Below are 57,671 nucleotides of genomic sequence, written 5' to 3'. Positions count from 1 at the left end.
GATTGTATTCTGGGGTGATAAAAATATAGCCGTCTAAGCTGTTCATCTTCTCTGACCAGGGACGCTGCTTTTCTTTTTCAACAAGATCATCTGTATAGGCTGGAGAGGCTGGTTCAGCAAAAACAGGCAGGTCAAAGGTTTTCAGGTCCACTAGCTCGAATTCAAGTTCCTGCGAATAATTTTCTGCTACGTTTTTGACCCATTTTGCCACATCTTCATTTACACGACCTTCACGAATGCTTCCTAAAATAATCCCGATTTTCATTTAATCATTCCTCCTTGGAATAAATATGAAGTAAGATACTTCGTCCCTTTAAGCATATCACATTTTCAAAATAAGTCGAATTCGAAGCATTATCTCATCGTTATATGCTGCCGTTCAGGATCAGAGTGTATCTTTAATCGCAGAGAGATGAACGGAAAGAAATCGTTGCTGATCGCACTGTTTTGGCTCGCATTTTAAATATTTCAATAATAAATAGTAAATATTAGTGTATATTTCCAGTTCACATGGTAAACTTATATCAAATACATAAGGAGTGAATCCAATGGAATTTACAAAAGGGGACAATCGTTTCTACAAAAAAGATGAGGATAAACTGGTTGCGGAAATCACTTATGTTCCAAAAGGCGAAGATGTCGATGTCAATCATACATTCGTCGATCCGTCGCTCAGAGGTCATGGGATAGCGGAAAAACTTGTTGATCGTGTCGTCGAAGAAATGGAAAAGGAAGGAAAGAAAATCATACCGTCGTGTCCCTATGTTGGCAAGCTTTTCGAACGAAAGCCTGAAAAGTATGGTCACATCCATTCAAAATGAGTTTTTTTAAAATTAATTGTTTTTTTTCCTAAATAATATTGACAATTCATTCTTTTCGTTATAGAATATATCTTGTGCTTAAAAAGTACAAGATATTCCGGCCCCTTGGTCAAGCGGTTAAGACACCGCCCTTTCACGGCGGTAACACGGGTTCGAATCCCGTAGGGGTCATAGCACTTTATTTGAAGAGTGTAATAATGCCGGCTTAGCTCAGTAGGTAGAGCAACTGAATCGTAATCAGTGGGTCGAGGGTTCAATTCCTTTAGCCGGCATTGTTTGTTTAATTGCGGAGGGATAGCGAAGTGGCCAAACGCAGCGGACTGTAAATCCGTTCCTTCGGGTTCGTAGGTTCAAATCCTACTCCCTCCATTTAATGGGCTATAGCCAAGCGGTAAGGCAGCGGGTTTTGATCCCGTCATTCCTAGGTTCGAATCCTAGTAGCCCAGTATAATAGAAACTGTGCGGCGATCTGCTGCACAGTTTTTTTGTGTATGTGTATAGCTGAAAAGTGAAAAAACGAGAATGAAATTGTCGGAAATCAATCGTTAATGCCGGCTGATTGTGTGGTATACTTACACCGTATATGTTTAGATTTTGGAGGTGGCATAATGCCCATAGAATTTCTGAGAACTTTCGACTGGTCACGGTTGTGGGCCTGGCGAACAGGAATTAACATTATAGATATTTTGATCGTTGCTTTCTTTATGTATCAGCTTATGCGGATAGTAAAAGGGACACGTGCTGTAGAACTTTTAAAAGGCATCGGAGTCATCTTACTGCTGAAACTTGTAAGTGTTCTGTTCCAGCTGAATACGACGGAATTCGTCGTCGATTTTGTGATTCAGTGGTCTGCTCTTGCCCTTATTATCATTTTCCAGCCGGAACTGCGACGTGGACTGGAGCATCTCGGCAGGGGATCGGTTTTTGGCAGAAAAAGAAAATCAAATCCCAGCGAACAGGTCGTGGATCATTTATCCCATGCCCTTCAATATATGGGGAAACGACGTATTGGTGCCTTGATTTCAATTGAAATGGAAACGGGTCTAGATGAATACATCGAAACCGGTATCCCGATCAATGCAGATTTGTCGTCTGAACTGCTGATCAACATTTTCATACCGAATACCCCTTTGCATGACGGAGCTGTTATCATCAAAGACTTTAAAGTAGCAACAGCGGCAAGTTATCTCCCACTGTCAGAAAGTCCAGCCATACCCAAGAAGCTGGGGACACGCCATCGGGCTGCGATCGGCCTGTCCGAAGTTTCCGATGCTATAACACTGATCGTGTCTGAAGAAACAGGTGATATAAGTATTTCCAGAAGAGGGAATTTGATCAATGACATGACTCAGGAAGAAGTCGTTGATTACTTGAACAAAGAAATCGTTGAAACGGAGAAAGAAAAAGAAACACAGGGGCCTTTGCAGCAGTTTATTGAAGCTGTGAGAAAAGGAGTGTGGGGGAAATGAAAATGAATGTTGAAAATCCTTGGATTTCAAAACTCATTGCTCTGTTCTTCGCCATCGTTCTGTTTACATTTGTCACATATGAACAAGAATCGCGGAATCTGTCAACGAACCCGACAGATGGAGCAAGTATCACAAGTTCTGAAGTCATCACCAATCTGCCGATCGATATCAATGTCGACCGCGATACGTACTTTGTTTCCGGCATTCCAGAAACAGCAACCATACGTCTGGAAGGGCCACAGGCTATTTTAACGCAGACACTGGCAACCCAGAACTTTACCATAGAAACCCCTGATCTGGATGAATTAGGTCCGGGCACTCATACCATCGAGCTGGATGTCAATGGTCTCAGCAATCAGCTGGAATATAGCGTGATGCCGGCAGAAATCATGCTGGAGATCGAGGAAAAACGAGTAGAAGATTATGAAGTGAGTGTCGAGTTCAATGAGTCTGCACATCTTGCAGACGGCTATCGAGCAGAAGACCCTGTATTATCAACTGAAACAGTCACTGTCTCAGGAGCCTTGTCCACCATGGGAGAAATCAGCGATGTCATGGTGGTCGTCATGCCAGAAGGAGGCAGCATCACTGAGGACATCGAAACGACGCTGAATGTCTTGGTGCTCGATGAAACAGGAGATCCTTTGAACGTTAATATTTCACCTCAGCAGATCGACGTCACGATACCTGTCCGAGGCACACAGAGGACGTTACCGATCGTGCTTGAAGAGACCGGTATACCTAATGAAGATTATGAATATGCATTAGAAATCGCTCAGGGAGAACCAGAGAACGTGACGATTACTGGAGAATCTGATACTATAGAAGAGTTGAATAACTTTGTGATAGAAGTGGATGTCTCTGGTGTAACTGAATCAACGATACGGACGATACCACTCAATTTACCTGAGGGGATCACGGAAATAGAACCTGAAGAACTAGATGTCTTGATTCGTGTGAACAGAGTGATGACTGATGAAACAGATAGTGAAACTGAATCAAATCAAACAGATGAATAACTATAATGTGAGGAGTTTATTTTACAATGGGAAAATATTTTGGAACCGATGGTGTAAGAGGCGTAGCCAATAAAGAACTGACACCGGAATTAGCATTTAAATTAGGGCGTTTTGGCGGGTATGTCCTGTCACAGCATTCTGATTCTGACAGACCCCGAGTTCTGGTAGGCAAAGACACACGTATTTCCGGCAGAATGCTGGAGTATGCTTTGATATCCGGTCTTTTATCAGTAGGTGTCGAAGTGCTGCGCCTAGGAGTCATTACGACGCCAGGTGTTTCTTTTCTGACGCGTCAGCAGGATGCTACAGCAGGAATCATGATTTCTGCCTCACATAACCCTGTACAGGATAATGGCATCAAATTCTTTGGTTCAGACGGCTTTAAGCTTTCTGATGAACAGGAAGCTGAAATCGAAGCTTATATCGACGGTGACACCGATGAACTGCCTCGTCCGAGTGCGGATGACTTAGGCACCTCCGAAGAGTATAAAGAAGGTCTTCAAAAATACATTCAGTTCCTGACACAGACGATATCCGGAGACTTATCTGGAATCCATGTGGCTCTTGACGGCGCAAACGGTGCAGCCAGCCCGCTGTTGAACCGATTATTCGCCGATCTGGATACTGAGTTTGACGTGACGGGAAATACGCCTAACGGACTGAATATCAATAAAGGAGTCGGCAGCACCCATCCTGAATATCTATCTCAATTTGTTAAAGAAAAAGGCGCAGACGTAGGTCTTGCTTTCGATGGCGATGGCGACCGTCTGATTGCTGTAGATGAATTAGGTAACATCGTCGATGGCGATAAGATCATGTATATCTGTGGTAAATTCATGCATGAAGAAGGACGTTTGAAAAAGAATACCATTGTTTCGACCGTCATGAGTAATATTGGCTTCTATAAAGCACTGGAGACGCATGATCTGCAGTCTGTGAAAACTAAAGTAGGTGACCGCTTTGTTATGGAAGAAATGGTTAAAAACGGCTATAACCTGGGTGGCGAGCAGTCCGGACATGTTATCTTCCTGGACTATCATACAACCGGGGACGGCCTGCTGACTGGTGTACAGCTATTGCATGTGATGAAAGAGACCGGGAAGAAATTATCAGAACTGGCTGAGGAAGTCACCTCTTATCCTCAGAAGCTGGTCAACATCCCTGTTACGGATAAACACAACGTCATGTCAAATCCGGCGATCAGTAACGTGATCGAAGAAGTGGAAGCGGAAATGGCTGGAAATGGCCGCGTTCTTGTGCGTCCGAGTGGAACAGAATCTCTGCTGCGCGTCATGGCAGAAGCACCTACACAAGAATCCGTTTCTGAATACGTTGAACGCATCGCAAAAGTAGTGAGAGAAGAGCTGGGAACCGGCAAAGTGTAATCAAAAAACTACAAACCCCATTAAAAGGTGGTTTGTAGTTTTTTCGCTGATATGTGTATGCTTGGGTCAGAACCAGACAAGTAAAAAGAACCAGCTGATCATAATGACTTGAATAAGGCCTTCTGCCACTTTACCGCTCAGGAAACCGATCAGTGTGCCGACAGCGGCGCGAAAAGCAGCGGATAAATCTTTATGCTGCCAGTACTCTATGATAATGACCGCAAGGAATGGGAGCGCCAGGATACCGAATGGCGGATAAACAAAAGCACCGACGATGACAGAAGCAGCGGCTACCCTTTCACCCAGTCTGCTGCCGCCGAATCGCTTCACTGCCGCCGAATTGGTAAAGACATCGGCCAGTACGAGGATGGCAGTTAACACAACCATAGATATCCAGAAAAATGTCGTGAGTTCTGCTGAGTTTATGAAGAAGTGATAAATCAGAAAACCTCCCCATAAAGCAAAGACAGAGGGCAGGACCGGGAAAATCAGTCCTATAAAACTGGTTATGAATAACGTCAGGACTAATATCCATAAAAGTATATCCAAAATATAAGGCTCCTTTCTAATTGTATGAGATATATTAAGTATACTAGATAGATCACTATTTGAAAAAAGTTAGAGTCAGTTCATTCGGTCGAACTGTTCCAGGGATGTAGCAGATCAAAGAGACAAACCGCTTGATTGCAAAAAAAGAGTTGTTCTAGAGATAATAAAAAGGATGACACTTCTTTATTTGAATCGCTCAGATATTAAAGAGAGAAAAATTTCACGGCTTACGTGTTATGAAAAGCAAAGGAGTAAGTATGAAATTACTTAAAAAGTTTATTAAGACTTATAAAAGAAACGACCCCTCTGCCCGATCGACGCTTGAAATCATTTTGACCTATCCTGGATTTTGGGCAATTATTTATTACCGCATCGCTCATTTTCTGCATCAGAAGAATTTGAAGCTGATCGCCCGTATGGTGTCTTCTTTCAGTCGCTGGGTCACAGGAGTGGAAATTCATCCGGGCGCACAGATCGGCCGATGTTTCTTCATCGACCACGGCATGGGGATCGTGATCGGGGAAACAGCAATCATAGGAAATGATGTTAAGGTATTTCACGGTGTAACTTTAGGCGGACGCGGTGATGAAACCGGCAAACGTCATCCTACGATCGAAGACGGTGTGATGCTTTCAGCTCATGTCCAGGTCATCGGTAACGTAACGGTGGGGAAAAATGCAAAAATAGGTGCCGGAGCAGTGGTCCTTTCAGATATTCCTGAAGGTGTTACGGCGGTAGGTATACCTGCTAAAATAGTGAAATCGAAGACTCAGAATCTGGAAGAAAACCCGGAATGCAGACTCGATTAAAAGAAACACAAGGAGATAAGGACATGACTGATATTAAAATGAATGTTGAAAGTTTCAATCTTGATCATACAAAAGTAAAAGCACCTTACGTACGTGTGGCTGACAGAAAAACAGGCGCTGGCGGCGATCTGATCGTAAAGTACGATGTAAGGTTTTCACAGCCCAATAAAGAGCATATGGATATGATGGCTGTTCACTCACTTGAGCATCTGACTGCCGAACTTATCCGTGATCACGCGGATTATGTTGTTGACTTTGGACCGATGGGCTGTCAGACAGGTTTTTATCTAACTGTCCTGAACCATGATAATTATGATGAAGTACTGAATGTTTTGGAAAAGACAATGCTCGATGTACTGGAAGCTGAAGAGGTTCCTGCAAGCAATGAAAAGCAGTGTGGATGGGCAGCCAGCCACACACTGGAAGGCGCCAAAGAGGTCGCTGCAACATTCTTGTCTAAACGCCAAGAATGGTCCACTGTATTTGCTTCACATATTTAGATTTAGATCAACTACAAAAAGCTGATTTCCTGTATTGGGGAAATCAGCTTTTTTCGTCCCATGTATTGAGGAATTATATTGAAAAGATGCAGAACGAAACTTATATATTATTTTTTAGAAGAAAGAATTGGTTTTATGCGTGCCCTTCAGAGAGCAACAGGAGACGTGAAGGTCACGCAAAGAGAGCGGGCGTGCCCTTTAAAGAAGAACAGGAGGTGCGAAGGTCACGCGCTATTTTCAAGACGACCCTAATCAACTGGAGTAGTTACAAAAAAAGGATGACACGGGAGATATCGGTTCTCCCTCATCATCCTTTTTGTATTCACTATTTTTAATGACGGCGACGGCCTCCGAAAATCAGGAAGAGACGCATCACACTCAAGAATGAAGCAATGGCTGCGGCGATATAGGTCAGTGCAGCGGCATTCAAGACTTTCTTCGCCTGAGGAATCTCTTCTCTGGTCAATAAGCTCTGATCTTCCAGTATGCGGATGGCCCGTTTGGACGCATCGAATTCCACTGGCAGCGTAACGAGCTGAAAGAGCAAGGTCAGAGAAAAGAGCAGTATGCCGATATTGATCAGCATATCGCCGCCTTCACCTAAAAACATACCTAAAATAAGAATTGGAAAGGCAGCTGTCTGACCGAAGTTTGTTACAGGCACGAGTGCGGCACGCAGACGCAAGGGGCCGTAATTGTCGCGGTCCTGCAGAGCGTGTCCGGCTTCGTGGGCGGCAACACCTATGGCAGCGACAGATGTCGAGGTACGGGTCGAGTCAGATAATCGCAGGACATTTTCCTGTGCATTGTAATGATCCGTCAGATTGCCGCGTATGCCTTCCAGACGAACATTCTGCAGATGTGAAGCGTCTAAAATTTGACGACAGACGTCAGAGGCCGTATAGCCGCGCTTACTTTTGACTTCGCTGAATTTTGAATAAGTGGACTGCACATACATGCTGGCCGCACCCGAAATGATCAAACCGATAATGATCAGTATCATCGTTGGATCCCAGAATAGGGGCAAGTACATAATAAAAACCTCCATTGATTAGTTAAGGTAAGTTGGATTCAAGAGAATGGATCTCCTTTGATTATACCATATATGACGGGGAGTTATCGATCCATGATTCTGATTAATTCATGAAATTTATGTTTTGAATTAGTGAATTTAGTGAGTCTAACCAAGAATAAACGTGACTTCTTTTTCTACATCTGAAAGATGAGAATGCCCCCCCTTCCTGGACAACTCCAGTCAGAATGAAAAAATCTGAAACAGCAGGATATGCTTCCGCCTGAAACGTATCTATTGAGCAGGTATCCCTTCTACCTATAGTATCCAGAACATTCTGTTCGCTGACACTGTCATTGACCGGTAAGAAGGTAAAAGGAGCATCAATAATACCTGCAGAAGAAACACCCCTCAGTTTTTACACATGTTGAAGTCCAGTGAAACATGTACACCAGCTTGAAATGGTTTTGAGACTGAGTGATTCCTGACAATACATCCTGAATAAAATAATAATGGGGTATGATCAATGTTATTTTAGTAAATTTACTTGTTTACTTTTACTAAAGGAGTTACAATAATAGTGACTAACATTAAGGAGCGTGAACAGGATGGAACGCAAACAGATGATGGAGGGGTTTAAAGAACAGTTCGGTCATGAAGCCGATCATGTTTTCTTTTCGCCGGGCCGGATCAATTTAATAGGTGAACACACTGATTACAATGGCGGCAAGGTCTTTCCCTGTGCAATCACAATGGGAACATACGGCGTCGTAAAAATGCGTGAAGATAAAAGCGTCCATGCGTTTTCCGGTAATTTCCCGGAAGTGGGCGAAATAACATTCGATATACAGGACCTGTCTTTCAAAAAAGAAGACAACTGGACCAACTATGTTAAAGGTATGATAAAATATATTCAGGAAGAAACGGGAGAACTCCCGCATGGGTTCGATCTTTATATTTATGGAACGATCCCCAATGGTGCCTCTCTTTCATCATCCGCTTCACTGGAGCTATTAACGGGGGTTATTGTGCGTGACCTGTATCAGCTGGACCTCCCGCAGCTGGACTTGGTGAAGCTTGGCATGCGTACGGAAAATGAATTTCTGGGACTCAATTCAGGGATTTTGGATCAGTTTGCTGTCGGGATGGCTAAAAAAGGGTATGCGATGCTTTTAGACACGAATACGCTGGAATATCAACAGGTGCCGGTGGAATTGCCGGATCACAAAATCATCATTATGAACTCCATGACGCGTCGTGAACTGGTCGATTCGGAGTACAATACACGCCGGGCCCAGTGCGAAGCAGCTTTGGAGCAGCTTCAGGAAGTCGTCGATGTGAAGTCACTTGGGGACTTATCGATCGAGGCTTTCGAAACACATAAACATGTCATCACAGACGATGTCCTGAGGCGTCGGGCCCGCCATGCTGTCTATGAAAATGTCCGCACTGACCGAGCGGCTGAAGCGTTGAAAGCCGCTCATTTAGACCAGTTTGGAAAATATATGAACGAGTCACATAAATCTTTGGACGAAGATTATGAAGTGACGATAAGAGCGACAGACTATCTTGCCCGAACGGCATGGGAGCAAACAGGCGTAGTCGGAGCACGCATGACTGGAGGCGGTTTTGGCGGCTGCTGTATAGCCATCGTCGAGAACGGGGAAGTCGAGAGGTTCATCGAGAATGTCGGAGGCGGCTTTAAAGAAGAAATCGGGCATGAGGCTGAATTCTATATTGCAGAAACGGCAGACGGCACAAAGGAATGGGTAGACAATGAATAAAAATATATCAGAAGAGACCATCGATCAGATCATTACTGATTTTCTAACGTATTACATTCAAACGGGTCAGGTGGATGCCCTTGACCGCATCTATCTGACGAACCGGCTGCTCGATCTGCTTGATAAAAAAGAATATAGGCAGGTCAAACCTTCCGTAGAAATTAAAAAGCCACTTGAACTCCTCGATACTCTGATCACCTACGCTGTGGAAACGGAAGTCATCGAAGAGCTGTCTTCAAGCAAAGATGTCTTCGGAGCTAAAGTAATGGATCTAATCACCCCTCGCCCCTCAGAAGTGAATCATCTGTTCTGGCAGCATTATGATAAAGGACCGAAAGAAGCGACGGATGCTTTTTTTAACTTGAGCAGACAGAATAATTATATTAAAACAAGAGAAATAGCGAAAAATATTGAATATACCCATCCGACTGAATACGGAGACCTTGAGATCACGATCAACTTATCAAAACCTGAGAAAGATCCCAAGGAAATCGCTTTGGCCGGTCAGACACAGACAGACTACCCGGAGTGCAAACTGTGCATGGAAAATGAGGGGTATGAAGGTCATGTGACGCATCCCGGGAGAGCAAACCATCGTATCGTCAGAATGGATGTGAGCGGTGAAGAGTGGGGGTTCCAGTATTCACCATATGCCTATTACAATGAACATGCCATCTTTCTGTCGCGTGTGCACCGGAAGATGGATGTAGGGGGGCAGGCAATAAGGAATCTGCTGGATATCCTGACCACCCTCCCGCATTACTTTGTCGGATCGAATGCCGGTCTGCCTATCGTAGGCGGCTCGATTCTTTCTCATGACCACTATCAGGGAGGCCGACATACCTTTCCTTTAGAGCGGGCTAAAGCTGAGTATTCCTTTGAGCTGAGTGATGCACAGACGGTCGAGACCAGTGTGATCAAATGGCCGATGTCAGTGATCCGCTTATCTGGCACAGACAAAGAGGCGGTCGTTGAAACAGCAGACAGGATCATGAAGAGCTGGGAAAGTTATACGGATGAATCAGTCGGTATTTATGCTGAAACGGATGGAACACCCCATAATGCGGTCACACCGATCGCCCGTCGCGATGGAGAAAAATATGAGCTGGATCTGGTCCTGCGGAACAATCGGACGTCAGAAAACTATCCGGACGGGATCTTCCATCCCCATCCACCTGTCCAGCATATCAAGAAAGAAAACATCGGATTGATCGAAGTCATGGGACTGGCGATTCTGCCACCGCGTCTGAAAGAGGAGCTGCAGACTGTGAGAGAGTATCTCATCGGCAAGCAGACATCGGTCGATCCGATCCATCAGGAATGGGCAGATGGATTAAAAGAACGGGAAGAAATCACGGCAGAAAATGTTCAAGCGATCGTAAATGAAGCGGTCGGTGATGTCTTTTTACAGGTCCTGAAGGATGCAGGCGTCTTTAAACGCAACAAAGAAGGTAAAGAGGCATTCAAACGTTTTATCGACCATTTGACAGCGCCTTGAATCAAGAAGCGGAGGAATGACTATGGAACTGACGAAAAAAGTGTTTGGGCAATTTAAGAACAAGGACGTGTATGAATATACGCTGACAAACGAGGCTGGAATAGCGATCAGTGCGATTCCATTCGGTGCGACACTCACTAAGCTTGTAACGCCGGATAAAAAGGGGAAACGAGAGAATATCACGCTGAACGTGGAGAGTCTGGAAGATTTCGTCCGCCACCGTCCTTTTTACGGTGCGACTATCGGGAGGGTGGCCGGCCGCATCACCAAAGGTAAGTTTTCAATAGATGGAAAAGAGTATCAGGTAGATATCAATGAAGGGGACAACATGCTGCACGGCGGCCCTAAAGGCCTGGATACCAAGCTTTGGACTATCGAAGTGGATGAATCAGCAGGTCAGCTGGTCTTTACATATGAAAGCAAAGCTGGCGAAAATGGTTTCCCGGGCACGATGCAGATCAAAGTTACGTATACCTTGACTGAAGGGAACGACTGGGTCATCGATTATGAAGCAACCACTGATGAAGCGACCCTCTTCAATCCGACCAATCACGTGTACTTTAATCTGACCGGTGACATCAAACAGCCGATACTGGACCATCAGCTGGAGCTGGCCAGTTCACAGTACATCCCGCTGGCTGAAGAAAACCTGCCTAGCGAAGAAAAAGCAAGTGTGGAAGGGACTCCTTTCGACTTTCAGACAGCAAAACCACTTAAAGAAGCCGTCCTTTCAGATCATGAACAGATCAAGCAGCTGGCCGGTCTGGACCATCCCTTTGTGCTGGATAAGGCACAGGATCAAAAAGGTGTCCTGTATGAGCCGGAAAGCGGCCGAGAAGTGAGCGTCTATACCGATCGCAACAGTGCGGTCGTGTTCACCCATAATGGGGAAGTGGATGACTATTTGATCGAAGGCGAACCAGCAAAACAGTATGCAGGTATTACCCTGGAAACCCAGACATTGCCTGATGCGATAAATAAAGAAGGTTTCGGTGACATCATTTTAAGACCAGGAGAAACCTTCCGGTCACGCACGACCTACCACTTTGGCACAAGAGATTGACCGGGTGTGAGAGTAATGAACTGATGACTAAGGAGAGTAGTGATGGCAACTTTAAAAGATATTGCACAAAAAGCGGGGGTATCCACATCGACAGTTTCTCGGGTACTGAATTATGATGCGTCTCTCTCTGTTGGCGAAGAGACGAAGAAAAAAATATTCGAAGTGGCTGAAGAGTTGGAGTACAAATCAAAAAAACGCGTAACAAAAAAGATGAAAGGTAAACTGGCTATCGTCAACTGGTATTCTGAAGCCGAAGAACTTCAGGATGTCTATTATATGTCTATCCGGCTGGGTGCAGAAAAGCGCGCAAAAGCTTTAGGATATGACTATTACCGTGTCTATAAGCAGAACGACTTTATAGAAGAAACAGATCTGGGCGGCATTTTGGCTATAGGCAAGTTCAGCCAGAATCAGGTGAAACAGCTTCAGAGTCACAAAGTGCCGCTGTGTTTTGTAGATTATCTGCCTCAGGAAGAAGTCGACAGTGTGGTCGTGAATTTCAAAAAAGCCATGCGGAGAAATGTTGATTATCTTTTGGAAAAAGGACACACGAAAATAGGCTTTATTGGCGGCGAAGAATCTTTCAGTGACGGCACAGGCCAATGGGTGGATCCGCGGGAGAAGTTTGTGAGAGATTACTTGAAACGTAAAAAGCTGTATCATGAAACCTATTTTTTTAAGGGTGCCTTCCGGGTAGAAGATGGGAAGCGCAATATGCTCCGTGCTCTGGAGACGCTTGAAGAAGAAAATAGGCCCACTGCTTTTATTGCGGCCAACGATGCCATAGCTATCGGCTGTCTGAAAGCTCTGTATGAGAAAAATGTCAAGGTGCCTGAAGATATTAGCATCATTGGCTTCAACGATATATCCACAGCGAAATATATTACACCGGCACTGACGACGGAGAAAGTGTATACCGAAGAAATGGGGATGAGCGGGATCAATCTGCTTCAGGAACGGATCGAAGAGGGCCGTGATGTAAGCAAGACTGTCATTCTGTCGACAAAACGCATTGAACGGGAAAGCACATAGAAAAAACGTCGGCTCGAGCGAGCTGACGTTTTTTTATAGCGATTAGCGTTACAGTTTGTTCAGTATTGCAAAGGCGTTGTCCTGTGGTTTATAGCCCAGTTTGACTTTTGCAGAATGAATGTCCAGTCGGGGAAAAGTATTATTCGATAAGCCATTTACCAGCAGATAAGGTTCTTCCAGTGTTGCCTCTAAACAGCAGTCGATCAAATGATTCATATCTCTGGCTGAAAAAAACATCGCCATACCGTTAAAGTCACTATCAGGGTCCAGTTCTGAATCATCCGATTTGTAATCGCCGATACGGATACCGATGGATTCGATATTTTTATTGAAGGCATAATAGCTCGCCAGTGCTTCGATATAAACCTTGGAGACTCCGTAGAGGTCGTCCGGGCGGGGCTGGTCAGTAGTCTTGACCTGAACGTTATCCGGATAGGCATCGCTGGCATGAATGGAACTGGCAAAAATGACCCGTTTCAGCTTGGATGCTTTTAGTGCTTTTTTATATAAATTTTGTGGAAGCACATAGTTCAAGCCGACCAGCTCATCATAAAAATCAGCATCAGGATCTGGATTAGCCGCAAGCTGGATGACATACTCGACATCATCAAGCAGTCCCTCCCAGGCTGAAAGTTCTGTCAGATCATCCTGAATGAATTCAACGCCTTGTTTCAAATCTTCCGGAAAAGACGAGAAATCGATATCGACAAGGACCAGTTCATGCTTTTCTTTCAAGTGTCTGGTCAGATTAGTGCCGATCGTTCCCGTTGCTCCCGTAATTAAAATCCTGCTCATGTCGCTCCTCCTTGAGTAGTCATTGAAAATAAGGACTCCATCCTTAATCAGTTAAGGATGGAGAGTAATAAAACTTATTTACGGTTTTTGTCATCTTCTTTGGCTTCACCGACAGCCTCGTGTGCACGCCCTTCAGCTTTCTGGGCCTTACCTTCAACTTGTTTTCCTGGATCATTTTTGGCTTCTCCATAGGCATCTTTGGCTTCACCAACGGCTTTATCTTTAGCACCTTTTGCTTTGTGCTTCAAACTTTCTTTATTTTCATCCATGAAAAAACACTCCTTTTCAGTGATATTTAGTACATTTTTATTGTATGATGCGAATTGATTTAATGCAAAAGATAAGGCTGGATCCTGTCGGAATCGTTTCTCATGACGGTCAGATTATGCTAAACTTAAGCTAAATAGATTGATGACCAGAGGAGTCTGAGAATGAGAATATTGGCTATAGATACATCCAACCAGTTAATGTCTGTCGCGTTGATCGATGATGACCGTTTGATCATCGAACGCACAGTCAATGTCAAACGTAATCATAGTATTCAGCTAATGCCGGCCATAGAAGAAATGATGAAAGAAGCAGAGTGGAGACCGAAGGATCTGACCCGCATCGTGGTGGCTAAGGGACCGGGATCCTATACAGGGGTCCGTATCGGAGTCACCGTCGCCAAGACGCTGGCCTTCAGTCTGGGTATCGAACTTGTCGGTGTGTCCAGCCTGGAAGTCCTGGCTGCCAATGGTTCACAGATTGAAGGCTCCTATTGTGTTCCGGTATTCGATGCACGGCGGGGGAATATATACACAGGCCTGTATCAGTATCAGAACGGGAAACTCGTTCAAGTTGAAAAAGATACGCATATTTCTGCAGTACAATGGGCAGTGTACTTGAAACAACTGGAAGGTCCCGTGCAGCTGCTTGGCGAAGACCGTTTGAAGCATAGTGACTCATTCACGAAAGAATGCGGTGAACAACTGATCGATCTGCCAACCAGTCGGCATTACGCTCGAGCAAGTGTCCTGGCTGAACGCGGGAAAATTCGCAAACCTGAAAACAAGCATTTGTTTGAACCAGAATATCTGAAGTTAGCTGAAGCAGAACAGAATTGGATGGAGGCACATCCTGACTTTGAACAAGGGGGCGGGTGGATTGAAAAACTTTAAGGAATGGATCTCTGAAAGAGTCGCCAAGTCAATGACTAAATCATTTCTACCTATGTCAACCCGGGTAAAACTGCACCAGCCTTTTTATGGTCTCTCTGACGAGCAGTTTTTAAAAGCCAAGATCGCGGACGAGAGAGATGTCGACGGTATCCTTCAAATCGAACGACTGTGCTACAATGGTCAGACGCCCTGGAACCGGACAGCGATCCTGCATGAAATACGCTATAATAAAAATGCCTTTTATATCGTTATGTATGATGACGACGAGCCAGTGGCTTTTGTGGGAGCCTGGTTCGTGACCCATGAGGCACATATCACTAATATTGCGACGATTCCTGCCTATGAGAAAAAAGGTATAGCGACCTACTTACTGAAAGAAATCATCCGCATCGCCCAGGAAGAAGACATTGCAAAAGTGACTCTGGAAGTGAGGATGTCCAATCACACTGCCCAGAGTCTGTATCGGACGCTTGGGTTTGAAGACGTACGAGTGAAAAAAGGGTATTATGCAAGGGATCATGAAGATGCACTGGAAATGAGCCATCCGCTCGAAAAAGCTGCGGAAGAGACGATATATGAAGAATGAACAGGATACAAAGAGAAAAAAGCCAAGTGTGCGGCGATATCATTTCAAAGAAGAAAATTATGAGCCGTTTTACACTATTGCCGATCAGTCTTTCCGATACGGATCGCCATGGACATACGAGCAGTATAAAGATACCTTAGACAGAGATGATCTGGTTTTTTTTGTCGCAGAAGTTGAGGGGCAGCTTGTTGGCTATATCGGGGGCAAACTGCTGCTGGATGAAGCTGAAATCTATACGATCGTCGTGTCCAAAAGATTTCAGAAGAAAAAGATCGCCCGGGCTTTAGTTGAGCGGTTTAAAGAAGAATGCCTTGTGAAAGGAATCGAAGCGATCTTTCTGGAAGTCAGAAAATCCAATAAAAAGGCCCAGTCCTTTTACAGGAAGAATGCGTTCGTAGTTATTTCGTCTAGGACAAACTACTACACCGAACCAGCAGAAGACGCACTTATTATGAAATGCAGAATGAGAAAGAAGGAAGAGAATGGAAAAGAAGCTGATTTTAGCGATAGAGACAAGTTGCGATGAAACGAGCGCTGCAGTGATCGAAAACGGCCAGACGATCCTATCAAACATTGTCGCTTCGCAGATCAAAAGTCACCAGCGGTTTGGCGGGGTCGTCCCGGAAATTGCCAGCCGGCACCATGTCGAGCAGATCACGCTGATCATTGAAGAGGCCTTGGAAAAAGCAGAAGTATCCTATGAAGATCTTGATGCGGTAGCAGTCACTGAGGGCCCCGGCTTAGTCGGCGCTCTTTTGATCGGAGTAAATGCGGCCAAGGCGATTGCTTTTGCCCATGACTTGCCGCTGATAGCAGTGAATCATATCAAAGGTCATATTTTTGCAAACCAGCTGGTCACGCCCCTTGAATTCCCGCTGCTGTCTTTAGTGGTCAGTGGAGGACACACCGAACTTATATACATGCGCGCTGAAGATTCCTACGAGATCATTGGAGAGACCCGTGATGATGCTGCAGGAGAAGCTTACGATAAAATCGGACGCGTACTGGGTGTGCCGTATCCCGGTGGTAAGCATATCGATCGGATGGCTCATGAAGGGAAAGATACCTATGATTTTCCACGAGCCATGATACAGGACGATAATTTCGATTTCAGTTTCAGCGGGCTGAAAAGTTCATTTATCAATACAGTTCATAATGCCAAGCAGAAAAATGAAGAGATCAATGAGAATGACCTGGCTGCCAGTTTTCAGGCTGCTGTGATCGATGTGCTTGTCGACAAGACGATACGGGCAGCCAAAGAGAAAAATGTCAGACAGCTGATCCTGGCTGGAGGAGTGGCTGCCAATAAAGGTCTGCGTACAGCTCTGGAGAAAGCAGTGTCGGAAGAGCTGGCAGATGTCGAACTGCTGGTACCTCCGCTTGAACTTTGCGGAGATAATGCCGCCATGATCGGCGCCGCAGCATATGTCCAACTGAAAAGTAATAACTATGCTGATTTTTCATTAAATGGCCGACCTGGCTTGTCTGTATAAGCTAAATTATCTATATAAATCAATTTTCAGCAGCGATGTAGCAGGTGTTTTCTGATACATCGCTGTCTTTTATATTTATCGACAATCGCGTGCCCTTCGCGCAGAGTATAAACTGCAAAGGGTACGCTATGAACTTAAATCCTACAAATTAGCCTTTTAATAACGGAAGAAGCAGATCAGGACGTTCATATCCTGATCTGCTTCTTAATTTCATTGATTTAAATCGTCTAGAGCGATCTGTTTTTCTTCCCAGTCTTCCAGCAGATTTTCTTGTCTGGACTGCAGTTCTTCATTTTCCTTGGCGAGACGCTCCAGCTCTTCGAAATCATTCGAAATATTCGGATCACTCAACGATTCCTGGACAGAACGGATCTGTTCTTCCAATTCTTCGAGCTCATTCTCGATTGCTAGAATGGCACGTTCAAGCTTCCGCTGATGTTTCTGATTCTCTTTCTGCGCTTCAAACGACTGTTTCGTCGTGGAAGGAGAGGGTACATTCCGTTCAGCTTCATCTTCTTTATCAGAAGTGTTCAGCTGTTCCAGTGCTTCAAGTTCGGCTTTCTTCTGAAGATAATAATCGTAATCCCCAAGATAGACATCAGCGCCGGTCTCATTTAATTCAATGACTTTTGTGGCCAGACGGTTGATAAAGTACCGGTCATGGGATACGAACAGCAAGGTGCCTGGATAATCGATAAGTGCATTTTCCAGGACCTCTTTGGAGTCGATATCCAGATGGTTGGTCGGCTCATCTAAAAGCAGGAAGTTATTCTTTTCCAGCGACAGTTTGGCTAAAGCGACTCGCGCTTTTTCACCACCGCTTAAAGAAGCGATCGCTTTCTCCACATCCTCTCCGCTGAACAGAAAAGACCCTAACAGAGTACGGATCGTTTGTTCCGGAAGGCTTGGATGGTCGTCCCACACTTCATTCAGGACCGTTTTCTTGTTGTTCAAGAGCGTCTGTTCCTGATCATAATAACCCAGATCGACTTTTGCTCCGTATGAAATATTACCACTAAGAGAGGGAATCATCTGATTGATTGTTTTCAGCAGTGTTGTTTTTCCGATCCCGTTGGGTCCGACGACAGCGATCGACTCCTCTTTGCGGATGTCCAGATCGATATGACTCGAGAGAGGTATGGTCTCATAACCGATGGTCAGGTCTTCAGTCTGGAGAACGATCTGTCCCGATTCTCTGCCCGTCTGAAACTGGAAATGGGCACTTTTTTCATCATGTTGAGGCTTGGAAACAGGGTCCATCTTCTCCAGCTGTTTCCGGCGTGCCTGAGCACGTTTTGTTGTTGAGGCACGGACGATGTTTTTATCGACAAAGGCTTCCAGTTTGGCGATTTTTTTCTGCTGTTTCTCGAAAACCTTCCATTCACGCTTGATTTTATCGGCTTTCAATTTAAGATAATTTGAATAGTTGCCCGGGAAATGATCCACGGACCCTCTGCTGACTTCGTAGACTTCGTTGATCACTTTGTCTAAAAAATAGCGGTCATGAGAGACGATCAGAAGGGCTTTGGAATAGTTCTGCAGATACGTTTCCAGCCAGGATAATGTATCGATATCCAGATGGTTGGTGGGTTCATCCAGGATGAGAAGATCCTTTTTTTCCAGAAGCAGCTGGGCAAGAGCCAGGCGTGTTTTCTGTCCACCTGACAGATTCTGGATAGGGGTATCGTAGTCTTCTTCATAAAACCGGAAGCCGTGAAGCACGGAGCGGATCTCGCTTTCGATCCCATAGCCGTTTTGTTCGTGAAAAGTCAGTTGAAGCGTATCGTAGCGTTTAAGCAGCTCTTCATAGTCAGGTCCCGATTTTTTTAGCGCCGGGTCGCTCAGCTGTGCTTCGATGTCACGCATCTCTTTTTCCATATCAAGGAACGGGACAGCGATTTTCATCATTTCCTCCCAAATGGTCAGGGAGGAGTCAAGCCCAGTGTACTGATCAAGGTAACCGATGGTAATATCCTTTTTCTTATGGATATTTCCGGAGTCCGGTTCTTCCCGTCCTGACAATATTTCCAGCAGCGTTGTTTTACCGGCACCGTTTCTACCGACCAAGCCGATCCGTGCATTGTCCTTGATTTCAACAGAAACGTTAGCGAACAGTTTTTCGGCACCAAAATAACGCGAAATCTTTTCAGTTTGTAAAAGTATCATGTTAGTGTCCTCTTTTTCATAAAAAATTACCTTTAGTCATCTTTTAATAGTTTAGCATACATACAGCAGATAACAATACAGGAGTCCGATTGTATCAGATTACATTGTGAATCGCATTCTCAATTAAGAAAGAGATATTATCATGGCTGATTGCTCATTAACAGATTTAACGTTCGAATATGTACAATCAGGCTCCGCATAAATAATTATGAATATTCATAGAATTCAGTCTGTTTTGCTTTTATTTAGTAAGATTAATGCTATAATAGGAAGTGGCATATTACTTATAGTTTGTGAATGCACAAAGACCGAACAGACAGTAATTTATAATTATTAAACTAAAGTTAATTTTAAATCGGATAAGGAGAATAAATGATGGTTGAAAAGAAAATACCTAAAGCGACAGCGAGACGTTTGCCGCTGTATTATCGCTATTTAAGGTTTTTATATGAAGCAGGAAAGGAACGCATATCATCTGCGAAACTAAGCGAAGCAGTAAAAGTGGACAGTGCAACGATCCGACGCGACTTTTCGTATTTCGGCGCTCTGGGTAAGAGAGGGTACGGTTATGACGTGGAAGCGTTAATGAACTTCTTCAGCAAAACGCTGAACCAGGACAGACTGACTAACGTTGCTTTGATCGGTGTAGGTAATCTGGGACAGGCCTTATTGAACTACAATTTCCGCAGAAATAATAATATCCGTATCAGTGCCGGCTTCGATGTCAAAGATGAACTGATCGGGACCATACATCAGGGGGTGCCGATATACTCCATAGATGAAATGGTGGAACAGCTTGACCTTCAGCAGATCGATGTTGCTATTTTAACGGTGCCGTCTGAAATTGCTCAGGACATGGCAGATCGGCTGGTCGAAGGTGGCGTCAAGGGGATCATGAACTTCACGCCTATCCGTGTAACGGTGCCTAAACATATCCGTGTCCACAATGTCGACCTGACAAATGAACTGCAGACACTGATATACTTTATCAATTACTACCAGGATATGGAAAATGCCGATGACTCGGATGACACATTGAATGACTTTATCATCTGATTGAAAAATAGAAAAACCGTTGCGGCTCTTGATCTGAGCCGTAACGGTTTTTTATTATTTCTGACTTTTCTTGATGCGGTAATAGGCCTGCGCCAGACGCGTTCCGCTGACAAAATCCTTCGTGGCGAAGATGGCGAAGAGATAGGAGAAGAACCCCCACCCATTGGATGAAACGGAGTCAATGGTGAAAAAGAGGAAAAGTGCAAAAAACACATATTTAAAAATGATCTGTAGCTTGAGCTGTTTTTCTGTCATAGTGGATCCTTTCTAGTTGCAGAGTTTAGTCATGATCAGAGGAAATATAAGTTGGCCAGTACGGCCAGTGTGTTCATGAGGCAATGGGCTATGATCGGTGTCCAGATATTCTTGGTCTTGAAGTACAGCCAGGAGAAGACAAATCCCATGGATGAATAGACAAGAAGCAGACCGTCAAAATGAATGAAAGCAAATATCAGTGAACTGATCACCGCCGCACCGATGCCGCCAGTTTTTTCGACGAGCATTCCGAAAATGGCTTTTCGAAAAACGAATTCTTCCATGATTGGTCCGGCGACACCAATGAGAAGGATGAAGATGGGATAGTTCCTGACCACTTCGACCAGCATCTGTGTATTCTGAGATTCCATCGGGGATCCAAGCAACTGAACCTCGATGATACTTGCTATATTCTGCGCAAAGAGAGCGATAAAGATACCGGCTACCCCCCAGGCCAGAATAGCCTTCTTCTGATTTGAGAAAGGCTCTTCAAATGGAAAAGTCATCCGGAATTTTTTTTCGATCACGATCATGCCGATTGCACCTAAAGTGAAGAGGACGAGGGAAGGCATCAAAAAGGCGATGGAGCCAGCTGATCCAGGTAGAAAGATCGGGATGATGCCTGAAAGGAGCTGGACAAGTAAAAAGAGCAGGATAATACGTGTGGCAGCTTTTTTATTTAAAATAGTTTGATTCATTAGAGTCATCCTTTATTTATTTTATACAATACTACTAATCTAACACAAAAAGAGGTGCGTTTCCATACGGGGAAAATGAAGGTTTTTTTAAGATAGGGCTTGCAAGCTGCAGCAGTTTTGAATATACTTAGAAGTGGAGTTGGCACTCGGAAGGCGAGAGTGCTAAAACTCACATCTTCACTAGTAATTAGTGAAAAAAATAAAACAAAACAAACACTATATTTTTGGAGGGATCACATTATGTTAAAACCTTTAGGAAATCGCGTACTTCTTGAAGTGAAAAAAGAAGAAGAAAAAACAGCAAGCGGGTTGGTCCTGCCGGATTCAGCCAAAGAAAAACCCCAGACAGCCGAAGTGATTGCTGTAGGCGAAGGCAGACTGCTTGATAACGGTAACTATGCCAAACCGGCCGTTTCAGCTGGTGACAAGGTTATCTTTGAAAAATATGCCGGATCTGAGATCAAATATCAGGGTACCGAGTATTTAGTTGTCAAAGACACAGACATCATTGCTGTGGTCGAATAATTTATTCGTTTCAATGGCTTAATTTTCAATATAATCAACGAAGGAGAGAATTAAAACATGGCTAAAGACATCAAATTTTCTGAAGACGCCCGTGCAGCAATGCTTCGTGGTGTAGATAAACTGGCAAATACAGTAAAAGTGACATTAGGTCCAAAAGGACGAAACGTTATTTTAGATAAAGCGTTTGGTGCGCCTCAAATCACTAACGATGGTGTGACTATTGCGAAAGAAATCGAACTGGAAGACAAGTTCGAAAACATGGGTGCACAGCTGGTCGTTGAAGTCGCAAGCAAAACAAACGACATTGCCGGTGACGGTACGACGACAGCGACTGTCCTGACTCAAGCCATTGTCAACGAAGGCATGAAAAACGTGACAGCAGGAGCAAACCCTGTGGGTATCCGCCGCGGCATCGAAATGGCAACGAAAAAAGCTGTTGAATCTCTTCGTGAGATCTCAACCCAAGTTGACGATAAAGAATCCATTGCACAAATCGCAGCGATCTCTTCCGGAGACGAAGAAATCGGTCGTCTGCTTGCTGATGCTATGGAACGAGTCGGCAGTGACGGGGTCATTACGATCGAAGAATCTCAGGGGATCGAAACAGAACTGGATGTCGTTGAAGGGATGCAGTTTGACCGCGGTTACTTATCTCAATATATGGTGACTGACAATGAGAAAATGGAAGCAAGTCTGGACAACCCTTATGTACTGATCACAGACAAGAAAATCTCATCTGTTCAAGAGATCTTGCCTGTACTTGAAAACATCATGCAGCAGAACCGTCCACTCCTGATCATTGCTGATGATATCGAAGGCGAAGCTCTTCCTACATTAGTCCTGAACAAGATCCGCGGTACCCTGAATGTTGTGGCTGTTAAAGCACCTGGATTCGGCGACCGTCGTAAAGGGATGCTGGAAGATATCGCCACCCTGACGAACGGTACGGTCGTTACAAGCGATTTAGGTTTAGATCTTAAAGATATGACCATCGATCAGCTGGGTACGGCAGGTAAAGTCGTTGTGACGAAAGACGACACAACGATCGTTGAAGGTGCCGGCGAGGCAGAAGCGATCGAACAGCGTGTCGCTATGCTGCGTTCTCAAGCTGAAGAAACCAATTCAGAATTTGACCGTGAAAAACTCCAGGAACGTATCGCCAAGTTAGCTGGCGGTGTGGCTGTGATCAAAGTTGGTGCAGCAACTGAAACGGAAATCAAAGAGCGTAAACTTCGCATTGAAGATGCCTTGAATGCTGCACGTGCAGCCGTTGAAGAAGGCGTCATTGCCGGCGGTGGTACGGCGTATATCAATATCTTAAATAAACTGGAAGAAATCGACGCTGAAGGCGACGAAGAGACCGGCGTGAAGATCGTCCTGCGTGCTTTGGAAGAACCTGTTCGTCAGATCGCTCAAAATGCCGGACTTGACGGCAGTGTGATCGTTGAGCGTCTGAAACATGTTGAGCCAGGCATCGGCTTTAATGCTTCAACGGGCGAAATGGTCAACATGGTCGAAGCAGGCATCATCGACCCAACCAAAGTCACCCGTTCAGCGCTCCAGAATGCGGCGTCTGTTTCAGCGTTACTGCTAACAACGGAAGCAGCTGTCGCAGAGATCCCTGAAGAAAATGATGATGCTGCTGGTGGAATGAACCCCGGCGGTATGGGCGGCATGATGTAAGCCCCTTACTCAAGTAGAGTTAAGATAAAACGTGCTGATCCAATAAATACTAACATCACGTGCAGGTTACCGGACCATCCGGGACCTGCACGTTTTTTGCTTTTTTCTCAGCAGAAACCCCTGCAGATCCATTTCTTCCTATTTTTTTAACTCCTGACAATTATGTAGCTCAGTTACTATAAGAAAGGCGCAGGAAGCAGACAGAAATGCAAGATGCTGATTTTTCGCTCAAATCTGTCGGTCTTCAACTCCTGTCAATTCAAGAACGTCTACTAATGGCTTACATCCGTCATTATTGATAAACTGAGAGTAACTAATAAATAGGGGTGTCAGTATGAAAGTGTGTGCACTGCAGATGGATCTCGCTTACAAGGATACTAATAAAAACAAACGTAAAATAACAGAGCTGATCGATACGGCGGTAATGAGAAACAAACCGGATGTGCTGGTTCTGCCTGAAATGTGGAACGTCTCCTTCTTCCCGGACGATCTAAAAGAAAACTCTGACAAGGACGGCGAAGAAACAAAACGTTTTTTAAGCGGTCTGGCCAGGAAGCACCAGGTGAATATCGTCGGCGGCTCGGTCGCTGTCGAATCAGGGGGTCACTACTATAATACAAGCTATTCATTTAACCGGGAGGGAGAACTCGTGCACACCTATAATAAAGTGCACCTCTTTTCTCCCTCGAATGAGCATAAGAAATTTACGGCAGGGAACGAGCTGGGTATCTTTGAGCTGGACGGTATAAAAGTGGGTGTAGCGACCTGTTATGACCTCCGCTTCACCGAATGGATCAGACGGATGGCCCTGGAGGATGTTCAAGTCCTGTTCATACCGGCAGCCTGGCCCCATCCACGGGTGCAGGCATGGGAAACGCTGCTGTGTGCCCGGGCAATAGAGAATCAGTTCTTCGTCGTCGGTGTCAACAGTATAGGCACCACAGACAAGCTCACCTTCTGTGGCCACTCCACCATTTACAGTCCATTGGGTGAGAGAGTGACTTCGGCAAGAGAAGAAGAAAAACTGCTGTGGGCAGACCTTGATTTAGACAGCATAGCGAAAGCGCGTCGTGAGATTGCTGTCTACCAGGACCGTCGACCGGAACTGTACTGACTGGTAAATAGAAAATTCAAAATTTTAATGGGTCTTTACAGAAAGGCTAGTGAGATATGAAGCAAAAGCAAACTGAACAGCGTGCGTCAATTGGGCTCGATAAAGAAGCCCTTCGCTACTTGAAAGAAAAAGACGAGGTACTGGGAAAAGTGATAGAAGAAGTGGGTCCTCTGGAACGCTCACTGCAGCCTGATCTCTTTTCAGCTCTTTTAAACAGCATCATCGGTCAGCAGATTTCCATGAAAGCACAGGCAACGATATGGAGCAGGTTGACCGACATAGTCGGGGAAGTGACGCCTGAAAACATTCTGAGTCATTCTGACGAGGAGATCCAGTCCATCGGCATTTCGTTCAGAAAAGTATCCTATATTAAAGAAGCATCCAGACGGATCCGTGACCGGGAAATCGACCTGCATGCGCTTGAGACCATGACAGACACAGAAGTAATCAGAGAGCTCTCCCGGATCAAAGGCGTGGGTGTATGGACCGCAGAAATGCTGATGATTTTTTCGATGGGGCGTCAGGATATTTTAAGCTGGGATGATCTGGCCATACATCGGGGACTCCGTATGCTTTATCATCACAGACGGATAACGGAAAAACTATTTAAAAAATATCAGCGTCGGTACTCGCCGTACGGGAGTATAGCAAGTTTGTATCTGTGGGAGATCGCCGGTGGCGCGATACGTGGTATGAAAGACTACGCCCCGCTCACAGAAGCTGAGAAGAAACGCCGGGCCAGAAACAGGAGAAAGGCTGAGGCTGAACGATCCAGGGAGGAACACAGAACCGGATTCTGACTGATCATACCAGAAAATATATTTCTACACTGATCAGTATGGTCCTTTTACTGCTCTCAGGATCAGATACGCATGACTGAAGTGATCTTAAGGAAGGGGAGAAAGCAGCATGCTAAAAGATTATGACTTTGATGATTTTGAGAACGAATACAGTGACTTTAAAACCAAAGAACTCGGCGAGCGTTTGTCACGTGCTCAGCGGCTGATCGGAAACTTGGATATTCCCGTGCTTATTATAGTGGATGGCTGGGAATCATCAGGGAAAGGATATGTCATAAAGGATCTCGTGAAAGAGCTGAATCCTAAGCATTTCAAAGTAAGTGTCTTTGAAACGCCCACGGAAGAAGAACGGACCCGTCCTTTTCTATGCCGCTTCTGGAATAAAACCCCACGGTATGGAGATATCGCTATTTATGACCGCAGCTTTTATTTCAAGCTGTTCAATGATCTGTCGGTCACAGACAAAGAGCTGGAGAAACATATCCAAGATATCAGTTCGATAGAAAAACAGCTGCTGGACGATAAGGCGATCATCATCAAGTTTTTCCTTCACCAGAAAGAAAATACCCAGCAAAAGCGCATCGATGAATTGAAAGAGGATGAATACCGTTCCTTCATGATCAGCGAGCGTGATGAGGATCAGTATGATCATTATAATGACTATCTTGAACATTTTGATAAAATACTGGAAAAGTCCGACTTCACCTTCAGCAAGTGGCACATCGTTTCTTCTGAAGATAAAGAAGCGGCATCAGATAAAGTGCTTGGCATGTCGATCGATCTCATACATGAAGGCATCGACAGGATCCTGGGAATGAAAAATGGGGGACTGCGCAGACAGATGAGAGATTATGTGCCCAAGGAAAAGCCGCTGAGTCAATTGAACTTGAATTTGAAACTTGACGATGATGAATACGATAAGTTGAAAGACGAACTCCAGATGGAAGCTCAAGAACTTGCGTTTGAGTTATATACCAAAGGAATACCGACGGTGCTGGTGTTTGAAGGCGTAGACGCTGCAGGTAAAGGTGGTGCCATCGAACGGCTGACACGAGAAATGGATCCTCGGGGGTATGAAGTGGTGACGATTTCGGCGCCTTCACAGCTTGAACGGGCCCATCATTATTTATGGCGATTTTATCAGAATTTTCCTAAAGAAGGTGACATGAAGATTTTCGACCGGAGCTGGTATGGCCGGGTCATGGTCGAGCGTGTGGAAGGTCTGGCTGATATGGAAGAGTGGAACCGGGCCTACAGGGAAATAAATGAGATGGAAAAGCATCTCTCTAATGCCGGGACGCTTGTATTAAAATTCTTTATCTATATCGATAAGAAAGAGCAGCTGGACCGGTTTAAAGACCGTGAGACCGAACCGGACAAAGTGTACAAGTTGACTGATGAAGACTGGCGTAACCGCGAGAAATGGGATGAACATATCGAGGCGATGAATGAGATGCTGGTTCGGACGGATACGGATCATGCACCCTGGGTCATCGTAGAAGGACAGCAGAAGAAGTACGCGCGCATAAAAGTGCTGAAAACATTCATAGAACAGGCAAGAAAGAAGATAGATCAGCTGGATTCATAAATAGACAAAGAGTATTTCTTGTGAGATGCTCTTTTTCTGCATGTACACCGGAGAGCTATCCCGTGAGTTGAGGACAGAATCCGGTATAATATAACTAAAGATAACAGCAGTCCTATACCGATAGCAGTCAGGAGAGGTGAAAATATGAATGAGGAATCCACCGAACGTGTGAATCACTTGTTGAGCAAAGTCGCAGAGTTGAGAGAAAATGTGTATAAAGAAGGATCAGAAGCATTCAAAAAATGGGAAAAAGAAATCAGCCGGGAAGCATTTGAGTTAAGTGCACAGAATTTAGCCTATTATCTTGCCCTCAGAAGACGTGATGTGCGAGATATACAAAGTGAATTGACACCTTGGGGCTTGTCTTCGCTGGGCAGACTGGAATCCCGTACACTTAACAATATCGATGCTGTTCTGGCCAGTTTATCGGCGATAGCGGGGAAAGAGAGTCAATGGTCCTATCCTTCCCATGCAGCCTATATCACAGGTCAGGAACAGTTGAGCAAAAATGCGAATGAACAGTTCGGGGATCAGCCCCAGACCCGGCACACGCGTATCATGGTCACTTTGCCATCTGAAGCAGCAACAGACAGCAAGTTTCTCAGACAACTGATCGTATGCGGTATGAATGTCGCCCGGATCAACTGTGCTCACGATAACACCGAAACCTGGGGAAAAATGATCGATAATGTACGAAAAGCAGCAAAAGCCGAGCAGACAGAAGTGAAAATACTGATGGACATTGCAGGCCCTAAAATAAGAACAGACTGGGTGTTCACAACCTTGAAAAAACCGAAAGTCAGTCCTGGCGACAGGTGGTACTTGACGAAGGACAATCAGACGCTACCTCTTGAGTTTGAATCAAAAGTCACAGCCGGATGCAGTATTCCGGAAATATTTGAAACGCTCCAAAAAGGCGATCCGGTTTTATATGATGATGGAACGATCGAATCAGAAGTAGAGGAGATAACGGATAATGGCGCCGTTCTTAAAGTGAACCGGACCCGTACCGGAAAGAGTGTGCGCGTGAAAGCCGAAAAAGGATTGAACTTCCCGAAAAGCCAGTTCGACCTTGAAATGCTGACGACAAAGGACAAAAAAGATCTGGGATTTGCTGTGGAGCGCGCCGATATCCTCGGGCTGTCTTTTGTTAAAGACACGGAAGATATCAAGAAAGTCCAGAAAGAGCTTGTCCATCAGACAAGTGAACAGCGCGCTGCTGAAATCCCTCTGATGGCAAAAATAGAAACCATTCAAGCTGTGGAGAATCTGCCAGCCATCATAATGACCGCAGCCAGCAAGAATCCATTCAGTGTCATGATCGCCAGAGGTGATTTGGCTGTGGAAACGGGATACAGCCGGTTAGCTGAACTTCAGCAGGAGATCATGTGGATCTGTGAAGCGGCCGATATCCCAGTCGTTTGGGGGACAGAAGTGCTGGATAATATGGTTTCAAGCGGGATCCCAACCAGAGCCGAGGTGACGGATGCAGCCGAGAGTGAACGGGCAGAGTGCGTCATGTTGAATAAGGGGGATTATCTTCCGGAAGGTGTGGCGTTCTTAAGTGAAATACTGGAGAAGATGCAGGAACACCAATACAAAAAAACAGCGCTTTTGAGAGCGTTAAGTATTGCCAAAGACAAATAGAGAAGAGCGCAGACAAAAAAGCAGAAGCGGAGTGAGCGTCATCCCGCTTCTGCTTTACAGTTCAGTCAAGTGATAGTCAGTTATTTGGCTGCTCAGTATAAGGGGGTGCCAAACATTTGAGTGGCGTAGAGAAATTCGCCGTCATAATGAACACCCACACCGATCTCCTCATACTCCGGCTTGATCATGTTTTCGTAATGGCCTTCACTTTCGACCCAGCCATTGAACAGCAGTTCAGCCATTTCTTCTTCATCCATATAATAGGTCGCCATCCCCAGGTTCTCGCCAACGACCTTATAAGGATAAGAAATGCCTTCTTCTTCAAAGACAGTAAAGGGACCTGATCCGTCGGGACGGGTATGGGAGAAGCTTTCTTCCGTTTCTACGGCACGGATGATCGCCGCAGCTTTCAGCATATCATTGGAGGCTAGTGTATTCAGCTCCTGTTCTTTTCTCAGCTCATTCACTAGGGTCACTATCGTCTGTTCCACGCGGTCATAGTCGACGTCTGCGTGTGTATTTGATTCCAGTATCGTCTTGTTTTCTGATTCCTGACCTTCCTGATCACTTGTAAAAGAAGTATCGCCGATAATAGGCAGGGTATCAAACGAAGATCTCAACTGCTGCAGTTCTGTGCGGGTCGGAAAGTAATGGACGGCAGTATTCATCCAGTTTCCGGCACGCGTCCCGTTCAGCAGGCCGCTTGCCCCAAGCCAGAACCCTATCATAAGCACTAAAAGCAAGGTCAATATTTTTCTCAAGAGTTTCATTAGTCTCATGCCTTTCTGTTATTAGCTTAGTTTACCAGAAAGTGTTCTCTCAAAAAAGTTAGAATCATTATAATAAGTTTAATTTAAAATAAGACCATTCACTTCAATTCGCGTTCATACTTTTGTATACTAAAGAAGTTACTATTTGAAGATACATAGTTTAGGAGAAACAGATATGAAAAACATGAATTCAGAAAAACTCGGGACGATGCCGATGAACAGACTGATTCTGACGCTCTCTGTTCCTATGATGATTTCCATGTTCATCCAGTCGCTTTATAATGTGGTGGACAGCATGTTCGTCGCTCAGATCAGCGAAGAAGCACTGGCTGCTCTGTCACTCGTCTTCCCGATTCAGATGCTCATGGTTGCCATCGGGATCGGAACGGGTGTCGGCATGAATGCAGAGTTATCCAAGCGTTTAGGTGAAGGCGACAGAAAGCTGGCAAGCGATGCGGCTAATAATGGGGTGTTCCTGACATTCTTCCATTATGGGATCTTCTTAGTCTTTGGACTCTTCTTTGTCCGCCCCTTTTTTGAAATGCAGACAGACAATGCTGAGATCATTCGATACGGGATGGAATATACGGTGCTCATCACGACCCTGTCCATAGGTAAACTGATGCAGTTCACTTATGAACGGATTCTGCAGGCCACCGGCCGGACCTACTATACGATGATCACTCAAGGCACAGGGGCTGTCTTGAACATCATTCTTGATCCGATCCTTATTTTCGGCTGGTTCGGTATTCCTGCACTTGGGGTATATGGGGCAGCCATCGCCACGATCATCGCCCAGGTCACCTCCGCTACACTCGCCTTTGTCATAAACAGTAAAGTCAATGACGACTTGGATATGCATATCTTCGGAAACAAGCCGGATCTGAAAGTGATCAAGCGCATTTATTCTGTAGGTATCCCATCGATGGTCATGACCTCCATCACGTCGCTGGTGACGCTGATCTTCAATAATATCCTGCTGCAGTTCACACCCACAGCTATAGCGGTATACGGGGTCTATATCAAACTTCAGGGCTTTGCATTCATGCCAGTATTCGGTTTGAATAACGGTATGATCCCTATCGTTTCTTATAATTTCGGCGCAAGGAATAAGGATCGTATGGTCAAAGCGATCAAACTGTCTCTCATGTATGGGGCACTGATCATGCTGACAGGGACTGTCCTGTTTCAGATCTTCCCTGTCCAGTTTTTGAACCTGTTCAGTGCCTCAGAGGAGATGCTGAGGATCGGGGTCCCTGCATTGAGAACGATCAGCCTGAGTTTTGTCTTTGCCGGCATAAGTATCATGCTGGGTACTGTTTTTCAGGCGATCGGCAATGCTGTTATCAGCTTATGGATCCAGGTCATCCGGCAACTGCTCGTGCTCGTGCCGGTTGCCTATGCCTTATCCCTGACTGGAGATGTCAACATGGTCTGGTGGTCGAAGCTGATTTCTGAAAGTGTGACCGTTGTCTTTGCCGTTTTGGCCATGCGTTTTTTGTACAAGAAGAAAATCGAACCGTTAAAATAATCGACAGAAGAGAACTTGGGACAAGCGTGTATTTTAATTTAAATAGGAATGTAAAGCAGAGATATTTTGTTGGATCTACAAAATATCTATGCTTTGTTGTGTTAGAAAAACTGGAATTTCTGCTGTGGTCTTTTTTTAAGCGTGTTCGACAAGTAGGATATTATTCAGGAAGCTAACCTGTCGAAGTTGATTATGTTCGGTAAGTAGCGAACAAAACCAATCAGCTACTTACCGAAGCAACCCTCTATTCGACACGTAAACAAGCCGTTTGACGTGCTACTTACCGAATAGGCCCTTCTTCGGTAAGTAGGTTGCCTGTGTCGATTTCTATCGACCGAACATCACCTAGGTTCGACAGTTAGGAAGAAATAAGGAGCATGTACCTACCGAACTTTGCTACATTCAGCACGTAGGAGAGCGCTAACAGATCCTAACTGTCGAACCTGCATATGATAAGGAAAGCGGTCGACACGTCGACCGCTACCTTTAAGTATTCAAAGTTTGATTACTTAATAGTGAAAATACATTCATCACTTCAATCTATACTAGATCACTCGTCCATCAGTGCTTCCAGTGCTTCGAAGCCGCCTTTAATATTTACAGCATGTGCGAAGCCCCGTTTTTCCAGCGCACCAAGGGCAATCCCAGAGCGTATACCCGTCTGACAATGGACAAAGACAGGGGCGTTTTTGTCAAAAGGAATCTCTTTTTTTAAGAGATCACCGAACAGGATATGCTCAGCGCCGTCTAAATGATTTTCTTTCCATTCGGCTATACTTCTTACATCCAAGATGTTTAACTCTTGTTTTTTCTCCCTGTACATCCTCAAAAATTCCTCAGCCTCGGTAGTCAGAGAAACAGTCTCCAAGTCTAATGCGTTTGGACTGACATAGCCCTTTACTTTATCGTAGCCGATGAGCTGAAGCTGTCTTGCTGCTGCGTCAGCCTCTTCCTTGGACCCGATGAGGGTCAGCTCTTTTTCATAGTCAAGGAACCAGCCGGCATAACTGAGGAAATTCTCATTCATGGGAATATTGAGTGTCCCGTATGCATGTTTTGACTGGTAAACCTCTTTAGCCCGAAGATCGATCGTTATTTCCGTCAGTTCCCTTGACGCAACGGGATAGGTCCGTATGTCAGAAGCCAGGGGAACATCCAGCTTGTTGATTTTCTTCATTTCGGCAAAGTAATGCGGCGGTTCCGGCTGATCTTCTACAAGCTCTTTTTTGAATGCTTCTTCATCAACATACTGAAATGCCCAGTTGTTTTCCTTCTCATATCCGAGTGTGCTCATCGGGACAGCGCCGAGTGATTTACCGCAGGCACTCCCAGCACCGTGTCCCGGCCAGACTTGCAGATGATCTGGCAGCGCTTTTGCTTTTTGTACAGATCTGAACATATCTTTAGCCCCGGCATCCGTCGTGCCTTCCATTTTTGCGGCTGTTTCAAGGAGATCTGGACGGCCGACATCCCCGACGAAAAGGAAATCGCCAGAGAAGATGCCCATGGGAACCGAAGATCCGCCACCTTTGTCCGTCAGTAAAAACGAAAGGCTCTCTGGCGTATGTCCGGGTGTGTGCATCACATCGAGGAGGATATTGCCGATTTTAATGGTGTCGCCTTCTCTCAGGAATACTGTGTTGTCAGGCATATTCTGATATGTCCAGTCTTCGCCACCCATGTCAGAAACGTAGGGAACGGCGCCCAGTTTTCGGATGACATCTCGGAGGCCAGAAGCAAAGTCGGCATGGATATGCGTTTCCGCTGTTTTTGTGATCTTCAGTCCTTCTGCCTCAGCAGTCTCTATATAGGCTTCGATATCTCGGAGAGGATCGATGATGATGGCTTCTCCGGTCTGCTGGCAGCCGACAAGATAGGCCATTTGAGCCAGCTGTGTGTCAAAAAAAGATTTAAAATACATATGATCAGCTCCTTAAATTTGCATGAGATTCTTATTGATTACAGTTTAACATGAGGCCCGTTTTCCCTTCATCATTATGCTTATCGTGTGTTCAAGGCTTAATGATCGATTTTTTCGTAATCAATTTGTTAAACTAGGAGTAGTACTTAGAAGGAGAGATGGTCATGATACCTAAAATCATTCATTATGCCTGGTTCGGAGGGAACGAACTTGGACCGCTGGAAAAAAAGTGCCTGGAGAGCTGGAAAAAATATTGCCCTGACTGGGAGATCATGCGCTGGGACGAGTCCAATTTCGATCCGAAAGAACACGGAAAGTATGCGGAACAAGCCTATGAAAGAGAAGACTGGGCCTTTGTTTCAGATGTCGCCCGACTATACGCCTTGAATAAATACGGCGGCGTATACTGTGATACCGATATGGAACTGATCAAACCGATCGACAAGTTTCGAAAGTATCCGGCTTTTTTCAGTTTTGAAATCGAAACGGAGATATCTACCGGGATCATAGGAGCCGAGCCCCACCATCCTTTTATCGAAGAACTGTACAACGATTATGAAGGCAGAGAATTCATTTTGCCTGACGGTTCAAGAGATGATAAGACAAACGTCATAAGGATCACCGAAATCATGATCGAAAGAGGTCTTGAACCCAATAATACGATGCAGGAAGTGGAGAACTGCACTATTTTCCCGCGTGAATATTTTTCTCCGAAAGATTACTGGACCCGGGAAGTGGATGCGACAGAGAATACACACGGGATCCATCAGTTCACCGGGAGTTGGCTGTAGTTCAGTTTTTTATGTGAAGAAAAAGTCAGAACATAACGTTCTGGCTTTTTTCATGGGATGCGGTGCATACACAAACATTTAACGTTATAATGTGAAAGAGTGTGAGTTTTTGAAAGGGTGATTGGATGAAAGTATTTATAAATGGAAAAATTTACCTTGAACGGGGTTCCTTTGCTGAAGCGATGATCGTAGAAGGCAATCGCATCATCAAAGTTGGGACGAACACAGACTGTCTGCAGGTACTAAAAGAAGCAGCCCAGGAGTCAGTCACGGATTTGAAAGGCAAAACAGTCTTGCCGGGTCTTAATGATTCCCATCTACATTTTCTGATGACTGCCGAGTATCTGAGCCTGCTGCCGATCACAGACGTGACAGCGATGGAAGAGCTTATAAACAGGTGTCGGAACTACATAAAGAAGAATAACCTTACGTCAGATGATGTGTTATATACAGAAGGATGGAACCACACCACCTTTACAGATGGGAAAAGAATGCCGGACCGCTCGGATCTGGATCAGGCTTCAATGGATGTACCGATAGTCCTGGTGCGTGTGGACAGACATGTCATGAGCCTTAACACAGCGGCGTTACATTATTTCAATATAACAGGAGAGACCCTGCTTTCTACAGGCGGAGAAATCAAAAAAGATGCTGACGGCCAGCCTACGGGTATTTTGACTGAAGGGGCAGTGGATCTCGTCAAGGCAAAACTGCCGAAAAAATCCCGTGAAGAGAAGAAAGCACTGCTGGTCGATTCAATGGCTCTGGCCAATAAAATGGGACTGACCTCGATGCACACGAATGATGCTAAAGATGAAGACATAGATGAAACCTTGTCCCTATACAAAGAACTGGAAGATGAAAAACGTTTATCTGTCCGCTTTTACCAGCAGATTTGGTTCAATAACGGCAGATATTTAGTGAACTTCTTTAACAGTGACCATTCCTTTCATCAAGGGTCAGCCTGGAATAAAATCGGGCCGATCAAATTCTTCATTGACGGGACGCTGGGTTCACGGACGGCGGCGTTAAGGAAGCCCTATGCGGATGAACCGACGACTTGGGGGATGCTGACAAAATCACCGGAAACGCTCACCAAAGAAGTAAAACAGGCTGTCGCGAATGGCTACCAGGTGATCATTCACGGCATAGGGGATCTCGGCATTGAAACGATCCTCGATGCCTATGATGAAGCTCTGGATGGTCAGCCGAATACGCTCCGGCTCGGCATTAATCACATGCAGATCACCGGTCCCGACCTTATCGACCGGGTGGCGGATAAGGAGTATCTCACCTATGTCCAGCCCATCTTCCTCGATGACGATATCCCGATCATAAGAGAGCGCGTAGGGAATGAACGGGCAGACACCTCTTATCTGTTCAAGACGATGCAGGAGAAAGGTATCCATCAGTCATTCAGCAGTGACGCACCGATCGTTTCATTCAATCCTTTTTATAACATTCAATGTGCCGTCACACGAAACCGCCTGGACAGTACCGAAAGTAATCCTTATCTGCCTGAAGAAGCGATGGATATCTCCGCTGCAATCGATGCCTATACCTATGAAAGTGCCTATGCGTCATTTGATGAAACGGAAAAAGGACGGATCAGAGAGGGCTATCTGGCTGATTTTATCGTTCTGGACAAGGACATCTTCACCTGCGCTCATTCAGAGATAAAGACGACCAAGGTTTTGGCGACTTTCGTTGACGGAAAATGTGTTTATGAGGCAGGTGAATGGAACGGTGAATAACATGATAACAAAAGCACGTATGAAAAATATTGCACTCATCGTCATCGGCTCTTTGCTGTATGCGATAAGTGTCAATGTATTTACCGTACCGAACGGTTTGGCTGAAGGCGGGTTGACCGGGTTTTCTCTGATTCTGTTTTATCTTTTCAGACTTCCGCCTTCTTACACGATTTTTATTATCAATATTCTGATCCTTGCCATCGGCTACAAGTTCCTGGACAAACGGACCTTATATTACACCCTGATAGCCAATGGTATCATCTCTGTTCTTTTACTGTTGGTCACACAGTGGGCTTTCATTCCTGAAACCACCCTGCTGGCGCCAATTGGGTCCGGCATATTTATGGGGGCGGGGATCGGACTGATCATGTTGGGACATGGAACCACAGCCGGCAGTGACATTATTGCCAAGCTCCTTCATAAATACGCAGGCATAAATGTTCCCACTGCCCTGCTTCTGATCGACGTCTTTATCGTCGTTCCGAGTGCCTTTATTATCGGTGCGGAAAATGCCTTCTTGACCTTGATCAACTTATATATCCAGAGTAAAGTGATCGACTTCATACTGGAGGGATTGAATCCGAGAAAATCTTTCTTTATCATTTCTGCTAAATACGTGGAGATCGCCGAAGCGATCGAACAGCAGTTGGGCCGTGGCATCACGATCTTAGACGGCAAAGGGTATTATACAAAAGAAAAGAAAGAGATATTATATATCATCATCAGCCGGAGAGAAGTCCTCCGGATCAAGCGGATCGTTGAAGCGATCGATCCAAATGCCTTCATGACGATTTCTCATGTACAGGAAGTGACAGGTGAGGGGTTTACTTACTTATCTGAAGAAGTACAGGCCCAAAGAATCACTGAAGCTGAAAAAGAATGGCAGGGCTGATCAAGAATGGTTGTCATTTAATTTTTTTAGTTTATAATTATTATAAAGTGTAAAATTTGAGGGGTAATTTAATGAGAGATACAATCATAGAGGTCAATAATGTAAGTTTTAACGCTGGCGGTGAGAAAATATTAAGTGGCGTGGATTTCTCCATTGCAAAAGGGGAGCGTGTGACGATCACGGGTCCCTCGGGGGGAGGCAAGAGTACCTTGCTGAAAATCATTGCAAGTATGCTGACCCCGACAAAAGGAAGTGTGAAATATGAAGGGGAGAGCATAGCGGAGATCGACCCGATAGACTACCGCAAAAAAGTGTCCTACTTTTTCCAGAATGCAACGCTTTTTGATCAGACGGTGAGAGACAACTTAGCTTTCCCATATGACATACGCAATGAAGAGTTCAATGAAGCAAAGAGTGTGAAGATGCTGGAACGCGTCAAATTAAACGCTTCTTATCTAAAGAAACCGGTAAAGGATCTTTCCGGTGGAGAAAAACAGCGGGTTGCCCTTGTAAGGAACTTGTTGTATAAACCAGAAGTGCTCTTGCTTGATGAAGTAACGAGTTCACTGGATGCTGAAAATAAAGGCATTATTTACACGATATTAGATGAGTTGAACACAGAAGATCATATGACCATTCTGGCCGTTACCCATGATGAGCGGGAGATCAGTCAAGCTGACCGTATCATACACATCATAGACGGAAAGGTGGCTGAGCAGTAATGGGAGCAAATCTGGAAATCAATAATTTCTCACTTATCTTATCCACAGGTTTACTGCTGGTGGCCATTTTTATCGCATATAAAGAAAAATTGGGTCTCAGTAATGACATATTCATTGCCGGAGTCAGAGCCGTTATCCAGTTGTTCATCATCGGATACGTTTTAAAGTATGTGATTGAGATCGATGACTTTTTTCTCACTTTAGTCATGGTCTTGTTTATCGTCTTCAATGCGGGCTTTAATGCACACAAACGAAGTGAAGGGATCTCGAATTCGCTTCTGATTTCACTGGCAGCGATCGGGATAGGTACGGCAATAACGTTAAGCATCATGATCGTTTCCGGTGCCATCGAATGGATTCCTTCACAAATCGTCCCGATAACAGGAATGATCGCCAGTAATGCCATGGTAGCCATCGGATTGACTTACCGCGCTTTGAACAGTAAATTTACCGACCAGAGACAGCAGGTGCTTGAGAAGCTTGCCTTAGGAGCAAATGAGAAGCAGGCATCCATGAGTATCATTCGAGAAAGTGTTAAGACAGGGATGAGCCCCTCCATAGACAGTACCAAAACAGTCGGTCTAGTCAGCTTGCCGGGCATGATGTCAGGTCTGATATTTGCCGGTGTCGATCCGACAGAGGCTATTCGCTATCAGATCGTCGTCATGTTCATGCTTGTTGCAGTCACAAGCATTGCCAGCTTTATTGCGAGTTATCTGGCTTATCGGGAATACTACAATAACAGGAAACAGCTGATTATATAAAAATATAATGACTCACTCTGCTATCCCTGTAGAGTGGGTTTTTATATTACAGTGTTACAGTAAATCATTATCCTGCAACAGTTATGTTAGATTCGTTCAAGAATAATACAAACTAACTAAAAGGAAGTGACAAAGCGCCCACATCCCTTTTCTTTTCGGTTCAGCGTGGTAAGATACAGTCAGTTGTTCAGAGAAAAACTAGCGAACAAGCGGGAACATTGTCTAATAACCTTACTGATCGAATGATAAGAAAAGGGGAATGAATTAATGACTATTCAAAAAAACACATGGCTAAAAGCAGGCTTGACATTATCTGCAGCCGGATTAATGCTTTTAACGAACGACACTGAAGCCAGCGCAAATTCTAACTGGGTACCGCGTACGGTGCTGGAAATCGAAGAAGACATCAATGCATCCAAAGCGGATTACGGTGAAGATGAAACGTTAGAATACACATTCCAGTGGGGAGATACCCTATGGGGCGTTTCTCAAGCGACTGATATTTCCGTTGATAAACTGGCAACAGTGAACGATATCGACAACCGCAGCCTGATTCAGGTCGGCACGACCATTTATTTAAGTAATGATCTATCCATCATTTCTGTAGAAAATGAAGAAGAAGTCGTCAGTTATGATGTTTCCGAAGATGAAGTGAAAGAAACAGAAACCCCTGAAGAAGTAGAAGAAGTGAAACAAGAGAAACAAGAAGAAAAAGGTAATCAAGCGGCGGCTGAAAAAGCGGCAGCCGAAAAAGCAGCAGCCGAGAAAGCAGCAGCCGAGAAAGCAGCAGCTGAGAAAGCAGCATCAACTTCTTCAAACGATGCAGCAGCTCAGGAAGAGTCTGGACGATGGATGTCAGTTGAAGCAACTGCCTATTCGCGTAATCAGGCCAACTTAAGCAACTTTACGTTCATGGGGATCGACTTAAGAGAGAATTCTCGCGTTATCGCAGTGGATCCTAATGTCATCCCGCTGGGGACTAAAGTATTTGTGCCAGGATATGGCGAATATATTGCCGGCGATACTGGGGGTGCCATCAAAGGCAACCGCATCGATGTTCATATGGAAGATCTGGATGCCGCATGGGCCTTTGGACGTCGTCAAATCGATATCAAAATCTTAGACTAATAGAATAATCGATACTTCCAGCAAGTACAGAGTGATGACTCTGTACTTGCTTTTTTAAAATAATAAATTTGTAACATTTATAATAGTCTTCATATATAAGACATCATAGTGTTAGAGCGTTATCTTTTTATATAAAATCCATTCATGTTAGGGCAAGAATAGATATAGAACACTTTCTCATCTGTTCTTTCTTCCGCCCGCTAAAGTTTACTCTGTCATATCAAAAATGAATAGATCAATAAATGTGATAGAAGTGTTATGACTTTGATTATTAATTTTTATTTGATAGATTATGAGTAGGAAGAACACCGAAGGAGAGATGCTATGAAGAAACTGACCACGGTTCTGACTGTCATCATGATGTCTGGGGTAGTTCTGAGTGCATGTAGTGAGGAAGAAGATATGAACGAAGAGTTTCCCGGCATAGAAGAACCGGCCGATCCGGAAGTCGAAGAAGAGTTGGATAATGGTACGGATGAGGAATAGCGGATGGCTCCGGAGACGATAAAGAGGGAAACAATAAGTATTAAACAATATTTGAGAGGAGAATGTATGATGAAAAAACTGATAAAATTACTCGCGTTGACAATGACCGGCGGTATGCTGATGGTCGGCTGTGGAGAAGTTGACGAAGAATTGCCAGATGTAGAAGAAACAGAACAGGATATTGAAGAAGGACTAGATGATGTAGAAGAAGGATTAGAGGATACTGAAGAAGATATAGAAGGTGGAGTGAACGAAGAGATAGACGAAGAAACAGATTAACAGGCTGATTCATCCTAAAGGAATGATCAAAATGAAAAAACTGACAAAACTGCTGATTCTTACACTGACTGGCGGCATGTTCTTAGTCGGATGCGGAGAAGCAGATGATATTGAGAATGATTTACCTGATGTAGAAGAAACAGAAGACGATTTGATGAACGATGATTTAGGCGACGATATGGAAGACGATGCTGAATGAGTTTCTGATCAAAAGTTGTAAGGAACGGAGATTCTAATGGAAAAACTGAAAAAAGTGCTGGTTCTTACACTGACTGGCGGCATGTTCTTAGTCGGATGCGAAGAGATCGAAGATGTGAACGAAGAGTTGCCAGATGTGGAGGAACCCTCAGATCCTATTGCTCCGGAACTGGATGAGAATCCAGAGGAAGACATGAACGAATAACAAACAATGGATCTCAATATATAAATGAAGGCACGCACCTATTGCTTGAAGGTGCGTGCCTTTTATATAATCAATCCAATAGTGAATTATGTTTTGCTTCAATGGATTCATTTTTCAAGTAAACCCGGGGGATCCTTTTACCGATACCGCAAAGAATTTCATAATGGAAACTGTCAGTCAGCTCAGCCATTTTATATATGCTGGGATGACCGTCACTGGGATCACCTATAAATATCAGTTCAGTTTCTTCATTGAAGTCCGGGATATTACTCACATCAACCATTAACTGGTCCATACATATACGCCCCACAATGGGAGCCTGGTGCTCATCGGTGGTCAAATACCAGCGGTTGGATAATTCCCGGGGGATACCATCGGCATATCCGAGCAGGATCGTGGCTATAGTTTTTTCTTCTGCAGCTGTATAGGTCCGCCCATACCCGATGGTCGTTCCTTCATCGACCTGTTTTATATAAGCTGCATGAGTAGATAGTTTCATTACCGGCTGAAGATCGATTTTATCTTCAAGAGACTTATCCGGATGATAACCGAATAAAGAAATTCCTGTACGGATCATATCCAGATGATATTCAGGGTACAAAAGAGCTGCTGCAGTATTACTGCAGTGGGTCAGGTCAAAATGTATATCCTGTTCCTTCAGGTAATTGACGATGTCCATGAAAAAATCAAATTGATGTTTGGTATAGGTTGGATCCTCTGTATTCTCGGCTTCAGCAAAGTGAGTGAAAATGCCTTCGAAATCTACCCATTCAGAAGCCATTGACTGGCTCAATCTCACTGCTTCTTCACGTGAACGGACACCGATCCGTGCCATGCCAGAATCCACTTTCAAATGGACCTTGGCCTTTTTCTGCAGATTTTCTGCAGATAGTCTGACTTTTTCGGCGACTTCATCAGAAAAAACAGTAATGGATATATCATGCTCAATGGCTGTCGGGATCGTATCCGGTTCAATAGGACTCAAAAGTAGAAGGGGACTTTTTATACCAGCATCTCTCAGTTCCATGGCTTCGTCTAAAACGGCCACAGCGAGAAAATCGATGTCCTTATCTTCCAGATGTCTACCCACCTCGACAGCACCGTGACCATAGGCATCAGCTTTAATGACACCCATGAATTTGGTTTTCGGCGATAATAAGTCCTTCATTTGATTAAAATTTTCAGTCAGTTTATCTAAGTCGATCGTTGCACGAGTATAGCGATAACTGCCATAATGCATAATCCGTACTCCTTTCAGTTACACCTTATTTTAACATGAAAAAGGGTAAAGAATGAAGAAGCGACTTGAAATTCATAGACTTTAACTGTAAAGAAGGGAAATTATTCCTGGATCAAGTGTTGGAAGGGGGATGACACCTTGTCATCATTCCTGTTTTTCTATAAACTAAGGATAGTGATTAAAGGGAGATGTAAACACAATGAAAATTACCAGAGAATCTTTAGCGCAATACTATGACAAATATAATGGGAACCCGACCAACAAAGCAGTTCAGAATGCGATCGCCAAAGTAGGGATCAATAAGTCCTCAGTAGACAATAATATGACCCGACGCCACAATTTCGTGTTTTCTCATGAAACAGAAAAAGGTGACATCACGAATCAGAAATCAAGCGGCCGCTGCTGGATGTTTGCCGCATTGAACACCGCCCGCGTAGATACGATGGAAAAACTGAATGTGAAGACGTTTGAATTCTCACAAAATTATACCCTGTTTTGGGACAAGCTGGAAAAGTCCAATTACTTCCTGGATAGTATGATTGAGACGGTAGATGAACCGTTGAATTCCCGCCTGGTTCAACATCTGCTGAAGGATCCGGTCCAAGACGGCGGACAATGGGACATGTTTTCTGGGATACTTGCAAAGTACGGGGCTGTGCCCAAGTCAGCCATGCCGGAAACTTATCACTCGGCAAATACCCGTGAACTGAATCAGCTTCTTACAGCCAAACTGAGAGACTTTGCCGCGAAGATCCGTAAGAGCCACAAAGAAGGTAAACAGAAAGAAGAGCTGATCGATCAGAAAGAAGATTATCTCTATTTTGTTTATGCCTTGCTGGTTAAGACACTGGGAGAGGTACCGGAATCATTCACGTATGAGTACCGGGATAAAGATGAACAGTTTCATCGTATCAGTGATATTACACCACAGGAATTCTTCCAGAAGTATGTCGCCTGGGATCTGGAGGAACGTATCAGTCTGATCAATGCACCGACAGAGGACAAGCCATTTGGTAAAGCCTATACAGTGAAATATCTGGGAACGATCAAAGAAGCTCAGCCGATCCGATACGTGAATGCGCCTGTTGAGGCGTTGAAAAAAGCTGCAGTCAAATCCATCAAAGATGGAGAACCGGTGTGGTTTGGCTGCGATGTCGGCAAAATGCTCGATCGTGAAGCGGGAATCATGGACGACAAAGCGTATGATTATAAAGCTACACTGGGAGAACCTGTAGAATTGACTAAAGCTCAGCGCCTTGATTATGGTGAGAGCTTATTGACGCATGCGATGGTTTTTGTGGGCGTCGATTTGGATGATGAAGGCAATCCCGTTAAGTGGAAAGTGGAAAACAGTTGGGGTGATAAGAACGGCGACAAAGGTGTCTATTCGATGACAGACAAATGGTTCGACGAATACAATTATCAAGTAGCCGTCAAACGAAAATATATCGATGATAAGTGGCTGAATGCTCTGCAAGAACCCGTCGTGGAGCTGGAGCCATGGGACCCGATGGGCGCTCTGGCAATGGTTCAATAGAGTAATGTCTTATGTGCATCGGAATAGATGTATCTAACTGGTCTTGGAATATCAGTACGCTTAATATGCAGCCAAAAGGACGTACCCACCGAGAAAGAAGAGTGAGTACGCCGAATGAATGGCGCAAAGGACGTACCCAGCGAGAAAGAAGAGTGAGTACGCTGAATGAACGGCGCAAAGGACGTACCCAGCGAGAAAGAAGAGTGAGTACGCCGAATGAATGGCGCAAAGGACGTACCCAGCGAGAAAGAAGAGTGAGTACGCTGAATGAACGGCGCAAAGGACGTACCCAGCGAGAAAGAAGAGTGAGTACGCCGAATGAGGAGCCCAAAGGACGTACCCAGCAAGAAAGAAGAGTGAGTGCGTCGAATGAATGGCGCAAAGGACATACCCAGCAAGAAAGAAGTGCGAGTACGCCGAATGAGCGGCGCAAAGGACGTACCCAGCAAGAAAGAAGAGTGAGTGCGTCCATCCATTCGATACCTTAAGGCCCTGTAAGCTTTGTAATTTCGCAGTATGATGAAAAAATTCATGAACATAAAAAGACTGGGCCCCGGGGCCCAGTCTTTTTATACCTGGTATCCACATATCTACTGCATTATTCTCATCTCTAGGGCTAAGAGTATAGAAGAGCTTAACACACCCCCTATGAGAAAGTACATAACCATCTGAACGAGAGGAAACCAGGCGGTCTCTTTTACGTTATCATCTTCCTTGGATAGACTGGAGGAATAGATGAAATAACCGATACCCACCCCAATGGCCAGAACAGGCAGTAAATTCTGCATTTGAGAAGGGCGGAAATAGCCGAATACCAGACCGATGATGAAGCCGAAGAACTGAAGAGTCCGTCGCTTAACTTTAGGGGACATGAAGATCCTCCTTTAATATATCAAGCTGATCACTTTGGTAAAAAAAGACATGTTCCATTTAAGAGAACATGTCTTTGATCTTGAATATATTATACTATAATTTGAGCACCAGGACCTAATGGTAAACCTAAGACATACCATACGATCAATAGCAGCGTCCAGGTGATCAGGAAAGCAATACTGTATGAAAGCATTGTTGAAATGATCGTTCCCAGACCGCTTTCTTCATCGTAACGCTGTGCAAAGACAAGGATCATGGCAAAGTAGCTCATCAATGGTGAAATGATGTTTGTTGATGAGTCAGCAATACGGTAAGCCATCAATGTCATTTCAGGAGCAATGTTGACTTCGAATAACATTGGCGCAAAGACTGGAGCCATGATGGCCCATTTAGCTGAAGCCGATCCGATAAACAGGTTGATGAAGGCAGTAACGAGGATGAATGCAAGGATCAGTGGTAAACCGACAAATCCAATCGCTTCTAAAAATTCAGCTCCGTTTACAGCTAGGATCAAACCTAAGTTAGTATATGAAAAGTAGTTGATAAATTGTGCCGCGAAGAAGGCTAAGACTAAATAGCCGCCCATGGAAGCCATCGATTCTGACATACCTTTAACTAAGTCATGAGAGGTTTCGATCTTACCTGTTGTTTTTCCGTAGAAATAACCGGGAACAGCGAACAGCAATAGGATCATGAAGAGTAAACCGTTTCTCAAGAAGTTATCAAGTGTCATGACTCCTTCATCATTAAGTGCTCGTAAAGCACCGTTTGCCGGAACCATGAGAAAAGCCATGATAGCAAGGAAGACAAGCAGGGCGATCAGTGCATTTCTCATCCCTTTGTTTTCGAGGTCTGTAATAGGTTCGTCGTTTGGCTTGTAGCTGCCATTGTATTCACCGAGTCGAGGTTCGACTACTTTTTCAGTGACTAAAGCACCTACAACAGTCAGTACAAAGGTAGAAACGATCATGAAGTACCAGTTCGCAGTAACCGCAACGTCGTATTCAATACCACCAGAAGTCAGTGCTTCATTTGTAATACCAACGAGCAAGGCATCGGTAGGACCGAAGATCAGGTTAGCGGAGAACCCGGCAGAGACCCCGGCAAATGCTGCGGCAAGACCGGCGATCGGATGACGACCAGCTCCTGCAAAGATAATAGCTCCCAAAGGAATAACCACAACGTACCCGGCATCAGATGCGATATTAGAAATAATACCCGCAAAAACCACGGATGCAGTTAAAAGCCCCGTCGGAACGTTTCTCAATAATTTTTTAAGTGCGCTGGAAATCAATCCTGACCATTCAGCAACACCGACACCAAGCATAGCGACAAGTACTGTACCTAAGGGTGCGAATCCTGTGAAGTTGTCAACAGCACTGTTGAAGATGTGGGCAATCCCATCCCCCGTCATTAGCGATACAGCTTCGACACTGACGAAATCACCTTCACTTGCATTGAAGTATTCTACTGGCGCTCCAAAACGGGCAGCCAACTCGGATACCACGATGATAGCGAGAGCTAATATAATAAATATAATAACTGGATGAGGTAAAGCATTACCTACACGTTCGATAAAACCTAGAAACCCTTTATTCGTGTTCTTTTCAGAATCACTCATAATTATTTTCCTCCTTAAATATTTTTAATGGAACTAAGTTCTAATCTTACAAATCATATAAATGAGGGAATCATAAGTAAGATTAAAATTTAGGTCCACTTTTCATTGTATCACAGACTCTATTCTAATACAAAACACATCATAATTTCAACATAATATAACTAATTATTTTTAAAACGTCATATTTTTTTAACAGATACTTCTCCGGACAGTTCATATTAAGCAAAAGTATTCAATAATCAGAGATAGACTGAAATAAAAATCGGTTAAAAAATTGTAAAAACAGTCTGTTCCTTTTATAATTTAAAAGAATAAAAAAAGAGGAGAAGTGAATGTGAGCCATTCTTATAAACAAAATCAGGTTATCCCTTATTATATGTGTGACCGTAATCAACAGCTGACCCTATCCATGCTTGTTAATCTGCTGATGGAGGTCTCGGAGAACCATTCAGCTGGTTTAGGCAGAGAAGAATCATTTTTGAGAGAACGCGGGATCAGCTGGATCATTCTCAGATATGAGTTCAGCATCAGTCGTATGCCGAAATATAATGAAGAAATCGAAGTTGAAACCTGCGCTACTGAATATAATAAGCTGTTTACATATCGTGAGTTTGTTGTGCGCGGCAATAATAAAGAGCAGCTGATAAAGGCAAAGGCGACCTTTGCGCTGATGAAAAACGATACAAGAAAAATGACTAAAATCAACAGTGAGATCGTTGAACCTTACGGAGCGACTTTCTCGAAACGCATCCAGCGGAACGTAAAACCGAATGAAATCAATCTAACGTGTGCAAGTGAGCAGCATTATTTTGTGCGTTATTTCGATATCGATACCAATCAGCATGTGAATAATTCAAAGTATATCGAATGGCTGTTAGACGTTTTGCCCCCTGCATTTTTATCTACGCACGGTCTTAAGCATGGCATTATCACTTTTGATAAAGAAGTGAAAGAAGGGGACGAGGTAACAAGTATAGTCAATAAGCCTGCCGGGGGTCAGCTGTATACGAATCATCGTATTTGCGTTGGAGAAACGGGACATGCTTCAGCGACTTTCAAATGGACGGAACAATCGAGAATGGAGTTGGATGATGGTAACGATCAATGATATTGCAAAAGAAGCAGGTGTAGCTAAAAGTACTGTTTCGCGTTATTTGAACAACGGCTCAGTAAGCCCTCGAACCAAACAGAAAATAGATGAGATCGTTAAGAAGCGAGGGTATAAGCCGAACACCTTTGCCAGAAGCCTGAAAGCACAGAAAACAAATATGATCGGGGTCATCATCCCGCGTCTGGATTCGCCCTCAACCAACGAAGTGCTCTCCGGTATCGACTCCAGCGCACACGAAAAAGGGTACCAGCTGATCATTACGAATGCCAACCAGGAGAAAGAACGGGAAATAGAAGATATCTATACGCTGGCCAAACAGAAAGTGGACGGTATCATTTTTCTTGCGAAAGAAATAACCGCTGAGCACCAAATAGCCATCAATGATATCAAGCTGCCGTTTCTTGTGTTAGGGCAACAGACAGATAATATCCCATCCATAGTCCACGATGATTATGGGGCCGGAAAAAAAATTGCCCGCCATGCACTGGAGCTGGGACACAAGGAATTCTTATACTTCACGGTATCAAAAGAAGATAAGGCAGTCGGGCAAGATCGGTATAACGGCTTTATGGACGAGATAAATAAAGCAACTGATACGGTCATCCAAGCTGTTGAGACATCTTTTACCATGCGGGAAGCTTATAAAACAGCGATTAAAGAATTGCAGGGTTTAGAAGCAAGCTTTGTCATTGGTGCCACAGACACGATTGCACTGGCAGTATTAAAAGCAGCAGCTGAACTCGGTCTCTCAGTCCCGGAAGATGTTTCCGTAGCAGGATATGGAGGATATAATCTTCTTTCATTCATGACCCCTGCGCTGACCACGATCAAGTATCCCTATTATACTATCGGTGATATGGCGATTGCTACGATAGAAAAAATGATCTTAAAAGAGACAGTGCCTCAGACCCAAACTTTGTCTAATGAACTGATCATAAAAGAAACGACTCAATCGATTTAAAAAAAGCTTTACAAAGAAAGCGAATTCATTTATACTGAAACAGAACCGGTTCCAATAAGAGTGGAACCATAATAATGGAGGGATAAAAAATGGCGGAAAACAAAGAAATCGCTCAACAAGTCGTCGATGCAATTGGTGGTAAAGACAACATCGATTCAGTAGCTCACTGTGCGACACGTTTGCGCATAATGGTAAAGGACAAAGAACAAGTGGAGGAATCAGAGGTTGAAAACATCGAAAAAGTCAAAGGTGTTTTCTATAATTCCGGTCAGTATCAGATCATTTTTGGAACCGGTACCGTCAACAAAATCTATAATGAAGTGATCGGACTCGGCGTGTCAGGAACGTCTAAAAGTGAAATGAAAGATGAAGCGAAAAAGCAGGGAAATACTTTCCAGCGTGCGATCCGTACGTTCGGGGATGTTTTCGTGCCGATCATTCCAGTCCTCGTAGCAACCGGGTTATTTATGGGGCTTAGAGGCTTACTGACTCAGGACCAGATCCTTGAAGTCTTTGGGCTGGCACCAGCGGATATCAGCGCCAATTTCCTGTTATATACTCAAGTATTGACGGATACAGCCTTTGCCTTCCTGCCGGCATTAGTCGCCTGGTCAGCATTTAGAGTGTTCGGCGGATCTCCGGTCATTGGTATCGTATTAGGACTGATGCTCGTGAATCCGGCACTTCCAAATGCCTACGCCGTTGCAGGCGGGGATGCATCACCGATCTATATGCTCGGCTTCATTCCAGTCGTTGGCTATCAGGGGACAGTTTTACCCGCGTTCATTGCCGGTTATATCGGAGCAAAAGTTGAGAAATGGTTTAGAAAAGTCGTGCCTGAAACATTGGATTTACTTGTTTCACCATTCGGAACCTTATTGGTCATGAGTGTCCTTGCACTCTTTATTATCGGACCAGTTTTCCATTCTCTGGAAGAAGTGATACTGGACCTCGTCGTCTGGATCCTGGGACTTCCATTTGGTCTGGCAGGGATCCTCATTGGGGGAACACACCAGATCCTCGTGATCACGGGTGTCCACCATATCTTCAATTTCCTTGAAATCCAGCTACTTGCAAACACCGATGTCAACCCTTTTAACGGAATCATTACGATGGGGATTGCCGCACAAGGTGGCGCAACACTTGCTGTAGCCATGAAAACAAAATCCAAAAAACTGAAAGCTCTTGCCTTTCCATCTGCACTATCCGCTTTCTTGGGAATCACAGAACCTGCTATTTTCGGTGTGAACCTGCGTTATATCAAACCCTTCTTATTCGGTTTGGTAGGCGGAGCTGCGGGTGGCTTCATGGCTGACATATTGAGTCTTGAAGCGACAGGAATGGCCGTCACCGTTATCCCGGGCACGCTTCTTTACCTGAATGATCAGCTCATCTGGTATATTCTAGCGAACCTGCTTTCAATTGGTGTGGCGTTCGCCCTCACTTACTTCTTTGGTTACTCAGACAAAATGAGAGAGGATATCGAAGGTTCAAATGCCTAAAAACTCAGGAGGGACATTATGTTAGAAAAAGAACGAACAGATGATACGTACACGGTTTACTATCATCTGCGTGCACCTCACGGGTTGATCAATGATCCGAATGGTCTGATATATTATAGAAACCAGTATCATGTTTTCTTTCAGTGGAATCCGGAAGGGACCACACATGAAAATAAAACATGGGGGCATGCTGTTTCAGATGATCTTATCAATTGGGACTTCCTGGAACCGGCTCTGGAACCGACGGACTGGTTCGATAAAAATGGCTGTTATTCAGGGAGTGCTTTCGAAAAAGACGGTAAACTCTACCTCTTCTATACGGGAAATGTGAGAAATGCTGACGGGGACCGCGAAAGCTATCAGTGTCTGGCTGTTTCAGAAGACGGCGTTCGTTTCGAGAAAAAAGGACCGCTTTTTGAACACCCGAAAATGTACACGGCTCATCTGAGAGATCCTAAGATATGGAAGGAAGGTGAAACCTACTGGATGGTCCTGGGAGCGCAGAGGGAAGATTTAAAAGGTACAGCCTTGGTTTACCGCTCTACTGATATTTTGAACTGGACCTTCGAGGGGGAAATCATGGATGCATTACCTGATTTCGGTTACATGTGGGAATGTCCGGATGTACTGAAACTCGAGAATAAAGATATCTTTGTTTTCTCCCCACAGGGTCTCGAACCCGAGGGTGTCTTGTACCAGAATATCTTCCAGACTGGGTATATGCTCGGACATTTTCAGGAGGGCGTTTTCCTTCCCGATAACGATGAGTTTATTGAGATGGATAGAGGGTTTGAATTTTATGCCCCTCAGTCTTTCACAGATAATCAAAACAGAACGATTGTCTTCGGATGGATGGGCACCATGCCGCCTGAAGAAGAAGCCGCAGTGCCGACGATAAAAGATGGCTGGATCCACCATTTATCGCTGCCAAGAGAAATAAAGCTGATCAGCAACAAGCTTGTCCAGCAGCCGGTGGAGGAAGTGAAAATGCTGCGCCTTAAGTCATCTGAGATACTGGAATACATTTCTCAAATAGATAAGATACGCTTTAACACGCCGGAACAGGAGATCGAATGTGTCTGGACAGAAGAACCAGCCTCGTTTGCCTGGACGTTACGGGATGAAGTGGCAGTAAGTTACGAAGCGGCTGAAAACAAGCTGACCGTCGAACGGACAAACTGGCTGACTTCCAAAAGGGAAACCAGAAGCGTGTATCTGGATGAACCTTTGACGTCACTGCGGTTGTTTTTAGAAGATTCTGCTATGGAACTCTATGTAAACGCCGGACGTGAAGTGTTCTCTCTGCGATATTTCAATGAACAAAGAACTGATTTCTGGGAATGGCAGAATGATGACTGGAAAGAATATGTCAGTCAACTAACTGTGCATGAACTGAAAAAAGCGATACTATTCGCATAGACTAAAGCAGCTCCCTTTTGAATAAGGAGAGCTGCTTTGTTTTTCTTGTCATTAATTGAAACGTGTCTTGATCAGTTCGGCGGAATCTTCCTGTTCGAGGATGACCTGTAATTTGATCCGTGCTTTTATACCAGTCAATCCCGGGGCGAAAATCGCACCGAGTTCTTTCAGATGTTTGCCGCCGCCCTTGTAAGCATAAATATCCTGAGCAATACCATTGAAGGCCCGGGAAGTTACTACGATATCGACATCCTGATTCAGCAGCCTTTTAATGCCGGGCAGAGTTTTTGGCGGCATGTTACCGGCGCCCAAGGCTTCGATCACCAGACCGTCGATCTGGGTTGAGGCAAGAGCATCCAATAAAGTGCTGTCCATATCTGCATAAGCTTTCAGTAAATAAACTTTCTTTGTAATATTCTGGATAGGATATTTTTCGTCAAAGACCAGTTTCTGGAAAAAGCGGACTTCGTGTTTAGATACGATGCCTATGGGACCGAATGTCGGTGTTCTGAACGTAGCGACATTCGTCGTATGCGTTTTAGTCACGTAACGGGCTGTGTGGATTTCCTCATTCATGACGACAAGAACCCCTTTGTCATTTGAGTCAGGGGAGAGAGCTGTCCAGATGGCATTTTGAAGGTTGCTTACACCATCCGAACCGATTTCATCAGTTGGACGCATGGCCCCCGTCAAAACGATAGGGAACGGGGCATCTAGAGTCAAATCCAGAAAATAGGCGGTTTCTTCCAGCGTATCGGTGCCATGCGTGATCACGGCACCATCGATGCGGTCTTCTGCGATCGCTTCGGCCAGTCGTTTCTGGATATCCAGCATATGCTGCAGCGTGACGTGAGGAGAGGGGAGCTGGAATAGGTCTTCTTCAAGGATCTCTATGTTTTCCTCAAATAAATGACTGTATTTATGAAGCGGGTGTTCATCGCTTGGTTTAACAGCACCCGTACGCTGATCCGTACTCATGGATATCGTCCCGCCTGTATGCAAAAGCAAAATGCGTTTCATTCTAGTTCTCCTTTCTCTTTCTGAAATAAGGGTTGGTCCGTTTTTCATACGCGACAGTTGTTGACTTGAGGTGACCTGGATACACCGTATAGTCATCCGGTAGAGTTAAAAGATTTTTTTCAACAGCGGGAATAAGTTTTTCAGGTTCACTGCCGGGTAGATCGGTCCGGCCAACACTCCCTTTAAACAAGGCATCACCTGAAAAAACACACTCGCCTTCTTCAAAAATGAAACTGACCCCACCAGGTGAGTGGCCCGGCGTCTCGACGACTTTGAAGCGAAATGGGCCGATCGTAACGGATTCTAACGGTTCAAACGTAAACTCTGCAGGACGGGCAGTGATTTTGTGGGTACCATATATAGAAAGATTCAGTTGTGGATCACCCAGCCACTCCTGTTCTTTTGGACTGACGTAGACCGGGATCTCATAATCGACACGCACATCCTCCAGGGCGCCAATATGATCATAGTGAGTATGTGTCAATAAAACAGCCAGAGGCGTGACCCCCAGCCTTTCCAGTTCGTTTTTTATTTTACTGGTTTCGTCACCCGGATCGATGATCAGGGCATCTGAACCTTTATAGATGATATAACAGTTCTCCTGAATGAGTCCTGTTTCGATTTGTTTGACTTGAATCATGAAAATGACCTCCTTTGTTCTTTATTTAGTATAACCAAATAGTTATCTTCTGTCGATGCAAGCATAATAGTTGAGTATGTGAAGGATTTGGCTTAGTCTATGCATAGAAGGAAAAAAATTAATAGGAGGAATCTGTATGTCAACAAACGAAGTAAAAGAATGTTTAAATAATCTTGTCGCTACCCAAGGTCTGTTTTATATCAAGCTTCATCAGGCGCACTGGTACATCAGAGGGCATCATTTCTTCGATCTTCATGTCAAGCTTGAAGATTATTATGATGAAATAACAGTACACATGGATGACACTGCTGAAAGACTCCTGCAGCTCGGTGGGGAGCCTTATTCAACACTTCAGGAATTTATCGATCATTCAGCCATTGAAGAATCGCTTGATAACAAATATATCCCTGAAGAACCTTTTGTTAAAGCTGTCATCAAGGACTTTGAAAAGCTTAGGGATGAACTGGCTAAAGGCATCGATTTAGTTGACGAAAATAACGATGATGTTACCGTCGATATGCTGATCGCACAGAAAACCTATATCGATAAGGTGATTTGGATGCTGTGGGCTTATACAGGCAGAAATGCCTTAGGTAAATAAAACATAAAGATTGAAATGGGGAGCCGGTATCCATACGGCTCTCTTTTTTTGTTAGAGAAGAATGAATCAGCCTATCATATTAGAGAGGTTCGTGTATAGTGATCAGCCCGATTATAAAACAGATGAATGGAATGTGCTAAGCATAGAGTAGAGCAGACGAAGGGCACAATAAGTCATTAAAATGATCCTGCCTGGCTAGCTGATGAATGTAGAGAATCCCGGCAAGCGATCATTTTTATAAAAGGTTGTTTTTCTTAAGGAATATGATAGGATTATGATTAGCTAAGAGTAAAGAAGGGTTACGATGAAAATAATCACAACAAACGAGCAGGAAACAAAAAAAATGGCTGAAAGAATTGCCGGCAGTTTAGAACCTGGCATGACTATTCTACTGGAAGGTCAGCTGGGAGCGGGAAAGACGACCTTCACAAAGGGTATCGCTGAAGGACTGGGGATACAGAGGATCATCAAAAGTCCGACGTATACATTGATCAAGGAATACACGGACGGGACTTTACCGTTATACCATATGGACTTGTACCGCCTTGAAGATGCCGAAGACGAGGATCTGGGACTGGAGGAATACTTCTACGGTGACGGGGTGACCATCGTTGAGTGGGGATCATATATGCAGGACGAACTGCCCGACGAATACCTGATGATCCAGATCAGTGTCCTGCCTGATTCAGAAAAACGTGAACTGATCATTACAGCACAGGGAGAAAAATATCAGAAGATAATGGAGCGATTAGAGGATGAGTGAAGCCATCGATTGTATTGTACGTGAAGCCATTCCGGGTGATGCGGAACAGGTACTGAAACTGCTGAATGAAACGGCGACTCAGACTGGTTTTATGACACAAGGACCAGAAGGTGTCGGGATCAGTGTGGAGGAGGAAGCCAAGCAGCTGGCTTCAATCTACAATTCTTTGAACAATAGTGTATTTGTTGCTCTGGTGGATGATAAAGTCATCGGTATAGCTTCCATACACGGTTCAGACAAGCCAAAGATCGAACACATCGGCGACATAGGTATCGTTATTGATAAAGCATACTGGGGTTATGGCTTGGGAACATTAATGATGGAGGAACTCCTGCTCTGGGCCGACGCTTCTCCCGTATTGAGTCGACTTCAGCTGCAGGTCCAGGAACGGAATACCCGGGCACGGCACATTTATGAGAAACTCGGATTCAAGCTTGAAGCGATCATTGAGCGTGGTGTCAAAGATGAAGGACAGTTGCTGAATGTCTGTCTCATGAGTAAGTTGATATAAAGTAAAAGAAGTCAGGCCATTTTTCGGCCTGACTTCTTTTACTTTATAAAACGGTCCAGTGATAAAGGACCAAATTCTTTTTCCTGATTGATCAATATGGTAGCACTTGCTCTCGCATCATCAAGGGCATGGTGATGATTTAAAGGGATGCCATAATAATCGGCAACTGTATTAAGTTTGTGATTCGGCAGCTCCCGCAGCAAGGCACGAGAAGACTGGACCGTACATAATGTTTTGAACTGAGGTGGTTCAACACCGTAGTATTTCAGCGTACCCGTTAAGATCCGTTTGTCAAAAGGCATGTTGTGAGCCACGACCAGCTGATCAGGTGTGAAAAACTGTTTCATGTCGTTCCAGACATCAGGAAACTTGGGTGCATCAAAGACGTCAGATTCCTGGATGCCGTGGATACGGATGTTCATGCGGTCAAACCATGTTTCCGGCTGAATCAGCGTGTAATATTCGTCAACGATTTTGCTGTCTCTGACAATAGTCAATGCAACGGAACAGGCACTGTGGGTCTGGCGGTTGGCTGTTTCAAAATCTATAGCTGTAAAGTTCATATATTCCCCTCTTTTAAAGTCATCCTTGTTTAGTCTTTACAGTATAGCATGATTGCCTGAACTTTCAATACGAACAAAGGCTGAATAAGAAAATGACAAACTTTTGTTGCATTCAGAAACAAAAAACATGCGCGCATCCATTTACAGGATACACGCATGCATGAGAGACAAATCAGTCCAGTTTATACGGCAGGACGATTTTTCTCAATTCCATAATGATCGTTGTAGAAAAAGCCAGTCCGGCTGCAATAGCCCATTCTGTCAAACCGAAGGCGGCAGGGATATAGAAAATACTTCTGACAGCCGGCAGCAGGGTGATACCGTAAAGCCCCAGACAGACGGCAAAGGCAAGGATCACAAACTTGTTGCTGAAGAATCCCGCACCGATACTCGTTTCAACATTGGATCGAGCCGGGAATACCTGCAGCGTACGTGAAAGAATCAGTGTCGTAAAGGCCATGGCGACACTCATTTCATCAGAAGTCTGAAGTCCGATATACTGAGAAATAACAACCGCAATAGCAATCAGCGCGCCACGGAAAGCAACGATCCTGAAGGTGTTGCCTGAGAAAATAGACTCGTCAGGGTCTCGCGGTTTCTCTTCCATCACGTTCGGTTCTGCAGGCTCAAGTCCCAGTGCAATAGCTGGCAGCGAGTCATTGACCAGATTGATAAAGAGCAGCTGCAGGGCAGTGAACGGGCTGACCCAGTTCACGATCAGAGCAAAGATGATCGCGATGACCGCACCCAAGTTGCCTGAGAACAGATAGGCAATAGACTTCTTGATGTTACTGTAAATAGTTCGACCAACTGAAATAGCTTTAACGATCGATACAAAGTTGTCATCCGTCAAGATCATAGCAGAGGCATCTTTAGCCACATCTGTTCCGCTGCCCATGGCGATACCGATATCGGCCTGTTTCAAAGCAGGAGCGTCATTGACACCGTCACCGGTCATCGCTGTGATCTGGTTTTTGTTCTCCCACGCCGTAACGATCCGGATTTTATTTTCAGGCGTCACACGGGCATAAACGGTGATATCTTCCAACTGATCCATCAGTTCTTCTTCGGATAAGTCGTCCAATTCCTGTCCGGTATAAGCCAGGTCACCTTCTTTGAAGATATTCAAATCACGACCGATAGCTCGGGCCGTTGTTTTATGGTCACCTGTGATCATGACTGTTCGTACGCCGGCATTGGCAGCATCTTGGACCGCATGATAGACTGCTTCGCGCGGCGGGTCGATCATAGCCAGAAGACCAATGAAAATCAGATCATCTTCATCTTCGATACTGACTTCAGCCGAATCGATCGGCTTATAGGCAAAGGCAAGAACACGCATCGCCTGGTCAGAAAATTCTTCATTTTTCTGTTTCAATTCTTCTAAACGTTCTTCAGTAAGGTCAACGACCTCGCCATTAAGCTTGATCCGTGAGCAGAGTTCGAACAAAACATCCGGTCCACCCTTAGTCAGCAGGCGTTTTTCACCGTCGACTTCATGGACGGTCGACATGCGTTTACGGCTTGAATCAAATGGCAGTTCGGCTAGCCTTGGGTATTCATCTCTGACTGAACCGTAAGGCAGATTCTGCTTGTTACTGTAAGCGATCAGGGCAACTTCTGTCGGGTCGCCGCTTGACTCATCCTTTTCATTGATCGTTGAATCGTTTGCCAGTACAGCGATCTGCATCAGGATTTTCTCGGATTCTGACCAAGTGTTGCTGTCACCGGAAAAGAGATGCGATTCACCGTTAGGGATATACTCATCAACGACAGTCATTTTGTTCTGAGTCAAGGTCCCTGTCTTATCTGTACAGATGACGCTCGTTGAACCGAGTGTCTCAACAGCCGGCAGCTGTCTGATGATCGCATGCTGTTTCGCCATTTTATTCGTCCCGACGGATAAGACGATCGTTACGATAGACTGCAGGGCTTCTGGAATAGCAGCAACAGCAACAGCGGCAGCGAACATAAAGGCGTTAAGCAGAGGGACCGTGACGTCCTGCGTGTCTCCCAGGAATATACGTGCCGCCTGAATACCAAAAATAAGGATAGATAAAAGAAGGATCGCGACACCCAATTTTTTACTGAAATCTGCCAGTCTTCTCTGCAGAGGGGTTTGTTTGGCCGATGCACTTTGTACGAGCTCGGCAACTTTCCCCATTTCTGTTTCTTCACCTGTTGATGTGACGACCATGACGCCACGTCCGGCAGTAACCATCGTACTGCTGTAGACCATATTGATGCGGTCTGCAAGAGGGGTGTCCTCTTCCAGCGGCTCGATCGTTTTCTCGGAAGGCATGGATTCACCAGTCAATGCGCCTTCTTCGACCTGCAGAGACTCCGCTTCGATCAGTCGACCATCGGCAGGGATATTATCGCCAGCCTCAAGGATGACGATGTCTCCTATAGCCAAGTTTCTCGCTTCGATCTGCTTCGGATTGCCGTCACGATAAACATTTGCCGTCGGGGCAGACATTTTCTCCAGCGATTCAAGTGAATCTTCTGCTTTTTTGGTCTGCACCACACTTAAAATCGCGTTCAAGATCAGCACGACAAAAATGATCAGTGATTCGATCCATTCGCCAATAGCCACTTGCACAATAGCGACGATCAATAAGACGATGACCATTGGATCCTTGAACGATTCGATGAACATGGAGAAGATCGATTTTTTCTCTTTACGGCTGATCTCGTTGTAGCCATTTTCCTCCAGACGTTTCTCTGCTTCCGACTGGCTGAGACCTTCCCGTGACGTACCGGTGGATTCAAGTACCTTGTCTTTCGTTTCCTGATAATAATTCATTGATTTATCCTTTCTATGTTGAAGTAAGTAAAAAAGACGCATACGGAATAAGTGATGGCTGTTCCGTATACGTCTCACTATTTAATACAGCACCAGCAGATAATCAGTCTGCGAATGGTGGCGCTGTAACAGATTGGCTCTGCAAGTTACTCCCGCATATATATTATTTAAATTTCAAATTAATTATAGATAAGTCTATGTTAAAAAGCAAGTCACAAGTTTACAGGGTATGCGTCAAGTTTTTCTCGGTAACCTTTAACTAGTAGAATTAACAGAAATTATGTTGTGTTAATATTTTTAGGAAAATGCCTGGCCTAATTTCCCAATGAAGCTACTCACAGGGCCAAAGTTGGATATTTTCCCAGTTTGAACAGTGTGTGTGGTTGAACGAGGCTTTTTCAAAGCCTGACGGACTGCTCCCTTAAGATCTTCACCTAACGGTTCAACGATAGAATCAACTTTTGTGGTCAAAGCTTTTTCCAGAAGACTGTTTTGCTCTGCTGTTAGTAATGCTACGACATTAGCTACACCTGATTTTGTCCAACTACGTCCCTG

At 44.6% G+C, this 57,671-nt stretch carries 57 protein-coding genes, 4 tRNA genes and 2 pseudogenes (1 of these 63 running past the window's edge); 45 read left to right on the top strand and 18 right to left on the bottom strand.

Annotation, left to right across the window (positions count from 1 at the left end):
• Positions 1-265: the beginning of an NADPH-dependent FMN reductase gene (locus BM049_RS09330; protein ID WP_091530911.1), read on the bottom strand. Its footprint begins 329 nt before the window's first position; only the first 265 of its 594 coding nucleotides appear in the window; it begins with the start codon at positions 263-265; the stop codon falls past the left edge of the window.
• 283 nt (positions 266-548) lie between these two features.
• Here BM049_RS09330 and BM049_RS09325 point away from each other — a divergent pair, with 283 nt between their 5' ends.
• The 8 genes from BM049_RS09325 to glmM all read left to right on the top strand — a co-directional run bounded on the left by BM049_RS09325 (position 549) and on the right by glmM (position 4,694).
• Positions 549-821: a GNAT family N-acetyltransferase gene (locus BM049_RS09325; RefSeq protein ID WP_091530910.1), complete on the top strand. Its 273-nt coding sequence runs from the start codon at positions 549-551 to the stop codon at positions 819-821.
• Between the two features lie 99 nt (positions 822-920).
• Positions 921-992, top strand: a tRNA-Glu gene (locus tag BM049_RS09320).
• 28 nt (positions 993-1,020) lie between these two features.
• A tRNA-Thr gene (locus BM049_RS09315) sits at positions 1,021-1,093 on the top strand.
• 16 nt (positions 1,094-1,109) lie between these two features.
• Positions 1,110-1,190, top strand: a tRNA-Tyr gene (locus BM049_RS09310).
• Between the two features lie 5 nt (positions 1,191-1,195).
• Positions 1,196-1,267, top strand: a tRNA-Gln gene (locus tag BM049_RS09305).
• A 162-nt stretch (positions 1,268-1,429) separates the two neighbouring features.
• Complete coding sequence (cdaA, locus tag BM049_RS09300) at positions 1,430-2,290, top strand: diadenylate cyclase CdaA (RefSeq protein WP_091530907.1); 861 nt, start codon at positions 1,430-1,432, stop codon at positions 2,288-2,290.
• On the top strand, positions 2,287-3,309 hold the full coding sequence (locus BM049_RS09295; protein ID WP_091530906.1) for a CdaR family protein: 1,023 nt from the start codon (positions 2,287-2,289) through the stop codon (positions 3,307-3,309). The genes cdaA and BM049_RS09295 overlap by 4 nt, the downstream gene beginning before the upstream one ends.
• A gap of 26 nt (positions 3,310-3,335) precedes the next feature.
• Positions 3,336-4,694 (top strand): phosphoglucosamine mutase, encoded by a 1,359-nt coding sequence (gene glmM / locus BM049_RS09290; protein WP_091530903.1) that lies wholly within the window; start codon positions 3,336-3,338, stop codon positions 4,692-4,694.
• 66 nt (positions 4,695-4,760) lie between these two features.
• Here the strand turns inward: glmM and BM049_RS09285 are convergent, their stop codons facing one another.
• The gene (locus BM049_RS09285) at positions 4,761-5,243 is read right to left on the bottom strand and encodes a DUF456 domain-containing protein (protein WP_218147241.1); all 483 of its coding nucleotides are present in this window, start codon (positions 5,241-5,243) and stop codon (positions 4,761-4,763) included.
• A 257-nt stretch (positions 5,244-5,500) separates the two neighbouring features.
• Here BM049_RS09285 and epsC point away from each other — a divergent pair, with 257 nt between their 5' ends.
• Positions 5,501-6,052, top strand: a complete 552-nt coding sequence (gene epsC / locus BM049_RS09280; protein WP_091530898.1) for a serine O-acetyltransferase EpsC — start codon at positions 5,501-5,503, stop codon at positions 6,050-6,052.
• Positions 6,053-6,084: 32 nt separating this feature from the next.
• On the top strand, positions 6,085-6,552 hold the full coding sequence (locus tag BM049_RS09275) for an S-ribosylhomocysteine lyase (protein ID WP_091530916.1): 468 nt from the start codon (positions 6,085-6,087) through the stop codon (positions 6,550-6,552).
• A 331-nt stretch (positions 6,553-6,883) separates the two neighbouring features.
• Here BM049_RS09275 and BM049_RS09265 read toward each other — a convergent pair whose 3' ends face one another.
• Positions 6,884-7,585 carry a zinc metallopeptidase gene (locus tag BM049_RS09265; RefSeq protein WP_091530893.1) on the bottom strand — a complete coding sequence of 234 codons (702 nt, stop codon included), beginning with the start codon at positions 7,583-7,585 and terminating at the stop codon, positions 6,884-6,886.
• A gap of 587 nt (positions 7,586-8,172) precedes the next feature.
• Here BM049_RS09265 and BM049_RS09260 point away from each other — a divergent pair.
• From BM049_RS09260 to BM049_RS09245, 4 genes are read left to right on the top strand one after another with little or no spacing between them, the layout of a single operon-like run.
• Positions 8,173-9,348, top strand: coding sequence for a galactokinase (locus BM049_RS09260; RefSeq protein WP_091530891.1), 1,176 nt, complete (start codon positions 8,173-8,175; stop codon positions 9,346-9,348).
• Positions 9,341-10,846 (top strand): UDP-glucose--hexose-1-phosphate uridylyltransferase, encoded by a 1,506-nt coding sequence (gene galT, locus BM049_RS09255; RefSeq protein WP_091530889.1) that lies wholly within the window; start codon positions 9,341-9,343, stop codon positions 10,844-10,846. The genes BM049_RS09260 and galT overlap by 8 nt, the downstream gene beginning before the upstream one ends.
• A 22-nt stretch (positions 10,847-10,868) precedes the next feature.
• Positions 10,869-11,909 (top strand): aldose epimerase family protein, encoded by a 1,041-nt coding sequence (locus BM049_RS09250; protein ID WP_091530888.1) that lies wholly within the window; start codon positions 10,869-10,871, stop codon positions 11,907-11,909.
• A gap of 42 nt (positions 11,910-11,951) precedes the next feature.
• Positions 11,952-12,941, top strand: coding sequence for a LacI family DNA-binding transcriptional regulator (locus BM049_RS09245; protein WP_091530885.1), 990 nt, complete (start codon positions 11,952-11,954; stop codon positions 12,939-12,941).
• Positions 12,942-12,989: 48 nt separating this feature from the next.
• Here BM049_RS09245 and BM049_RS09240 read toward each other — a convergent pair whose 3' ends face one another.
• Both BM049_RS09240 and BM049_RS09235 read right to left on the bottom strand, forming a co-directional pair.
• Entirely contained in the window at positions 12,990-13,736 is a 747-nt protein-coding gene (locus BM049_RS09240; RefSeq protein WP_091530884.1) for an NAD-dependent epimerase/dehydratase family protein, read from the bottom strand.
• A 74-nt stretch (positions 13,737-13,810) separates the two neighbouring features.
• Complete coding sequence (locus BM049_RS09235; RefSeq protein ID WP_091530881.1) at positions 13,811-14,005, bottom strand: CsbD family protein; 195 nt, start codon at positions 14,003-14,005, stop codon at positions 13,811-13,813.
• A gap of 162 nt (positions 14,006-14,167) precedes the next feature.
• Here BM049_RS09235 and tsaB point away from each other — a divergent pair, with 162 nt between their 5' ends.
• The 4 genes from tsaB to tsaD are packed head-to-tail and all read left to right on the top strand — an operon-like array spanning position 14,168 to position 16,975.
• Positions 14,168-14,896, top strand: coding sequence for a tRNA (adenosine(37)-N6)-threonylcarbamoyltransferase complex dimerization subunit type 1 TsaB (gene tsaB / locus BM049_RS09230; protein WP_091530879.1), 729 nt, complete (start codon positions 14,168-14,170; stop codon positions 14,894-14,896).
• Positions 14,883-15,482: a ribosomal protein S18-alanine N-acetyltransferase gene (rimI, locus tag BM049_RS09225; RefSeq protein ID WP_091530877.1), complete on the top strand. Its 600-nt coding sequence runs from the start codon at positions 14,883-14,885 to the stop codon at positions 15,480-15,482. Before tsaB ends, rimI (BM049_RS09225) begins: the two co-directional genes overlap by 14 nt.
• The gene (gene rimI / locus BM049_RS09220) at positions 15,472-16,008 is read left to right on the top strand and encodes a ribosomal protein S18-alanine N-acetyltransferase (RefSeq protein WP_091530872.1); all 537 of its coding nucleotides are present in this window, start codon (positions 15,472-15,474) and stop codon (positions 16,006-16,008) included. The genes rimI (BM049_RS09225) and rimI (BM049_RS09220) overlap by 11 nt, the downstream gene beginning before the upstream one ends.
• A complete protein-coding gene (tsaD, locus tag BM049_RS09215) occupies positions 15,965-16,975 on the top strand; it encodes a tRNA (adenosine(37)-N6)-threonylcarbamoyltransferase complex transferase subunit TsaD (protein ID WP_091530870.1) in 1,011 nt (336 codons plus the stop codon). Before rimI (BM049_RS09220) ends, tsaD begins: the two co-directional genes overlap by 44 nt.
• Positions 16,976-17,185: 210 nt before the next feature.
• On the opposite strand, the gene BM049_RS09210 is transcribed toward tsaD, so the two are convergent.
• Positions 17,186-19,141 (bottom strand): ABC-F family ATP-binding cassette domain-containing protein, encoded by a 1,956-nt coding sequence (locus tag BM049_RS09210; protein ID WP_091530868.1) that lies wholly within the window; start codon positions 19,139-19,141, stop codon positions 17,186-17,188.
• 375 nt (positions 19,142-19,516) lie between these two features.
• Between BM049_RS09210 and BM049_RS09205 the strand changes: the two genes are divergently transcribed.
• Complete coding sequence (locus tag BM049_RS09205) at positions 19,517-20,197, top strand: redox-sensing transcriptional repressor Rex (protein WP_091530865.1); 681 nt, start codon at positions 19,517-19,519, stop codon at positions 20,195-20,197.
• A gap of 54 nt (positions 20,198-20,251) precedes the next feature.
• On the opposite strand, the gene BM049_RS09200 is transcribed toward BM049_RS09205, so the two are convergent.
• Both BM049_RS09200 and BM049_RS09195 read right to left on the bottom strand, forming a co-directional pair.
• The gene (locus tag BM049_RS09200; RefSeq protein ID WP_091530863.1) at positions 20,252-20,452 is read right to left on the bottom strand and encodes a YdiK family protein; all 201 of its coding nucleotides are present in this window, start codon (positions 20,450-20,452) and stop codon (positions 20,252-20,254) included.
• A gap of 35 nt (positions 20,453-20,487) precedes the next feature.
• Positions 20,488-21,150: a CPBP family intramembrane glutamic endopeptidase gene (locus BM049_RS09195; protein ID WP_091530860.1), complete on the bottom strand. Its 663-nt coding sequence runs from the start codon at positions 21,148-21,150 to the stop codon at positions 20,488-20,490.
• 240 nt (positions 21,151-21,390) lie between these two features.
• On the opposite strand from BM049_RS09195, the gene groES reads away from it, so the two are divergent.
• The 6 genes from groES (at position 21,391) to BM049_RS09165 (ending at position 28,507) form a co-directional block, all read left to right on the top strand.
• On the top strand, positions 21,391-21,675 hold the full coding sequence (groES, locus tag BM049_RS09190; RefSeq protein ID WP_091530857.1) for a co-chaperone GroES: 285 nt from the start codon (positions 21,391-21,393) through the stop codon (positions 21,673-21,675).
• A 57-nt stretch (positions 21,676-21,732) separates the two neighbouring features.
• Positions 21,733-23,358 carry a chaperonin GroEL gene (groL, locus tag BM049_RS09185; protein ID WP_091530855.1) on the top strand — a complete coding sequence of 542 codons (1,626 nt, stop codon included), beginning with the start codon at positions 21,733-21,735 and terminating at the stop codon, positions 23,356-23,358.
• Between the two features lie 334 nt (positions 23,359-23,692).
• On the top strand, positions 23,693-24,472 hold the full coding sequence (locus BM049_RS09180) for a carbon-nitrogen family hydrolase (protein WP_091530853.1): 780 nt from the start codon (positions 23,693-23,695) through the stop codon (positions 24,470-24,472).
• Between the two features lie 56 nt (positions 24,473-24,528).
• Positions 24,529-25,272, top strand: coding sequence for a DNA-3-methyladenine glycosylase family protein (locus BM049_RS09175; protein WP_091530851.1), 744 nt, complete (start codon positions 24,529-24,531; stop codon positions 25,270-25,272).
• Between the two features lie 109 nt (positions 25,273-25,381).
• Positions 25,382-26,860 carry a hypothetical protein gene (locus tag BM049_RS09170; protein ID WP_091530849.1) on the top strand — a complete coding sequence of 493 codons (1,479 nt, stop codon included), beginning with the start codon at positions 25,382-25,384 and terminating at the stop codon, positions 26,858-26,860.
• Between the two features lie 144 nt (positions 26,861-27,004).
• On the top strand, positions 27,005-28,507 hold the full coding sequence (locus BM049_RS09165; RefSeq protein WP_091530846.1) for a pyruvate kinase: 1,503 nt from the start codon (positions 27,005-27,007) through the stop codon (positions 28,505-28,507).
• Between the two features lie 92 nt (positions 28,508-28,599).
• On the opposite strand, the gene BM049_RS09160 is transcribed toward BM049_RS09165, so the two are convergent.
• Positions 28,600-29,286, bottom strand: coding sequence for a CAP domain-containing protein (locus tag BM049_RS09160; RefSeq protein ID WP_245751913.1), 687 nt, complete (start codon positions 29,284-29,286; stop codon positions 28,600-28,602).
• Positions 29,287-29,452: 166 nt separating this feature from the next.
• Between BM049_RS09160 and BM049_RS09155 the strand changes: the two genes are divergently transcribed.
• Positions 29,453-30,808 (top strand): MATE family efflux transporter, encoded by a 1,356-nt coding sequence (locus BM049_RS09155; RefSeq protein ID WP_091530843.1) that lies wholly within the window; start codon positions 29,453-29,455, stop codon positions 30,806-30,808.
• 550 nt (positions 30,809-31,358) lie between these two features.
• Here the strand turns inward: BM049_RS09155 and BM049_RS09150 are convergent.
• Positions 31,359-32,729 carry an MBL fold metallo-hydrolase gene (locus BM049_RS09150; RefSeq protein ID WP_091530840.1) on the bottom strand — a complete coding sequence of 457 codons (1,371 nt, stop codon included), beginning with the start codon at positions 32,727-32,729 and terminating at the stop codon, positions 31,359-31,361.
• A 164-nt stretch (positions 32,730-32,893) separates the two neighbouring features.
• Here BM049_RS09150 and BM049_RS09145 point away from each other — a divergent pair, with 164 nt between their 5' ends.
• From BM049_RS09145 to BM049_RS11860, 10 genes are all read left to right on the top strand, one after another.
• Positions 32,894-33,520, top strand: coding sequence for a glycosyltransferase family 32 protein (locus BM049_RS09145; protein ID WP_091530837.1), 627 nt, complete (start codon positions 32,894-32,896; stop codon positions 33,518-33,520).
• Between the two features lie 125 nt (positions 33,521-33,645).
• Positions 33,646-35,274 carry an amidohydrolase gene (locus BM049_RS09140; protein ID WP_091530834.1) on the top strand — a complete coding sequence of 543 codons (1,629 nt, stop codon included), beginning with the start codon at positions 33,646-33,648 and terminating at the stop codon, positions 35,272-35,274.
• A gap of 1 nt (position 35,275) precedes the next feature.
• Positions 35,276-36,166, top strand: coding sequence for a YitT family protein (locus BM049_RS09135; protein ID WP_245751914.1), 891 nt, complete (start codon positions 35,276-35,278; stop codon positions 36,164-36,166).
• A gap of 71 nt (positions 36,167-36,237) precedes the next feature.
• Positions 36,238-36,888 carry an ABC transporter ATP-binding protein gene (locus BM049_RS09130; RefSeq protein ID WP_091530830.1) on the top strand — a complete coding sequence of 217 codons (651 nt, stop codon included), beginning with the start codon at positions 36,238-36,240 and terminating at the stop codon, positions 36,886-36,888.
• Entirely contained in the window at positions 36,888-37,652 is a 765-nt protein-coding gene (locus BM049_RS09125; RefSeq protein WP_091530828.1) for an ABC transporter permease, read from the top strand. The genes BM049_RS09130 and BM049_RS09125 overlap by 1 nt, the downstream gene beginning before the upstream one ends.
• A 267-nt stretch (positions 37,653-37,919) precedes the next feature.
• Positions 37,920-38,780 carry a 3D domain-containing protein gene (locus BM049_RS09120; protein ID WP_091530825.1) on the top strand — a complete coding sequence of 287 codons (861 nt, stop codon included), beginning with the start codon at positions 37,920-37,922 and terminating at the stop codon, positions 38,778-38,780.
• A 324-nt stretch (positions 38,781-39,104) separates the two neighbouring features.
• Positions 39,105-39,266, top strand: coding sequence for a hypothetical protein (locus tag BM049_RS11870; RefSeq protein WP_177188666.1), 162 nt, complete (start codon positions 39,105-39,107; stop codon positions 39,264-39,266).
• Positions 39,267-39,335: 69 nt separating this feature from the next.
• Positions 39,336-39,545, top strand: a complete 210-nt coding sequence (locus tag BM049_RS09115; protein WP_091530824.1) for a hypothetical protein — start codon at positions 39,336-39,338, stop codon at positions 39,543-39,545.
• Between the two features lie 31 nt (positions 39,546-39,576).
• Positions 39,577-39,744: a hypothetical protein gene (locus tag BM049_RS11865; RefSeq protein ID WP_177188665.1), complete on the top strand. Its 168-nt coding sequence runs from the start codon at positions 39,577-39,579 to the stop codon at positions 39,742-39,744.
• A gap of 36 nt (positions 39,745-39,780) precedes the next feature.
• Positions 39,781-39,948 (top strand): hypothetical protein, encoded by a 168-nt coding sequence (locus BM049_RS11860; protein WP_177188664.1) that lies wholly within the window; start codon positions 39,781-39,783, stop codon positions 39,946-39,948.
• A 70-nt stretch (positions 39,949-40,018) separates the two neighbouring features.
• On the opposite strand, the gene alr is transcribed toward BM049_RS11860, so the two are convergent.
• The gene (gene alr / locus BM049_RS09110; RefSeq protein WP_091530821.1) at positions 40,019-41,188 is read right to left on the bottom strand and encodes an alanine racemase; all 1,170 of its coding nucleotides are present in this window, start codon (positions 41,186-41,188) and stop codon (positions 40,019-40,021) included.
• A 199-nt stretch (positions 41,189-41,387) separates the two neighbouring features.
• Here alr and BM049_RS09105 point away from each other — a divergent pair, with 199 nt between their 5' ends.
• Both BM049_RS09105 and BM049_RS09100 read left to right on the top strand, forming a co-directional pair.
• Positions 41,388-42,725, top strand: coding sequence for a C1 family peptidase (locus BM049_RS09105; protein ID WP_091530818.1), 1,338 nt, complete (start codon positions 41,388-41,390; stop codon positions 42,723-42,725).
• 11 nt (positions 42,726-42,736) lie between these two features.
• Positions 42,737-43,213 carry a hypothetical protein gene (locus BM049_RS09100; protein WP_091530817.1) on the top strand — a complete coding sequence of 159 codons (477 nt, stop codon included), beginning with the start codon at positions 42,737-42,739 and terminating at the stop codon, positions 43,211-43,213.
• A gap of 102 nt (positions 43,214-43,315) precedes the next feature.
• Here BM049_RS09100 and BM049_RS09095 read toward each other — a convergent pair whose 3' ends face one another.
• Positions 43,316-43,597, bottom strand: a complete 282-nt coding sequence (locus tag BM049_RS09095; protein ID WP_091530814.1) for a hypothetical protein — start codon at positions 43,595-43,597, stop codon at positions 43,316-43,318.
• 89 nt (positions 43,598-43,686) lie between these two features.
• Positions 43,687-45,219 (bottom strand): AbgT family transporter, encoded by a 1,533-nt coding sequence (locus BM049_RS09090; RefSeq protein WP_091530811.1) that lies wholly within the window; start codon positions 45,217-45,219, stop codon positions 43,687-43,689.
• 334 nt (positions 45,220-45,553) lie between these two features.
• Here BM049_RS09090 and BM049_RS09085 point away from each other — a divergent pair, with 334 nt between their 5' ends.
• The 4 genes and pseudogenes from BM049_RS09085 (at position 45,554) to BM049_RS09070 (ending at position 50,212) form a co-directional block, all read left to right on the top strand.
• Positions 45,554-46,327 carry an acyl-[acyl-carrier-protein] thioesterase gene (locus BM049_RS09085; protein WP_091530809.1) on the top strand — a complete coding sequence of 258 codons (774 nt, stop codon included), beginning with the start codon at positions 45,554-45,556 and terminating at the stop codon, positions 46,325-46,327.
• Positions 46,260-47,291, top strand: a complete 1,032-nt coding sequence (locus BM049_RS09080) for a LacI family DNA-binding transcriptional regulator (protein WP_245751912.1) — start codon at positions 46,260-46,262, stop codon at positions 47,289-47,291. The genes BM049_RS09085 and BM049_RS09080 overlap by 68 nt, the downstream gene beginning before the upstream one ends.
• Before the next feature lie 89 nt (positions 47,292-47,380).
• Positions 47,381-48,760: pseudogene (locus BM049_RS09075) on the top strand (sucrose-specific PTS transporter subunit IIBC); the annotation flags it as partial.
• Positions 48,761-48,811: 51 nt separating this feature from the next.
• On the top strand, positions 48,812-50,212 hold the full coding sequence (locus tag BM049_RS09070; RefSeq protein WP_091530802.1) for a glycoside hydrolase family 32 protein: 1,401 nt from the start codon (positions 48,812-48,814) through the stop codon (positions 50,210-50,212).
• 51 nt (positions 50,213-50,263) lie between these two features.
• Here BM049_RS09070 and BM049_RS09065 read toward each other — a convergent pair whose 3' ends face one another.
• Positions 50,264-51,232, bottom strand: a complete 969-nt coding sequence (locus BM049_RS09065) for an asparaginase (RefSeq protein ID WP_091530801.1) — start codon at positions 51,230-51,232, stop codon at positions 50,264-50,266.
• Between the two features lies 1 nt (position 51,233).
• On the bottom strand, positions 51,234-51,872 hold the full coding sequence (locus BM049_RS09060; RefSeq protein WP_091530798.1) for an MBL fold metallo-hydrolase: 639 nt from the start codon (positions 51,870-51,872) through the stop codon (positions 51,234-51,236).
• A 136-nt stretch (positions 51,873-52,008) separates the two neighbouring features.
• Here BM049_RS09060 and BM049_RS09055 point away from each other — a divergent pair, with 136 nt between their 5' ends.
• From BM049_RS09055 to BM049_RS09045, 3 genes are all read left to right on the top strand, one after another.
• Positions 52,009-52,473, top strand: a complete 465-nt coding sequence (locus BM049_RS09055; RefSeq protein WP_091530796.1) for a Dps family protein — start codon at positions 52,009-52,011, stop codon at positions 52,471-52,473.
• 304 nt (positions 52,474-52,777) lie between these two features.
• Entirely contained in the window at positions 52,778-53,236 is a 459-nt protein-coding gene (tsaE, locus tag BM049_RS09050; RefSeq protein ID WP_091530793.1) for a tRNA (adenosine(37)-N6)-threonylcarbamoyltransferase complex ATPase subunit type 1 TsaE, read from the top strand.
• The gene (locus tag BM049_RS09045; RefSeq protein WP_091530791.1) at positions 53,229-53,747 is read left to right on the top strand and encodes a GNAT family N-acetyltransferase; all 519 of its coding nucleotides are present in this window, start codon (positions 53,229-53,231) and stop codon (positions 53,745-53,747) included. The genes tsaE and BM049_RS09045 overlap by 8 nt, the downstream gene beginning before the upstream one ends.
• Positions 53,748-53,785: 38 nt before the next feature.
• Here the strand turns inward: BM049_RS09045 and BM049_RS09040 are convergent, their stop codons facing one another.
• The 3 genes and pseudogenes from BM049_RS09040 to BM049_RS11855 all read right to left on the bottom strand — a co-directional run.
• Entirely contained in the window at positions 53,786-54,310 is a 525-nt protein-coding gene (locus BM049_RS09040) for a 3'-5' exonuclease (RefSeq protein ID WP_091530788.1), read from the bottom strand.
• Between the two features lie 172 nt (positions 54,311-54,482).
• The gene (locus BM049_RS09035) at positions 54,483-57,116 is read right to left on the bottom strand and encodes a cation-translocating P-type ATPase (protein ID WP_091530785.1); all 2,634 of its coding nucleotides are present in this window, start codon (positions 57,114-57,116) and stop codon (positions 54,483-54,485) included.
• A gap of 297 nt (positions 57,117-57,413) precedes the next feature.
• Positions 57,414-57,671: pseudogene (locus BM049_RS11855) on the bottom strand (ISLre2-like element ISAot1 family transposase); the annotation flags it as partial.

The sequence above is a fragment of the Alkalibacterium subtropicum genome (genome assembly GCF_900112455.1).
GTDB classification, from domain to species: Bacteria; Bacillota; Bacilli; order Lactobacillales; family Carnobacteriaceae_A; genus Alkalibacterium; species Alkalibacterium subtropicum.
This window is presented reverse-complemented; position numbering and strand designations above follow the sequence as displayed.

Coding starts and splice junctions, on each gene's coding strand:
- BM049_RS09325 (WP_091530910.1), top strand. CDS start 549: ATGGAATTTACAAAAGGGGACAATCGTTTCTACAAAAAAGATGAGGAT.
- cdaA (WP_091530907.1), top strand. CDS start 1,430: ATGCCCATAGAATTTCTGAGAACTTTCGACTGGTCACGGTTGTGGGCC.
- BM049_RS09295 (WP_091530906.1), top strand. CDS start 2,287: ATGAAAATGAATGTTGAAAATCCTTGGATTTCAAAACTCATTGCTCTG.
- glmM (WP_091530903.1), top strand. CDS start 3,336: ATGGGAAAATATTTTGGAACCGATGGTGTAAGAGGCGTAGCCAATAAA.
- epsC (WP_091530898.1), top strand. CDS start 5,501: ATGAAATTACTTAAAAAGTTTATTAAGACTTATAAAAGAAACGACCCC.
- BM049_RS09265 (WP_091530893.1), bottom strand. CDS start 7,585: ATGTACTTGCCCCTATTCTGGGATCCAACGATGATACTGATCATTATC.
- BM049_RS09260 (WP_091530891.1), top strand. CDS start 8,173: ATGGAACGCAAACAGATGATGGAGGGGTTTAAAGAACAGTTCGGTCAT.
- galT (WP_091530889.1), top strand. CDS start 9,341: ATGAATAAAAATATATCAGAAGAGACCATCGATCAGATCATTACTGAT.
- BM049_RS09250 (WP_091530888.1), top strand. CDS start 10,869: ATGGAACTGACGAAAAAAGTGTTTGGGCAATTTAAGAACAAGGACGTG.
- BM049_RS09245 (WP_091530885.1), top strand. CDS start 11,952: ATGGCAACTTTAAAAGATATTGCACAAAAAGCGGGGGTATCCACATCG.
- BM049_RS09240 (WP_091530884.1), bottom strand. CDS start 13,736: ATGAGCAGGATTTTAATTACGGGAGCAACGGGAACGATCGGCACTAAT.
- BM049_RS09235 (WP_091530881.1), bottom strand. CDS start 14,005: ATGGATGAAAATAAAGAAAGTTTGAAGCACAAAGCAAAAGGTGCTAAA.
- tsaB (WP_091530879.1), top strand. CDS start 14,168: ATGAGAATATTGGCTATAGATACATCCAACCAGTTAATGTCTGTCGCG.
- rimI (WP_091530872.1), top strand. CDS start 15,472: ATGAAGAATGAACAGGATACAAAGAGAAAAAAGCCAAGTGTGCGGCGA.
- tsaD (WP_091530870.1), top strand. CDS start 15,965: ATGGAAAAGAAGCTGATTTTAGCGATAGAGACAAGTTGCGATGAAACG.
- BM049_RS09210 (WP_091530868.1), bottom strand. CDS start 19,141: ATGATACTTTTACAAACTGAAAAGATTTCGCGTTATTTTGGTGCCGAA.
- BM049_RS09205 (WP_091530865.1), top strand. CDS start 19,517: ATGGTTGAAAAGAAAATACCTAAAGCGACAGCGAGACGTTTGCCGCTG.
- BM049_RS09200 (WP_091530863.1), bottom strand. CDS start 20,452: ATGACAGAAAAACAGCTCAAGCTACAGATCATTTTTAAATATGTGTTT.
- BM049_RS09195 (WP_091530860.1), bottom strand. CDS start 21,150: ATGAATCAAACTATTTTAAATAAAAAAGCTGCCACACGTATTATCCTG.
- groES (WP_091530857.1), top strand. CDS start 21,391: ATGTTAAAACCTTTAGGAAATCGCGTACTTCTTGAAGTGAAAAAAGAA.
- groL (WP_091530855.1), top strand. CDS start 21,733: ATGGCTAAAGACATCAAATTTTCTGAAGACGCCCGTGCAGCAATGCTT.
- BM049_RS09180 (WP_091530853.1), top strand. CDS start 23,693: ATGAAAGTGTGTGCACTGCAGATGGATCTCGCTTACAAGGATACTAAT.
- BM049_RS09175 (WP_091530851.1), top strand. CDS start 24,529: ATGAAGCAAAAGCAAACTGAACAGCGTGCGTCAATTGGGCTCGATAAA.
- BM049_RS09170 (WP_091530849.1), top strand. CDS start 25,382: ATGCTAAAAGATTATGACTTTGATGATTTTGAGAACGAATACAGTGAC.
- BM049_RS09165 (WP_091530846.1), top strand. CDS start 27,005: ATGAATGAGGAATCCACCGAACGTGTGAATCACTTGTTGAGCAAAGTC.
- BM049_RS09160 (WP_245751913.1), bottom strand. CDS start 29,286: ATGAGACTAATGAAACTCTTGAGAAAAATATTGACCTTGCTTTTAGTG.
- BM049_RS09155 (WP_091530843.1), top strand. CDS start 29,453: ATGAAAAACATGAATTCAGAAAAACTCGGGACGATGCCGATGAACAGA.
- BM049_RS09150 (WP_091530840.1), bottom strand. CDS start 32,729: ATGTATTTTAAATCTTTTTTTGACACACAGCTGGCTCAAATGGCCTAT.
- BM049_RS09145 (WP_091530837.1), top strand. CDS start 32,894: ATGATACCTAAAATCATTCATTATGCCTGGTTCGGAGGGAACGAACTT.
- BM049_RS09140 (WP_091530834.1), top strand. CDS start 33,646: ATGAAAGTATTTATAAATGGAAAAATTTACCTTGAACGGGGTTCCTTT.
- BM049_RS09135 (WP_245751914.1), top strand. CDS start 35,276: ATGATAACAAAAGCACGTATGAAAAATATTGCACTCATCGTCATCGGC.
- BM049_RS09130 (WP_091530830.1), top strand. CDS start 36,238: ATGAGAGATACAATCATAGAGGTCAATAATGTAAGTTTTAACGCTGGC.
- BM049_RS09125 (WP_091530828.1), top strand. CDS start 36,888: ATGGGAGCAAATCTGGAAATCAATAATTTCTCACTTATCTTATCCACA.
- BM049_RS09120 (WP_091530825.1), top strand. CDS start 37,920: ATGACTATTCAAAAAAACACATGGCTAAAAGCAGGCTTGACATTATCT.
- BM049_RS11870 (WP_177188666.1), top strand. CDS start 39,105: ATGAAGAAACTGACCACGGTTCTGACTGTCATCATGATGTCTGGGGTA.
- BM049_RS09115 (WP_091530824.1), top strand. CDS start 39,336: ATGAAAAAACTGATAAAATTACTCGCGTTGACAATGACCGGCGGTATG.
- BM049_RS11865 (WP_177188665.1), top strand. CDS start 39,577: ATGAAAAAACTGACAAAACTGCTGATTCTTACACTGACTGGCGGCATG.
- BM049_RS11860 (WP_177188664.1), top strand. CDS start 39,781: ATGGAAAAACTGAAAAAAGTGCTGGTTCTTACACTGACTGGCGGCATG.
- alr (WP_091530821.1), bottom strand. CDS start 41,188: ATGCATTATGGCAGTTATCGCTATACTCGTGCAACGATCGACTTAGAT.
- BM049_RS09105 (WP_091530818.1), top strand. CDS start 41,388: ATGAAAATTACCAGAGAATCTTTAGCGCAATACTATGACAAATATAAT.
- BM049_RS09100 (WP_091530817.1), top strand. CDS start 42,737: ATGTGCATCGGAATAGATGTATCTAACTGGTCTTGGAATATCAGTACG.
- BM049_RS09095 (WP_091530814.1), bottom strand. CDS start 43,597: ATGTCCCCTAAAGTTAAGCGACGGACTCTTCAGTTCTTCGGCTTCATC.
- BM049_RS09090 (WP_091530811.1), bottom strand. CDS start 45,219: ATGAGTGATTCTGAAAAGAACACGAATAAAGGGTTTCTAGGTTTTATC.
- BM049_RS09080 (WP_245751912.1), top strand. CDS start 46,260: ATGCTTCAGCGACTTTCAAATGGACGGAACAATCGAGAATGGAGTTGG.
- BM049_RS09070 (WP_091530802.1), top strand. CDS start 48,812: ATGTTAGAAAAAGAACGAACAGATGATACGTACACGGTTTACTATCAT.
- BM049_RS09065 (WP_091530801.1), bottom strand. CDS start 51,232: ATGAAACGCATTTTGCTTTTGCATACAGGCGGGACGATATCCATGAGT.
- BM049_RS09060 (WP_091530798.1), bottom strand. CDS start 51,872: ATGATTCAAGTCAAACAAATCGAAACAGGACTCATTCAGGAGAACTGT.
- BM049_RS09055 (WP_091530796.1), top strand. CDS start 52,009: ATGTCAACAAACGAAGTAAAAGAATGTTTAAATAATCTTGTCGCTACC.
- tsaE (WP_091530793.1), top strand. CDS start 52,778: ATGAAAATAATCACAACAAACGAGCAGGAAACAAAAAAAATGGCTGAA.
- BM049_RS09045 (WP_091530791.1), top strand. CDS start 53,229: ATGAGTGAAGCCATCGATTGTATTGTACGTGAAGCCATTCCGGGTGAT.
- BM049_RS09040 (WP_091530788.1), bottom strand. CDS start 54,310: ATGAACTTTACAGCTATAGATTTTGAAACAGCCAACCGCCAGACCCAC.
- BM049_RS09035 (WP_091530785.1), bottom strand. CDS start 57,116: ATGAATTATTATCAGGAAACGAAAGACAAGGTACTTGAATCCACCGGT.